Raw genomic sequence first — 56713 nt, forward strand, 5'->3', positions numbered from 1 at the left:
CGTCAGTTGTGCACCGGGGTCGGACGAGCCGGCGATGGCGGCCTTGGTGCGCTCAGTCAGTTCCCCGGTGCAGCGTTCGAACAGGATGCCGAGCAGGTCCTCCTTGGTCGGCACCGCCCGGTACAGCGTGGCACGAGAAACACCCAGCTTGTCGGCGGTATCGACGATCGTCACCGCCTCGTACCCGCCCTCGGCGAACAGAGCCGCCACCGCGTCGGCGACCGCGTCACGATCGATCGCCAATCGAGGTCTCCCCCTGGGACGCTTCGACTGTTCGCCGTTCGCGACCTCCGCCACGGATCTCCCCTCACCATGGGACAGTCACTTTCCTTGCCGTGAGTTTAGAGCCTGATCGTCGCATTACGCTGTGACCTGAGCCGGACGGCTGACGATGAGGAACGACTATGGCCTGGAGCAGCCCGATACGACGGCTCGGCGCCAGGACCAACGGCTGCCGCAGCGGCGTCAGCTCGATGTGAAAAGCACGAACCGTTCGGAGTGGCGAACTTCCCACTGAAATCCGCTGGGCTGGTTTCGATCCTGCCGAATCCGCATCCAATCCATCCAGGTGTGTGGTGAGAGCGGCCATCACCGCCGCCAACCCGCCTGCCTTCAACTCGTCTCAGCCATTCGCTGTGCCGGCAGCCGCGGCCACACGCTCGACGTTCGTCCTGGGCATCGAATATGTCAGTGCCCGAAAGGCTTTCGGACATCAGTTGGCTGAGTTAGCGAACATCCGATTCCGGCTGGCTGAATTGTCGGCTGCAACGGCGACCACCACCGCATCCAGTGTGTTCACCGATGCCGGGTTCTTGCGCCTGGCGGCGCAGAAATTCTCCGACCCCAGGACCGCACTCGGCGGCCGGACCAGACTGTGGCGCGGCCGTTGACACCGGCCGCTGAACGAAAATCACAGAGAAGAAGGCATTTACGCTTGTCACCGAGTGGTGACAAGTTCAGGCCGATGCCTCGTCGATCCCGGCCCGGTTCTCGTCTTCGAGAACGACCCCGTACAAGAAACTACGGACCCGTTCGGCGAACATCTCCTTGACCGTCAGTTCATTGGCGGCCAACGCCTCAGCCAGATGCGGGTATTCGGTCGCATCGATGTCGGGGAACAAGGCGTGCCTGCCACGCGGGTTACGCACGGCTTCGGCGAGAACGGCACCGATACAAAGTGTTTCGATCCCGTCGAGAATGCGCACGTGCAGGCGGATCGGAACGCCGGACGCACCCAGGAATCGAGCCGCATCCTCGAAGCTGTTGACAAGCGTCTCGCGAGGCAGGTGTTCGACCAGGATCGGCGCTGCGTTGCGGTGCCGCAGCACCGACTGCCGGAAGTTCAGTGCGAGGGTCACAAAGTACTCCGGCCAGTCCGGTCCGGGCGCACGCCGCGGCTTGATGACAGATTTGCCGGCGACGTGTCGCGCGATCGCGGTGAGGATCTCATTCTTGTCGGAGAAGTGATGATAAAGCGACGGGGCGCGGACACCCATATGACTGGCAAGCCGTGGCAAGCTGAAAGCATCCAACCCCTCGGAGTCGATGATCTCGATGGACGCCTGCACCGCTGCTGCCCTGCTGATCAGCGGTTTGGACGGTCGCGCCATGCCACACTCCCCGATAACCTAATGAGACTCGCTTAGCATACCGCGGCAAAGGTTGGATATGGGCTTTCTTCCCGGCGGGCGAATTCCACAAAGCAGTAGTCGATTTCACCGGCGGCCTCTGAGCCCCAGCCGGCGCCGCCAGTCGTGCGCACCGAGCAGCCGCGCCGCGCGGCCGATCAGACGCGCCTTACCCGGGAGCACCGGATACCAGAGCGGCTCCGACTTCAGCGAAAAGCGCTCTTCCACAACTGATTGCTGACGGCAGTACTTCAGCACGCCGTTGGCGCCGCCGAATCGCGTCCCCAGTCCGGAGTTCTTCCATCCACCCATCGGGATCGGCATCTGAAACGTCGCCACAATCGCATTGTTGACCGAGACCGATCCAGCCTCGATACGTCGTGACAGCCGGTCGGCCGTCTCGCGATCACGGGTCCACAAGCTCGAGCTCAGTCCGTAGTCGGAGTCGTTGGCCAGCGCGATCGCCTCCTCAGCGTCGGCGACACGCATGATCGCCAGTGTGGGCCCGAATGTCTCGTCCCGCATGCACGTCATGGAGTGGTCCACATCGATCAGGACGGTGGGTTCGAAGAAGTTGCCCTCCTCGCTGCGCTCACCCCCGCACAAGATCCTGGCGCCCTTGGCGACCGCATCGTTCACGTGATCGGTCACGATGTCGACCTGGGCAGCCGTCACCATGGCGCCGATATCGCAGGCGAAGCTGCCCGGCGCGTCCATTCCCTGGCGCAGCGCTTTCACCTTGGCCGTCACCAGCGCCACGAATTCGTCGTAGACGGCCGACTCGACATAGACCCGTTCGACTCCCACGCAGGCCTGCCCCGAGTTGGTCATTCCGCCCCACACGGCGGCCCCTGCCGCTCGTTCGATATCGGCGTCGGCGAGCACGATGAACGCGTCCTTGCCGCCGAGCTCCAGACTGCACGGGATCAGCCGCTCGGCGCATCGCACGGCGATAGCTCGGCCGGTCCGGACCGAGCCGGTGAACATGACCATGTCCACCTGGTCGACAACGGCGGCCCCGGCAGCGCCGCCGCCGGTCACGCAGCCGAGGACATGCGGGGCGCCGATCTCCTCGTTCCAGCCGTGCACCGCCTCCGACCAGGCCAGCGGCGTCACCTCCGACGGTTTGCACAGCACCGCCGCACCTGCGACCAGGGCGCCGGCCACATCCATCATCGGTCCGGCCAGCGGACCGTTCCACGGTGTGATCAGTCCGACCAGTTGCTGAGGCCGCACCTGCACCCGCAGCCGGCGTACCGAGTTCGCGGGACCTGCCGGTTTCACCTTGCGGTCGGCGAGGAAACCCTCGGCATTTTTGGTGAAGTAGTTGATGACGTCGATGACGACCGCCATCTCCATCGACGCGTCCGCCCAGGATTTACCTGTTTCCTGTTGCACCAGCGTCAGTATCCGGCGCTCGTTGTCCAACAACCAGTCCAGCCACCTCAGCAGGTGGATGCTGCGTCCGCGAGCACCCAGCGCCTCCCACGCGGGCTGAGCCGAACGCAGCCGGGCGGCCATGGCAGCGACGTCAGCGGGCGCCAGGTCGGGCACTGTGCCGGCCACGCGTCCGTCGGCCGGACAACGTACGACGATCTCGGATCTCGTGTCGAACGCTGGGGCAGTGGTGATTTGGTCCATCGGCGATACTTCCCCTCGGTCAAGGTAGCGCAAATATACCTAAAGTCGTGAGGTTTATACCCCGCGTTGCCCACTATGGACTTCAAAACACCTAAATCCTATAGTTTTAGTGAGCAGTCAACGTCCCTTGAGCCTAGGAAGCGCCACATGAAAATACGACTGGATCGGCCGAAGTGTGCCGGCCACGCCCAGTGCTACGCGGTCGACCCTGACCTCTTCCCGATCGACGACGACGGGTACTCCATTCTGGAACCCCACATCGTCGGCGCAGGCGAGGAACAGGCGATCCGCGATGGCGTGGCGTCCTGCCCCGAACTCGCGCTGATCCTCGACGAGGACTGAGGCGTCGGGCCGCCCACATGAGTTACGTCATCACCCAGAACTGCTGCAAGGACGCCAGCTGCGTTCCGGTGTGTCCGGTCGACTGCATTCGACCGTCCGGCGCGCGCGGCGAGTTCACGGGCACGGAGATGCTTTTCATCGACCCGCAGACCTGCATCGACTGCGGTGCGTGCATGGAGGAATGCCCGGTCGACGCGATCTACTACGACGAGGACCTGCCCGATGAGCTCGCCATCTTCCGCGAGATGAACGCGCGATATTTCGACCAGCATCCGCTCACCGCCGCCGACCAGGTGTCGCCGTCCGATCATCCCGCCGTCAAGCCGGGGGCGCTCCGGGTCGCAGTGGTGGGCGCGGGCCCCGCCGCGTGTTATGCAGTCGCGGCACTGACCCGCACCGCGGGCGTAGAAGTCGACGTCTACGACCGGCTTCCCACTCCCTTCGGCCTGGTGCGCGCCGGGGTCGCGCCTGACCATCAGCACACGAAATCGGTCGTCGACATCTTCAACCGCATGTTCGGTGACAATCGAGTGGCCTGCCATTTCAACATTCAGATCGGACGGGATCTCACACATCTCGACCTGATGGCACACCACCACGCGGTGATCTATGCCGTCGGCGCTTCCTACAGTCGCGAGCTGGGGATCCCGGGCGAGCGGTTACCGGGGAACCGGCCGGCCGCCGATTTCGTCGGCTGGTACAACGGGCATCCCGACCATGCCGGACACGAGTTCGATCTGTCGACCGAGCGGGTCGTGGTCGTGGGCAACGGCAATGTCGCTCTCGACGCGGCCCGAGTCCTGCTCATGGACACCTCCTCGCTGGCCGTCACGGACATCGCCCAGCATGCTCTGGATGCGTTGTCGGACAGCTTGATACGCGAGGTCGTCATCCTTGGGCGGCGCGGCGCCCGGCACGGGGCGTACTCGGTCGGCGAGTTCGCGGCGCTAGAGCACCTTCCGGGCGTCGACGTGGTCATCGACACCGACGATCTCGCCGGTCTGCCGGATGATGACGTGGAGACCACCCTGAAACTCGAGATCGCCCGTGGTTACGCACAGCGGGCGGCCACACCCGGCAATAAGCGCATCGTCTTCCGGTTCCACACCACGCCAGTGGAGATCACCGGGACCGACCGAGTCGAGGGGTTACGAGTGGGCCTGGCCGACGGTGCGACCGAGGTGCTGGACACGCCGCTGATCCTGCGTTCGATCGGTTATCGCGGAACACCAAGTCCCGGCTTGCCGTTCGACGAGGACAGCGGCGTGATACCCAACGACCGGGGGCGGGTGGTCGACGCCGGCGGCGAACCGGTCGAAGGCGTGTATGTGACCGGCTGGATCAAGCGTGGACCGCGAGGCGTGATCGGCACCAACCGCACCTGTGCCGAGGAGACCGTCCAGGGTCTTTGGCAGGACTTCGACGGGGGACGACTCAGTCGCCAGGTGGGCGATCGCGAAGCATTGCGACGGGTCTTGGCCGATCGCGGCGCAGACCCTGTCGACTGGAAGGGCTGGCGTGCCATCGACGCCGAAGAGCGGCGCCGCGGCAATGCCGCGAAACGGCCACGAATCAAGTTTGTAGACATCGCGGAGATGCTCGCCGCGGCACGCGGATAACTAGGCCTGAACAGGAATAACAACCGATGAATGCGTCATATGACACTTCTTGATTGACGTCTCATACCTATAGGCGTAAGGTTTTTTGTACCGGTGGCGCGGGTCACAGGCCACAAGCCGAGTACCGATTGCCGCCGATGACGTGAGGCGAGCCCGAAGGAGGGTCGATGACACTCCGGTCCGCCAGTGCACGCCCTCGCCGGTCACATTCACCGCACAGAAGTAAAGGCACATCATGACAACATCGCTTCCCCGGCAGGATCGCATCCGTCGGGCGCTGGAGCTGCTACGCAACGAGACGACCGACAAGTTCGACGACGTCGTCGATTTCGCCGCACACGAGTTCACCGACCCGGTGCTGGCCCAGCAGGAGCGGGACCATATCTTCGGCAAGGTGCCGTCGATCGTGGCGCACAGTACGGAGTTGGCGAAGCCGTACGACTTCCTCACCATCCAGATGCCCCGGAACAACGTCATCGTCGTCCGTCAGAAAGACGGCGGGATCAAGGCGTTCGTCAACCTGTGCCGGCACCGCGGTGCCATGCTGGAAGACAACGAGAAGGGCCGGTGCCGGTTCTTTTCGTGCCAGTACCACCGCTGGTCGTACAACCCCGATGGATCGCTGCGAATGGTGACCAGGGACAACACCTTCGGCGAGATCGACCACAAGGAGCACGGACTGATCGAGTTGCCGTGCGAGGAACGGCACGGGTTCATCTGGCTGGTCGACAATGCGCACGCCTCGATCGACGTCGCCGACTGGCTGGGCCCGGAGATGGACACCATCCTGGCGGACTACCGCCTTGACGAGCTGGAATGTGTACGGGCGGCGGGCTTCGACGAACCCACCAACTGGAAGATCATGCAGGACGCGTTCCTGGACGGGTACCACATTCAGTACGCACACCCGAACACCGCGGGCAAGATCATTCACACAAACGTCATGGCGTTCGAAGACTTCGGCAGGCACTGCCGCTTCATCGCACCGCGCAAGTCGATCGACCGGTGGTTGGAGGAGGATCCCGGGGACCGCCAGCTCGATCGCTACGTCACCGAAACGCACTTTCTGCTACCCAACAGCACTCTGCTGCGCCAGCCCGACCACTTCCAGTTGCTGACCTTCCGTCCACACCCCCAGGACCCGACCCGGTCTCGTATGGAGCAGCGCCTGATGGTGCCTCCGGTGGAGAAGTCGGGGATGACCGAAGAACACTGGAACAAGCTCTGGGACAAGAACTGGCAGATCCTCCTCGCGGTACTGCACAACGAGGATTTCCCCCTGCTGCGCAACTCTCAGCGCGGGATGGCCAGTGCCGACGCCGGCGATATGCTGCTGGGCCGCAACGAGACCGCTAACCAGGTGTTCCGCCGCGAAACCAAGAAGCTCGTCGCCGAAGGCATCGGCGCCTCCTGACCCGATGATCAAATACGAATGGCGAAACAGCCTCAGTGAGGCCGAGTCGACCGAACTCGCGGACCTGCTGCGCCGAGCCGCCGAATACGATGCCGAACCCGAGTACACCACAATCGACTTCCGTGATGTCGAACACTCGATGGCACAACCGGATTCGACGAGCCGCCACCTGCTGGTCTGGATGCTTCCCTACGCCACCGCGCTGGGCGAACGGGACCGGCCCGAGCGGATCGCTGCGCTGCTGCGAATCACAGCTTCGGGCGATGGCTTCGGCGAAGCCGCCCTCGTCGTGGACCCTGCTCTGCGGTCCATCGGTATCGTGACCCTGTTGCTGGAACGCGTCGGTCTGGATACCTCGGCACCCGGAGGCTGGCTGGACACCGGCGTGCACACACTGACCGCGTGGGCGCAGGGCAACCACCCGGCCACCGGCCGGATCAGTAACCGATTCCTGATCCCGCGGACACGGCGCGTGTGGAAGCTCATCCGCGCCACCGATTCGGTCGAAGACGCCGCCGGTGCACCAGTGCTGGAACCCATCTCGGCCTCGGCTCTTGACGACCTTGGGTGGGCGTCCCGCTTGTCGACGACCGTGGCGTGTCACGCCCTACGCGAGGGCGGACGGGTCATCGGCGCGGTCGCCCTCGATCTCGCGCCCGTGCTGTCCGAGGAGTTCGGCTGCTGCGCCACGGTCCGGTCAGTGGCCAACGCACCCAACGCCGATGCCCGGCACCGCAGACAACTGCTCAACGGTGCCGCGGCGATCGCACACGAGGCGTGTCGTACCGGGCTGATCATCCATGTCGACTCCGCCGATTCACGCCTGGTCAACGCATGCCGCCTGGCCGATTTTCAACATGACCGCACCGATGTGCTCCTACAACTTGGAGGCCACGCATGACAGTCGACCTCGAGACCCTTCCCCCCGATCTCGCCAATACCGTAGAGGCTCACGGCAAGGCCGTCGCCGCCGGCGACAATCGATCCGTTCTGGCGGATTTCCTGCCCGATCGGCTCGGACAGCTGATCGCCTCAGCTGATGTGCCCAATCGCCTCAAAGGCGCTGAGGTTCGGAGCATTTCCGATGCTGGAGACGGCCGCTACGACGCCGTCATCCGGTACACCAAACCCGATGACGAATGGTTCGAGCTGCGCAGCCGTTGGTTGCGGTTCGACGACGGCAGCTGGCGGGTCTTCAGCGTGCGCAACATTCCAGCCACTGCGCCATGGATGGACATCACCGGCCCGGCCGAGGACGGTTCCGACCAACCACACTGGGACGGCCTGCGCGACGGTGTGCTGCGAATCCAGCGGTGTGCCGAGTGCCAGACCTGGATCTGGTCGCCACGCCCGATCTGCCCGTCCTGCCATTCCTTCGACACCCGTTGGGAGGCGGTGGAACCCACCGGCACGGTGTACTCGTGGACCCGGACCTGGCAGCCGTTCACTCCCGAGAGCACCGGGCACCTACCCTACGTGGTGGTGCTGGTGGAACTGCCCGGCGCCGGCGGATCACGAGTGATCGGCGTCCTCGCAGACGCCGACGGCATCACCCCCGCCATCGGCGCACCCGTACATGGCACCATCGAGGCTCCGCGGGACGAAAAGCACTGGCCGTTATTGCGCTGGCACCTCGAAAGTGAGGCAACGTGAGCGGGTTCCGCGGATCCACCGCGGTGGTCGGGGTCGGCAGTACCGGTTACTACAAGCGCGGGACCAGCCCGCTCACCTCACCACAGCTGGTACTCCAGGCCATCTTGCGCGCATGCGAGGACGCCGGTGCCGACCCCCGCAAAGTGGACGGATTCGTCTCCTACGGCGGGGATTCCAGCGAGGGCATCGCCATCGGCGCGGCGCTCGGGGTTCACGAGGTTCGATGGTCCACGGAGGTGTGGGGCGGCGGGGGCGGCGGCATCGCCGCGGCGATCAACTGTGCCGCGGCCGCGGTGTACAGCGGGCAGGCCGAGTGCGTGGCGGTGTACCGGGGCCTGTCCGAGGCCACCGATGGCCGTCGCGCCTTCGCCAAAGGCCATCTCGGATCGCTTTATGCCGCGCACGGCGTGCTCGCACCTGCCCAGGTGTGTGCCCTGCGTACCCAGCGGCTACTGGAGGTCGATGGAGTGCCTCGGTCGGCGCTGGAGGCTGTCTCATTGGCCGGCTACCACCATGCCCGCAACAATCCCGAGGCGGTGGGCTACGGCAATACGGTCGATCACGAGCGCTACGAGAACAGTCGGTGGATCTCCGAACCACTGCATCTGTTCGACTGTTCCAGGGAGAACGACGGCGCGGCCGCCGTCCTGGTGGTCAGTGCCGAGCGCGTAGCCGACTACCGCGGTGTGCCTGCATTCATCCTGTCCGGGGTGCAAGGTGCTGCCGCCGGCTGGACCGAATCGGTGGAGAACGAACAGAATTACACCACCGCGGGCTTCCATCCGGCGCTGGTTCAGCGGCTGTGGTCGGGCGCCGGTATCGGACCGAAGGAAGTCGACGTGGCGCAGGTCTACGAAAACTTCACGGGGCCTGCTGTGGCCTCGATCATCGACCACGGATTGAGCCCGGCGGGTCCGGCTGCGGGTGACTTCCTCACCGTGGAGAACCTCACGGTGGGTACCGGCGCACTCCCGATCAACACCGCAGGAGGCAACATCGCGGAGGGGTTCGTGCACGGCGTCGGTCTCGTGGCGGAAGCGGTGCGGCAGATCCGTGGCGGCTCTCCCAATCCGGTGGGCGGTGCCGACGTCTCACTGCTGATCGGCGGCCCGATGGCACCATTGGTCAGTTCGACATTGTTCGGGTCACCGGCGACGGTGTGACACCGGCATTCCTGGAGCGAGGAGAATGATGGCAGCGACGGTTGGTTCCGCCCTCAACTGGTGGGCCAGAACCAAGGGCGAACAGACCGCTCTCATCGTGGCAGAGGACCGGTTGACGTACCGGGAGTTGCACGACTGGTCGAGCAGGCTGGCGCGGCGGCTCACCGATGAGGGCGTCAAACCCGGCGATCGGATCGGACTGCTGGGCCCGAACTCGCTGGAGTGGCCGGTCGCAGCGCTGGCGATCATCAAGACCGGCGCGGTGCTCGTACCGCTGAACGCCCGGCTCAAAGCAGCCGAGATTCGCAAGGTCGCCGATGACTCCGGGCTGAGTCTCATCGTGGCCAGCCCGTCGCACCTGCCGACAGCGGAGGAGGCGCGCATCGGCGGCCGGGACTTCGCTGTCCTGGATTTCGGCGTCGTGGATGCCGAGCGCGATGGGGCCCCAGACGATTTCAAGATCGACCGGGCACCGGAAGAACCCATCGCGGTGATCTTCACCAGCGGATCGACCGGCCTGTCCAAAGGTGTCATCCTCACCAGCGCGACACTGCTCGGCATCGTGCTGGAGAACACGCTCACCCAGGACGGATTCAGCCCGGGCACCGTGGCGCTCCTAGTCCTGCCGCTGGCATTCACACCGGGGTTGGTCTACGGCGTGCTGGTCACCACGGTTCTCGGTGGAACCCTGGTCGTCGAACCCGAACTCAACCCGTCCCGTGCGGTGAACCTCATCGAACAGCACGGTGTGCGTGTGCTCTTCGGTGTTCCACTGATCTTCGAGGCACTGTCGCAGGCTCCGGAATTCACCGATGCCGATCTGAGTTCGTTGCAGACCGCGATCATCGGCGGTGCGGCGGTGCCCGTCGAGCTATTGGGCCGCTGGGCGGCCAAAGGGGTTCTGCTGCGCCAGATCTACGGAATGACGGAGTCCGGCGGGGTGGCCACTGCGACCCTCACCCACGAAGCACTCGAACATCCCGGCTCCTGTGGAATCGGATCCATCTTCACCGAGGTGCGGGTGATGGGCACCGACGGCGCACTGCTGGGACCGGGCGAGTTGGGCGAATTGGTGGTCCGCGGCCCAGGTGTCACGCCCGGGTACTGGGACGCGCCAGAGGAGACCGCAGCCGCCATCCACGACGGCTGGTTGCACAGCGGCGACCTCGGCACCAGCGACGAAGCGGGCCGGGTAACCTTCGTCGACAGGCTCAAGGACCTCATCATCTCCGGGGGTATCAACATTTCTCCTGTCGAGTTGGAGTCGGCGATCGCCACCTTGGACGGGGTGGCCGAAGTGGCGGTCATCGCCGCCGCCGACGCCCGGTTCGGCGAGACTCCAGCCGCAATCATCACCGGAACCGTCAGCGACGAGGCCGTGGTGATCCACCATTGCGAGGCACTGCTGTCCGACTACAAGGTGCCGCGGTATGTGGTGCTTCGGGACGAGCCATTGCCGCGCCTGCCCAGCGGGAAACTCGACAAACGCACCATTCGCACCGAGTACCGGGATGTGGCAGAACGGTTCCCACGCGCCCGGTGAAGGGTCCTCCGGGGCAGATGTGAAGTTAAAAAGCCCGTCTCCCCCGCTCACCCGGACCCTAGTCGAGGGCAGAGTGCTCGTCGGGAGGTCACCCCACGCAGCGAACCCGTTTCGTCGAGTTCGCCATGCCAGCCGCCGCTAGTGTGCAGTGATGGACACGCGAGAACCAGCGGCGCACGGCGCAGCCGCCGGCCCGGGGATCGCCGCGAGCATGCTCACCAACGTGTCCAGTCTGGCCGAGGACATGCTGGAGTATCTGGCCGAGCGGATACCGGAGGTCGGCGCGGACGACGAGCTTCGCGGCCTGACTCTGGGATCGTGCTCATCGAATATCGAAGCAGCGCTATCGATGTTTCGGCACGGGATCGACGTCGCGGCGGCACAAGCCCCGGTGACAGCACTCGAGCACGCACGCGCGATGGCATCGCGGGGGCATAGCGTCGATGTGATGCTGCGGTTCTACCGGCTGGGCCATGAATACTTCACCGAGAAACTCTCTGACGCGCTCGCCGAAGGCGTCGGCGACCCCAACGTCGCACTGAGAACGTTCGCTGACCTGGAGCGGTTCGGGTTTCGCTATATCGACCGTATCTCCAGCCTGGTAGCTGCCGAGTACGTCGCCGAACTCGACCGACGCCAAAACCAGGCACGAGTCGAACGCGACGACGTCGTGCGCGCACTGCTCGCCGGCGAACGCATCGACAACGCCCGGGCCGAACGAATGCTCAGCCACCGGCTCACCGGCCGACAGATCGGTTTCGTCTGCTGGACCGCTGACCGCGATGTGGACCTCGACCGACTCGCCAGACGCGTCGGCCGGTATCTCGGAGCGAGTCACTCACTGGTCGTCGCAGACGGCCCACTGGCAGTGTGGGCATGGGCACCGATCACCGGCGACGTGCAGAGTTCTCTCACGAGCATGGCGACCGACCTTCCCGGTGAGCACGACAACGTGCACATCGCGGTCGGGTCACCGCATCTGGGGCCCGCCGGCTTTCGCGCCTCCCACCTCGAAGCCATCCGCACCCGTCGGGTCATCGAACTGTCGGGGCGCGCGGCGCCCTCGATCACTGCATTCACCGATGTTGCGTTGGTGGACGTTATTTCACAAGACCTGGACGCGGCAAGGGCTTTCGTTGCCGACCAACTCGGCGATCTCGCCCGAGACGATGCCAAAGAGCGCGGTGAGCGCGCCGCATTGCTGGCGGTGCTCGACGCCCAGGGCAGCCTCACGACCGCGGCACGCACCCTAGGGATCCACAAGAACACGGTCCTGCAAAGAATGCGCCGTGCCGAAGAGCGCCGGGGCCGGCCCGCAACAGTCAAGATCGCCGAACTGCATGCCGCGCTCTTGGTCTGCAGCGTGCTAGGGAACGCGGTGCTGCCCGATTCATCGCCTCACTGACCGGAGCCCAAGCGCACCAGATGTGCTCGCAGCACATCGCAGGGGGCTGGGAGGTCCTTGATGACCGATGTCCACCATCAATAGGTTTCGAGTCACCACCCCCAAGCACCACCGAGGAGTCCGACGGTGACCACGGCTCAACACTCCCAACCCCCAGCAGCGGCCGCACGACATGCCTTGCCCGATCCAGGCGAGCAGGTTCCGATGCTGTCCTGGCCGATAGTCGGCATCTTCACCTTCGCGCTCGCGCTCTTCGGCGCATCGACGTGGGCTGCCCTCGCCGACACGATGCCCGCGATCGTCACCGTCGCCGCGAGCGCCGCAGCGATCTTCGTCATGTTCACCGTGCTGCACGACGCCTCGCACTACTCGATCAGCTCACATCGCTGGGTCAACCTTGCCTTCGGCCGCGTGGCGATGTTCTTCGTCTCACCCCTGATCTCCTTCAAGTCCTTCGCGTTCATCCATATCGAGCACCACCGCAACACCAACGACGGTGAGCTTGATCCCGATCACTTCGTCAGCGCCGCGCCCTGGTGGCAGCTGCCCATCCGGTTTCCGGCGATGGACCTGCCCTACGTCGGTCTTTTGGTGCGTCACATACGCAGGCGCCCGCGCGCCGAGATTGTGGAAACCGCGACGTTGATGACCCTCACTGTCACAGTTGTCGTGTGGGCCGCGTTCACCGGACATCTGTGGACGCTCGCGCTGATCTACTTGATTCCCGAGCGGGTGGCGATGTTCGTGCTGGCGTGGTGGTTCGACTGGCTCCCCCACCACGACCTGGAAGACACCCAACGCGAAAACCGCTACCGCGCGACCCGCAATCGTGTCGGCTCAGAATGGATACTGACTCCCCTGCTCCTGTCGCAGAACTATCACCTCGTCCACCACTTACACCCCTCCATCCCCTTCTACCGCTACGTTGCCGCCTGGCGGCGCAATGAGGCCGCCTACCTCGAACACGACCCCGCGATAAACACCGTCTTCGGCCAGCAACTGGATGCCACCCAGTACCGCGAGTGGAAACGCCTCAACGGAAAACTGGCTACCCTACTCCCGGTCCGAGTACCGCCTTCTTCGACGGCGCGCCCTGCCTGCACCCACCCGATTCCCGTCAAGAGCGTCGAGCCCCTGACTCCCGACAGCGTCAAGGTGACTTTCGACGTTCCCGAACCCCTGCGCGGCCAGTTCCAATTCCAGGCCGGCCAACACCTGACCGTCAAGCACGGTATCCGCGGAAAGGAGGTGCGACGAAACTACTCGATCTGCACCTCGCCCGCGTCGGGAGAACTGGCGGTCGGAATCCGGCGCATCGACGGCGGGAGGTTCTCCACCTTCGCAGCCGACACACTGCGAGCCGGTGACGTGTTGGAGTTGATGACACCCACGGGTAGTTTCGGCGGGCCCCTTGACCCACTCGCTCGCCGCGACTACGTGGCGGTAGCGGCCGGCAGCGGTATCACACCCATCCTGTCGATCATGGCCACCACCATGGAGATTGAGACCGAAAGCCGCTTCACCCTCTTCTACGGCAACCGAACCCAAGAGTCCACTATGTTCGCCACCGAACTCGACGAACTCGAAGCCCGATATGCAGACCGGTTACGCATCTTCCATATCCGCTCAGCCGAGGCCCACCACCCCGCCTCGCTACGCGGCCACATCGATCTAGCGATGATCCAACGGCTTCTCGGCGGCGATGTCACGTCTGTCGACCGGTGGTACCTTTGCGGCCCAGGCGATCTCGTCACGGCGATACAGCGTGGCCTTGCGTCCGAGGGGGTTCCGGCCGAGCAGGTACACCTCGAACTGTTCCGCGGCACGAGCCGACCCGCGTACGTCGCTGACTTCCCCGAGTCCGATGTGACCATCACGCTGACAGGGACAACTCACACCGTGAAACTCGCCGCCGGTGAGACCATCCTCGAATCCGCACTCAACAACGACATCGACGCCCCGTACGCGTGCCTGGGTGGAGCATGTGGCACGTGTAAGGCCAAGATGATCTCGGGAGCAGTGTCAATGGAACAGAACTTTGCACTCAATAAGCCAGAGCTCGAAGCCGGATTCATCCTGACCTGCCAGTCGCATCCCACCACCGCCAAAGTCGCGGTCGACTTCGACGCCTGAGCTATGTAGATACGGTCCCGTGCCGTCGGCATCGCGTCGACCCGCCCTGGAGTGTTCGTCATCGTTCACCGATCCTGGGATACCGCGAGTTCCGTCAGTGGCCGGAGGTACCTCCATCGACCGCGAGAGTCGATCCGGTGATGTAGCTGGAGGCGCGGGCGGCCAAGAACACCACTGCAGTGTCGATCTCCCGTTGGGTGGCGACGCGTCCGAGCGGACACGTGGCCAGAAATCCCGCCAGCGTGTCCTCGGACATCTCACTGATCATGTCGGTCTCGACGAAACCGGGCGCGATGGCATTCACCCTGATCCCCTTTCGCGCCGACCACTGATTGGACAGATCACGTGTCAGCCCGATCAATCCGGCCTTGCTGGCCGCATAGGCCGCTTGGGGCAGTGTGGATTTCATCAGCCCGAGCATGCTGGACACATTGACGATGCTCGAACCGTGGCCCATCACCCGAGCACTGGCCTGCGCCATCCAGTACGCCCCGTTCAGGTTCACATCAAGCACCGCGCGGAAGTCCTCGGGCAGCTCAGCGGTCGCGGGCGCGACATGCGACATTCCAGCATTGTTGACCAGGACGTCGACGCGGCCGAACTCCGCCACCGCCGCATCGACGAGCGCGGCACACGCGTCGGGCGAGGTCACATCGGTCGGCACTGCCAGGCAAGCGCCCCCAGCCTGCCGGACCTTCTCCGCGGTGGCCTCGAGCTGTGGGCGCCGCCTGCCTGCGATCACTACGTCGGCCCCGGCTTCAGCGAGGGCTTCGGCAAAACCGGCTCCCAGCCCACTGCCTGCACCGGTGACAATGGCCACCGCTCCGGTGAGACGGAACAGGTCGAGCACGGACCCCGATTCCGACAGCATTGATCTTCCCCCTTCAGTCGATCTGATCGCAATGAACTGCCGGCCTGGATGCAAATGTGCACAGCGCCCCGTCCAACAGTCTGCCGAGCAATGTCGCCGCGCAGCCACGACCCGGGTGGATCAGCACCCCGCACATGATCGCCAGCAGCGCCTCGACGAGCCCCTCGTCGTCGTTGTCCAGGCCGAGAGACAGTTCGCCCTCCCGCATTGCATCCGAAACCACGCTCGACAGGAACGTTCTCAATTCATCGACGCCGCAACCCAGCTCATGCCTCAGCGATTTGTCACGCTGCCCGTCCAACAGTGACATGGCGAGGAAGGCACGACAGCCCGGGATGTCGTCGTCCGCTCTCGCCCAATACGCCACAAAGGCCGTCAACTGGTTCACCACGCCACGCTCGCGGCGAGCCAGGGCGATGCTCGAGGTCATGACGCTCGCGACGGAATGCGCAGCGACGACTCGATACAACACCCGTTTACTTGCGAAGTAGTAGTTGACGCACGGCCTGGTCAGTTCGGCGCGATCGGCGACTTCGCGGAACGTCGTTGCGTCATAACCAAGTTCAGCGAAGGCCGAGCGCGCAGCACCGATGATCCGGGCGCATGTCTGGTCTCCCACTGATGCCGGCGGCCTTCCACGCCCGCGGCGGGAGTGCGCGTCCGATGGCGTCCGATGACGGTCGTCCGCAAGCGTCGCGTTCATTTGGCAGTCACCGCCGTGCCTGACGGGCGGCACACAGCCGCTGCGAATGTGCTTTTCTCCCAGCCGAGTTCGACTCGGTCTGCGGGACATCCTCCAGGCTACTCAGCCCTGACCGCTCCTGCACCTCCTCGCGTTGGGCGTGATACGACACCTCGGCCGGCAACACGTCCTCGACCATGAAGCCAGAGAGTCGCTCGTGGTGATCAGCCGCCCTGGCGGACATCGCGAAGTCCATGACCACTCCCCTCCCCGCACGATCGCCGGATAAATCTAATGCCATTAGCTGAGTAGATGCCAGATAATACGTGAGGCATCGCAATTCGCCCACTCGCGACCGCCGAGATCGGTCGCCGATACCACGCAATGCGGTCTCAAGGATCCAAGTACCCGGCCCAATCGAATCTTCATCGATCGACCTCCACCCCCGCATTCAGCTACTTCGCAGCCAGTCGTCCATCGGGCGCCACGGCGCTGTCGCGCCGGACCGCTCGCGACACCACCAACGCGCACCAGGATCGACGACTCCGGCACATATGAGCTGGAGCATCCACTGACCTCAAGAGGCCGGCAGGCCCGGCACGGGCAGTTCTGCGATGCGGACAAGCCGGCTTCCGACTCATGCCGGACCAGCGTCCCCGCCAGTCCGGCATGAGTCGCGCGATCGCCACCCAGATACCCGCTCCACGTGGGTAAACAGCCGAAAATTAGCGGCTGACACTTTTTGATTGACGTCTCATACCTATCGGCGTAAGGTTTCTCGGCAGGTGTTGCACGTCACAGTGCCGCCGTGTTGTGAGTGGCACTGCATACCGCCCCGTGGGCGGGGTTAACCCAGAGGAGGGTCATGAAGCTAGACGGAAAAGTCGCGTTGATCACCGGAGCCGGGTCAGGTCTCGGCCGGCAGAGTTCGCTTTTGTTCAGCGCCGAGGGTGCAAAAGTGGCCATCGTCGATATCGACGGAGATCGAGCCGAGCAAACGTTGAAGCTGGTCTCGGAGGCCGGTGGCGACGCGATCGCGATCACCGCCGACGTGGCGGCGAAGAACGAGATCGACGCGGCGGTGCGCGAAACCGTCGAACACTTCGGCAAGCTCGATATCGCCTGGGCCAATGCCGGTGTGGTGTCCCGCGGCGGAGTCCCCTCGGTGGCGGGCGGCGAGTTCGTAGCCTTCGAAGACCTCACCGAATCCGATTGGCAGCACGTCCTCGGCGTCAACCTGTCCGGCGTCGTATACACGGCGCAGGCCGCCGTTCCTCACCTGAAGGCCAACGGCGGCGGCACCATCCTCGCCACGTCTTCGGCGGCGTCGATGGTCGCCTACCACAACATAGCGCTGTACTCGGCAACCAAGGCCGGCGTCAACGGTCTCGTCCGCGGCTTGGCTCTTGACTTGGGCCGCTGGGGAATTCGGGTCAATGCCCTGGCCCCGACGCATGGTATGTCGCCGAACTTCCTGATGCCGCCGGGAACACCGGTGGTGGGACAATCCTACGAAGAGGTCGCGGGCCCGTGGAATCCGACGGTATCCCCCATCCCGCTCAAGCTGCAGCGGCCTCCTTCGCTGGACGACAACGCGAAGGTGGCTCTGTTTCTGGTCAGCGACGATTCGGCCTACATCTCCGGTGCGACCATCGGAGCCACCGACGGTGGCACCCTCACGCGTGTCGGCATGTGGTTCGACGAAGACCTCAACCCACAGCCCATTTCCTAGAACACCGCGAAGGACAGCCCTGATGACCACAGCAGCAACCAGTGTTCCGGCCGAGCTCATCGTGGACTTCGACGTCTACGATCCCACGTTGGCAGCACCGATCGATGTCATGCGCGAGAAGATCGCGGAGTTGGCAGCCAAAGGTCCCGTGGTGTATTCCACTGCGCACGGCGGTCATTGGATCGTCACGCACTACAAGGAGATCCACCAGGTGTTGGCCGATGCCGATACCTTCTCCAGCTACCCGAACAATCTGCTGACGCCGGCTGATTTCGGCAAGTTCATACCGTTGGAGCTCGATCCACCGGATCACACGTCCTACCGTCGAGTGCTACAGCCGTTGTTCAGCCCGCAACGGATGAGAAAGCTCGGCGACGACATCCGCAGCGTCGTCAACGATCTGATCGATCAGATGGCGCCGAAGGGAGAGGCCGAGTTCATCTCCGAGTTCGCCCACGAGTTGCCCGCGCGGGTCTTTCTGGCGTTGATGGACTGGCCGCTAGAGGACGCGGCCCTGTTCTCCGAGGCAACCGACGCGATCCTGTTCGGCAAGCCGGGTGGAACCGAAGAAGAGTCACAACAGGCCATCATGGCCGCATCGCTGACGGTCGCCGGCTATTTCAGCGGGGTGATCGCCGAACGTCGAGGAAAGTCCGGCGATGACGTCACGACAACATTGATCAACACCGAGGTCGAACTCCCTGACGGCACGCGCCAATTGACCGACGAAGAACTGTTCCGGATGTTCTTTTTGCTGTTGATGGGCGGCCTTCATACCGTGCAGGGCTCGTTGGCATGGTCGATAGTGCACCTGACCAAGAATCCCGAACAGCGCGCTGCGCTGATCGCCGATCCCGCCTTGATCCCCCAGGCCGTGGAAGAGATCCTGCGAATGGAGGCCGCGGTCATCCCCGGTCGCCGGGCCACCCGCGACGTCGTCATCGGGGGCGTCCAGATCAGCAAAGACGATCAGCTGATCGCACCGTTGTGCGCAGCCAACTGGGACGCACAGGAATTCGGAAACCCGGACGAACTGGACATCGAGCGTCGACCCAACCGGCACCTGTCCTTCGGCGCCGGGGTGCATCGCTGCCTGGGCTCACACCTGGGCCGAGTCGAGCTGGTCATTGCGTTGGAAGAATTACACCGTCGCATCCCCGACTATCAGCTCGTCGACTCGGATCGGCCGGAGTTCCACGCGACACAGGTCCGCGGGTGCAAGCGGATGCCCATCACGTTCACACCGGAGCGGTAACACTCTTCCGGCGGTGGCCGCTGTTCTGTCAGCCGTATGTAATACGGCTGACAGAACACGTCACCCGGTAAAATATGCGCAAGATCCGTGGCAAGCGACAGGAGATGACATGGTTCGCCGCAGGAGCGGCACCGGCCTGAGCGCTGACGCCGACGAGGCACGCCAGCAGATCCTCGCCGCTGCCGAGCGAGTGATCATGCGTTACGGCGTGCCCAAGACCACGATGGACGATATCGGCAAGGAGGCCGGAGTTTCACGGCCCACCGTCTACCGGTACTTCGGAGATCGCGACGCCTTGCTTGGCGCGCTCATCGAACGCCGATCCCGGATGCTCTTCGCCCGTGCCCACGAGTTCATCCTCAGCCATGACACCTTCGCCGACCAGTTGATCGAAGGTCTGGTGTACATGGTCGATCATGGCCGCAGGGATCCTATCGTCCGCATTCTGGTGAGCCCAGAGCACATGGAACTGACCACACCCATCGTCGGCGGCAGTCACCTGGCGACCAGTCTCACCGCAGAGATGTGGGCACCCATCTTCCAGCAGGCCGTCGACCGCGGGGAGATCCGCGCGGACCTGGATATGGCCGCCGTCGCAGAATGGATCGCGCTGGTCCAGTTCATCCTCGTCGGCCGGCTCGACTTCGCCAAACCAGACGATCCCGTTCACCGGAAAATGTTGAGGGAATTCGTCTTACCCGCATTCGCACCCGTCGGCACCGCGTCGGCTGCGCGGGACGCGCACGCCTGAGCCACCGCACTATCGACTACCCGCGCTGCAACCACAGCCGTTCGCGAAAGCCACCCGCAGCCCACCCTCGTCGCCGCATCCCTGTAACCTATTCTCGTTAGCTTTATGACGCCGATGAATCGCCGCTAGCGCGGCGGCGACGGGATCGTTCTCCAAGGACCACAAAGCCCTTCGCTTTCTCAGCAACCGATTCGTCGATCACCGGAGGCTCCCCACATGGCATTCACGACCATCACCTATGAAGTGTCACATCGGATCGCCGCCATCACACTGAACCGGCCGGAAGCCCGAAACGCATTCACACTCACCATGGCCGACGAGCTGAACGCCGCATTGCTCGCAGCCGACGGCGACGATTCGGTCAGAGTCGTGATCCTCCGTGCAGCCGGAAAGCACTTCTGCGTGGGCATGGACATGAGCGATGGGGACCCGACGGTGGGCGACTCCGACGATCCCCACTGGGATGAGCCCGCCACGAGGGTCGCGCGACCCCTGACCAATCTCAACAAGCCGGTCATCGCAGCCATCCAGGGAGCAGCCGTCGGAGTCGGCCTCTCGATGACGCTGCCAGCCGACTTCCGCCTCGCCTCCGACGATGCGCGCTTCGGGTTCGTCTTCGCTCGCCGCGGGCTGTTCCCCGAGGGCGGGTCGTTGTGGTTCCTGCCTCACCTGGTCGGACTCGCGAAGGCCAAGGACTGGATGATCAGCGGGCGGGTCTTCGATGCCCGCGAGGCGCTGGCGGCCGGCCTGATCACCGGTGTGCACCCGCCCGAGGAACTCTGGCCGGCCGCCGACGCTCTCGCACAAGACATCTGCGCCAACATCGCACCGGTATCCGCGGCGGTGATTCGGCGGGGACTTGTCGCCATGGCCGCTCGCGGAAATCCTGAGACCGCATTCTCGATCGACAAGCAGACGATCTCCTACGGCTTCGGCACCGAGGATATGGCCGAAGGCGTGGCCTCGTTTCTGGAGAAGCGCGCCGCCGAGTTCACTGGTGTAGCACGCGCAGTCGTCGCCCGCTTCCCGTGGCTGGTGTTCAGCCGGGAGTAAGCCGCCTCCGGCACTACCCCGCGGCGGTTAAGTCCAACACGGATCTAAATCAGCGCGAATGCCTGAGCTCTGTCCTCACGGGACAGGTGCGGATACGCTGGTTCGGCCAGGGAGCACGGCCAGCGAATATTCTTGGGAATGACTCACATACGCCGCTAACTCTCCCAATCGCTGTCGAGTCGGGCCGCCCGGATGGGAACTCACCGGGTCGCTGAAAACTCCACCGTCGCCTCGTCGGTGGGCTGGTGCACCTTGTAGTTGTGGATGCCGTCCAGGTCGTCGAGGATTGCGGCCTGCGCGGCCGGGGGCAGGGTGTGCAGGATCTCGCGCACCCGGGCCTGACGACGCGCCACACCCTTACGCTCGGGCATCCCCGGCGTCGCAATCAGCTGCGGCGGCACACCCTCGATCGCCTGACGACGCGCCACACCCTTACGCTCGGGCATCCCCGGCGTCGCAATCAGCTGCGGCGGCACACCCTCGATCTCCTCCACACCACCATCGCTCTGACCGGCATCCATCATCGCCTGCTCAGCCGCCGCGGTCGCCTCGTCCTTCTCCTCCGACATACCGATCGGACCGATACGACGACCATTGAGGAACTGCTTGACCACCGGCTCCTCCGAGGTCAACAACACCTCACGCGGACCGAACATCACCAACTTCCTCCGGAACAGCATCCCGATGTTGTCCGGCACCGTCCGCGCAATATTGATGTTGTGCGTCACGATCAGCACCGTCGCATCGATCTGGGCATTGATATCGATCAACAACTGCGACAGATACGCGGTACGGACCGGATCCAGACCGGAGTCCGGCTCATCGCACAAGATGATCTGCGGGTCCAACACCAGCGCCCGGGCCAGGCCGGCACGCTTGCGCATACCACCAGAAATCTCACCGGGGAACTTATGCCCATCATTGGGCATACCCACCAGCTCGAGCTTCTCCATCACGATCTTGCGGATATCGGACTCGGACTTACCGGGGAACTTATGCCCATCATTGGGCATACCCACCAGCTCGAGCTTCTCCATCACGATCTTGCGGATATCGGACTCGGACTTCTTGGTGTGCTCCCGCAACGGGAACGCCGTGTTGTCATAGATGTTCATCGACCCGAACAGCGCACCATCCTGGAACAGCACACCAAACAGGGTCCGGATCTCGTAGAGCTCCTTGGCCGAGCACTCCAAGATATTGGTGCCATCGATGTAGATCGCACCCTTCTCCGGGCGCAACAGACCGATCAACGACTTCAAGAACACCGACTTACCGGTACCCGAAGGCCCCAGCAACACGCTGACCTCGCCCTCGGGAACCTTCAGCGTGACGTCTTCCCAAATCTTCGACGACCCGAACGACTTACTCAGTCCAGTCACGTCGATTGCGACGCCCACGTGGTCTCCTCCTCAGTGGCGCAACAGTTGCCGCGCCCTCGTGTGTTTGGCTCGTGATTCGTTCAGCTGCAGTCCGACATAATTGGGCTTGGAGAGTGATCCGCTTACTCGCCGCGACTGGCGACCAGCACAGCCCGCGCATCTCGGCTCAGTCGGCGAACAACCCACTCCATTGCGGGCACCATTCATTCGCAGACACCAACGAGAATTGGCGGGCCTGATCCTGGCTGATGACGAACGTCCGCGCGATCTTGCCGCTGATCTCATCCGGGGGCCGGTTGCCCAGCCGCAGCACGTAACAGACCGATCGACCCGCGCTGATGATATTGACATCGCTGTTCGCGATGCCGACGTCGCGCGCTTGGCGAATGACGTCGGCGTCATCCGCCTGTGCGCGCGGTGATGCCGACAGCGCAAGCATCATTGCTGCGACACAGCCGGACAGTGCAGCAGAGGTTCGCATGCGGATTCCACTTCGTCGGTTCGTCGTGTGTGTCACGGGGGGCTCAACCACGTGCGCGTCGGCGTCACGAAAAATCTGAACGGGCCGCGTGCGCAATAGGTACTCGCATCGGCCATGGTTGCGCACCGAGTCCCGTTGTATTCGATATAGCTGCGCGGTGCCAGTTCACGTTCGGCACGCCCCGGGGGGAATTGAACTCCCAGCAACCAGTCGTAGCGTGTGACGACATTTCCGTTGACCCAGCCGATGTTCGTCGTACCGGGAGGAGCGCCGCGGATATCTCCGGAACATCCGAAGCTACCTCGGTCCCAAATGCCGCAGTTCAATCCGAGCGGCGTCGAAAACCACACGCCCCCCGCACTACTGGTGAAGTAGTCGTCATACTTGACCTTGTCGTAGTAATCGAGGATGAAGTAGGTCGCGGGGTACGGGCTCGCTGGAGATCCACCGTTGGGTTCCGCGAGCACGGGAGGCGCGCACACCAGCGTGAGGGCACTTGCCCAGGCAAACGCACTGAGCCAGTGAACAACTCGTCGCGAGGTGGCACGCTTCCGGCGGATCACGGCAGGTTCCCTGGCGACGACTCGTTCTCCGCTGTGTGCGGCACACTGCCGTAGCAGGCGGCATTTCCCAAGTCGAGGATGCTCTCACAGAGGATGTCGTTCCCCTTCGTGATGCGCACCGTCACGAAGTGCCCCTGCAACACGCGCGCGACGGTCGCGGCGGTCCGAAAGGCGGGGCGCCAATCAGCCCGCAGTTCAGCCCCGTCGGCCGTCGGGCTGGTGGCATCGACCACAGGCACCGTGAGACTCCACGGCAGCGGCACGCCCTCAAGAAGATGCTTACCCGACGTGTCGCGATATTCGACGCCGGCCAGTTCGCCGACCGTATCCGAGAAGATGTCGTAGGTGACCGTATCCTCCGCATGCGCCACTGGCGGGCACAGCAGACCGGCCAACACCACGGTCACCGACACCGTCGCCGATCGAATCCGATTCACCTGGCTCCCTCCCACTGTGAACGATGAACGTCGAGATTTGGTTGTGATCGAGATGTCCACTCAAGCTGCCAGTACAACGGTGGTCAGGATCATGTCCTTTTTGGCGTTGTACAAGGTGCTCACGCCGTAGTCCTTGTACGAGCAGTCCGGGAGCAGCTGAAAGCCCTGAATCAGCGTCGCCTTGATCGCATTGGTGGCCGACGTCGAAGCTCCTGACAGTATCGACGCCTTGGACCCGCCGTAACCAAGTTCCTTCAGTATCGGCAACGCATTGGTCTCCGGGACAGCCCGAGCTGTGTTGTTGATCCATCTGTCGGTTGTCTTGTTGATTTCGTCCGCCGCCTGGTCGATCACCGGGTCGGACCGCACGGGACATGCCGCCGGCCGTGCCGCCGCAACTGCCGCACGCAGGAGGTCAGTGGAATCCGCGGCCGCCGACGGCGCCACGGAGACGCTGAATGCTGTCAAAGCAATTGCCATCAGCCATGTTTCGACGCGAGTGTGTAACCGGATCCAAGATCGACGTGTACTCGGGCACTGACCCCAGGCCTTGGCCTGCGCACTCTTCATGACACACCACCTCGCAAGTCATTCGTCACTGTTCACACACGCGTGATCGGTAGATGTCACTGCCCCAGCGCTGGGCCTTCTGTACCGACGGTGCGGTGAACCAATCTGGTTGATGCGCCAGTATCCCGGCGTTCACATTGGACAGCTGCTCCCACAGTTTGAAGAAGGCCTCGCCCTTGTAGATGGGGAAATAGTTGTCGCCGAAGGGATTCTGCGCCTGGGTAAGAGCCTGGACGCGTGGTGTCAGGAAGTCGAGGGCCTGGCCGATGTTTCCTGTCACGATGTCCACCTGCTGCGCAATGTTGTCTCTGCTGTAGTCGAAGTCGTTGCCGTCCGGACCGATTCGATTGGTCTGCAGTCGTGCGATCTGCGCGCGCAGCGTGGCGTACTGGGCGTTGTACCACTGGCACATCTCACTCATGGCCGCAATGTCGGCGGGGGTGACCTTGTCTTTCGTCTGGTCATAGGGAAACGGGAATTTCGGCGCCCAGTTCGAGGGTGTCGGGACGATGACAGGAAAGGGCCTGATCAACGAACTGTCGGACGGCGGACCCGGAATCGGGATCTCGTCGTTGGGATCTGCACCCGCCGACGGTCCCGTCATGAAGCCCGCTGCGCAGAGACTCACCGCGCAGACGAGGACAGCTGCGCCGCGCCGAATTCGATGTCTCACTTCGGCCCCATCGCTGATCCGATACCCCCGACATCGGTGATCAGCCAATTGTTGTTGCTGTCGATGGTCGTGCTGTAGGTCGCCGTCGATTGCAGGGCTTCGGACGCTTGTACGGTCTTGGTTTGCACACTGACGAAACTGTCCACGACGTAGATGCCACCTGTGGACGACCTGACCTTGGCGAGCAGGGGTTTCGCGTTCGAACTCCACTGCAGCGGGACCAGGACCTGTTCCATCGAGGCACCCGCGTCGGAGAGCTTCTTGTTGAGCTCTGGCGTGGTTCCGGAGACCAGCTTCACATGCCAGGCCTGGAGGTCCTTGTAGTCCATCGTCGCGGCGTTGACCGCATAGTCCAGCGCGATCTGCTCTGCGCGCGCGTCGTTCGCGGACCTGACGGCTTGAGCGTCAAGCTGATGGCGCGCACCCAGGTACAGCCAACCCAGGCAGGCAACTGCGGCCACGAGTGCCGCTATCACCGCACCGAGGACAAGGCCCCGCAGACTCAACGAGATCGACCGTGGCCGTCGCGATGATTTCCCGCTGTCGGACTCCTCCCCGGCGTCCCGTACCTCCGGGGAATGCCCCTGGTGCTCAGCGGACTCGGCGTCTGCGGCGGGGGCAGTGGGATCGTCTTCGCGGGTTTCCGAAACTTCGGTGTCGTGGATGGTCATGCGGTCGCCTTTCTCGAAATGGATGCCCGATGGGGCAACTTCTCACCTACGTGCGTCATGGCTTCACCCGTAGCGTGATCAGCCCTTCGGCAGGCACTTGCGCAAGGAAGTGGTCCAGGATCTGCCCGCTGTCGAAGTTCATCAACGTCGCGGCGATGGTGTTCAGTTTCGGTTGCAATGCCTCCCCCAACACCTTCAAGTCCCCGCCACTCTTGTCGAGGAGCGCTTGCAGCCGCGCGACGAGGTTGTTCAACCCCGCGATGCTTTCCGGCTCGTTGCGACTGAGGAGGATTGGCAGATGCTTGTAGAAGTCCTGCCAATTCACGCCCGCTTTCCGCGCGATCGGAGTGAAAGTGGTGAGATCCGGATTGACCCACTCGGAGTTGTGGATGAGCGTCCCGAAATTACTGAGCAGTTCGCGTCCTTCGCCGTTCAGACCGTTGAGCATGTTGTTGAACGTGTTACTGGCGCGGGACAAGTTGGGGAGCACCGTGACGGGATCGGGTAGCGCGGCATCGGACTCGGAGATGATGCGTGCGAGCGCTTCGGGATTCATCTGATGCAGCATGCGCACCACGCTGGTCGCCAATTCGGAGATCGACGGAGGCTGGATCACCGATTCGGTGGAGATGTGTTGATTGTCCTTCAGCATCTGACCGCCGTCGCTCCGAGGCACCAGCTCGATGTAGGACTCGCCCAGCGCCGACAGATTCTGCAGCTGCACCTCGGTGTCGACGGGAATCTGATAAGGACTCTCGACGTAGAAGGCGATGGACGCCGAATTCAGGGACGTCTTCGTCGTCGTCACTTTGCCCACTGGCACACCGCGCAACAACACATTCGAGTCGACGACGAGGCCGTTGACGTCTGGCACGTCCATAGACAGGTTCGTCCGGTTCGACGGCGGCTGGACACGAAGCCCCAGTGACCCGAAATAGAACAGCACGACGGTGATGATGACGGCGAACGCAAGGTACGAGGTGACGTCCTTCGCCTTGATGGCGTTCACGGCGTAGCCCCCAGAATTCGCAGCACGTCCTGCACGTTGCCGGACAGTTCCCGACCATCCGGCCCCACTATCGAGGTGATGTTGATGGCCGGATACTTGTCGACCGGGAGGAACATGTCGGTGAAGACCTTGCGGTACTTGGGTATTTCAGCCTCGCCTGCCACCTTCGACTCCTGCAGTGCGCCCACGGAGTCCGCCAGCGAGTTGAGGAAGGGCACCAACCAATACCCTCCCAAGGAGATGCTTCCGACGCTGGGGAGAATGGTGCCGATGTAGTTCAGGACAGCGACGAGGTGCTCGAAGCCGAGCTGCCCCTTCGGCGAGAAGAGGTACTGCAGGTCTGGAACTCTGCTCTTCACGACCGCAGCGGACGTCGCCACGCCGTCGAGCAGCCGATCGAGCGAATCGAGATTCCCGGCCAAGGCCGAGAGATCGGTTTCGACCCGGCCCGTCAAGATCCGCACCTCGTCGCTGGACGGCACCACGTGATTGAGCCGGATGATGGTGTTCTGTGCGCGTTGGATAGACCCGCTGGACACAAAATTCGCAAGGCTGGCGATGGTGTCTTCCAGCTGCGGTGGGGACGTGGTCTGAGTAACCGGAATGACACCGTCACGCTCCAGCGCAGGGGCCGGGCCGGCGTCTGCCGCCGGCCGCTCAAGTGCGACGTAGATGTCACCCAACACCGTCGCCTGTTGCAGAACGGCTTTGATGTTCGACGGGACGACGACGCCGTGTTTCATACGCGCGGTGACGTCCACGTCCGCACTGCTGAGGCTCACCTTGGACACGACGCCCACGGTCACGCCGTCCAGCACCACCTTCGCGCGATCGGGCAGGTTCAGCACACTGCTGAACTGCATGACAATGTCATATCCGTCGTCGTAGGAGGGTCCCGGTTGCGGTAGCGCATCGACATTGATTGCTGCGCAGGAGGAAACCGCCAGGACCGTGGCTGTGGCCAGGACACCGGCCAGGAGCCGAGAGCGCCGGATCATCTGTTCGCCGCCACGGTCAGCACGTACTGAAGTAGTGCCACGTCCACCGCGTACGGCGTGCCGTGAACGTTTGCACAACTACCCGGCATTGCCGCGTTCATGATGTTGCACTGGGCGACGCCGTCGGGCGTGCGGATTCGGTACAGCGGCGGCCGGTAGTGAAGCGTGAAGTCGTGGTTGTTCGCGAGATTGATCAGTCCGTTGAGTACTCGCGGCGCCACGTTCAACAGGCTCGCGTAGTACGGTGCGCGCGGACTGGCCTTTCTGAGCGCGACCGAAACCACGTCGAGCAGTTGCTGAATCTGCGGACCCAACTCCTTCTCGATGGCTCCGGCAGCTTCGATGACGGGCATGATTCCCTCCATGGTCTTCGATGCCCCTTCGAGGGTTTCGGCCGCATCTTCCCCCGCGGAGTTCGCCAAATCGTCGAACACTCCGCGCATTGTGGGCTCGACGTCCACCAATGTCGTGGTCAATTGTCTGAGGTTTCGGGTCACCGACCCGAGATCACCGATCGCCTGTTCAGGCGAATCAACCACCGACGACGTCGTAGTGAGCAACTTGTTGACGCCCGGACCCTGACCATGAATCGCCTCGTCGATACCGGTCACCATCTGTCCGATGTTGTCCGATCCTGCCGGGTTGATCGAGTTGATGAAGTTCGTCGAGGATCCGATGACTTGGGACAGACTCTTCGGAGTCAACGATCGGCCGAGTGGAATGCAACCGCCCGGGGACAGCTTTTGTGTCACTTCGTAATTGCCGACGAGTTCCAATGCTCGGTCGGCAAGGATCGATGTCGATCTGGTGACTGCTTTCGCATCTGCGGGGATCTGCCGTCCGTCATCGATGGTGAAATCCACCCGGACGGATTGAGCAGACGGAGCGAGGGAGTCGATCTTGCCGATCGGAAAACCCAGATGTGTGACGGGGTTGCCCACGTAGAGCCCGACGCTGTCCGGCATCACCGCGCAGTAGTGGGCCGCTTCCGGCCTGCTGACAGACGTGCACGAGGTGGTGGCGACTACTGACGCCAGAGCGACCGACAACGATGCCAGGCGACGAACCCGTGGTGAACGCAGAGGATTCATCAGCAGGCGCTCCCCGGAACCGGGACGCACATGTCGGTTGCCAGTAGTCCTGGGCCTGCGTTCTGTGCGTTGAGGATTCGATCGAACAGATTCTGCACTCGCTTGAGGGCACGTATGGTCAGCCCATTGCGTTCCACGAAATCGCGACCTCGCTCGAGGTAGGCCCTAATCTTCTCCACGAATTCGGCCTGGTGGGCTTCATAGGCGTCGGCGAGCGGTTTGATGGCCAGCAGGACATCGCCCAGACCCTGCAGCGTCTGCGAGATACCCTTGTCGTAGATCACCATTGTCTGGGTCGCGATGGAGATCTTGCGCACCAGTTGCGCAAACTTGTCCCGATACTGCGAGAGCGCCTTGATGTACTCATCCGACAGGTCGAGGATCTTTGTCACCTGGCCGCGCTGTCTTTCCACGGTGGACATCAGCGCGTTGCCCGCATCGATGGTGGTCTTGATCGCCTGAACATTGGTACCCGTCAAACCCTGCGAAATCTGGTTGAGTGACTCGTTGATGGGCTTCGTGTCGACATTCTCGGTGATCTTGGTGGTGTCGGCCAACGTTCGAATAAGGCTGTACGGCATCGTTACTCGTGAAACCGGGATGGGTTCAGCACCAAGCGGCGTGTTACCCATCGACGCCAGATTGATGTAGTAGCCACCGACGACGGTGAGCATGCGCACGTCTACTTGCGACTGGTCACCGACGAAGGCGTCGTTCTTGATCTTGGCCTTCACCAGTACCTGGTTCGGCTCCAGCGCCATTTCTGTCACCGTGCCCACCTTGATTCCTGCCATCCGGACCTCATCGCCGACACGGATCGCGTTGGCGTCGTCGGTGTAGAAGGAGACCGCCTTCCCCTGACTCGGCGGGTTGTAGTAGACGTACGTCAAGACCAACCCGATGACGGTCGCCACCACCATGGCTGCCACACCCCAAGACGCCGGGCTATGGAGAAGACGGTTCGACTTCAGGGATTGCATAACACCACCCTTTGACCATTCAGCAGTACGTCCATCGTTTCCGGGAGTTGGAAGTTGCCGCGTGAACACGGCTCCACTTCGGTGCCGTCGTTGCCCGGAGGCGGGATGTTCTCGTTGATCACGGGCACCAACTTGAAAGCATCGAAGAAGTTGTCGAGATTGCTGGATGCTCGGTCCAACGCATCGTCGACGCTGTTTCCATTCCTGAATCCGGCATTGTGCAGCAAGCGTGCAACCGGATCGAAGAAGTCCTTGCCGTAAAGAAGGTCCTTGCGAAACTCGTCGAGCACCGAATTCACCTTGTCCACAGGCTGGTTCACCAGGTCGATGATGTGGATGAATCGTTCGGACGTGCCGCCGAGGCCATCGGCGATATCTGACAGATTGTTCATCAAGGTTGCCACGACCTGCTGCCGATCCGATACGAACTCCGTGAGCCGGCGGATGCTCTCGAGCAGGGGCGCCAGTCCACTTCCGTCACCGGTGAGGAAAGACGCGGCATTGGCGGTGAACGTGTTGATCTCGTCGGGGCTCAACGTCGCGAGCACGGGCTGAAGACCGTTGAAGAGGGCGGTCACGTCGAAGGAAGGCTGCGTCATCGACGTAGGTATCTGCTTCACCAGATCCTGTTCGCGATAGCCCTCTGCCGGATTCGTTACGTCGACATAGCGCACGCCGGTCAAGGCTTGGAACTTGATCGCCAGCCTGGACGCACTCACGACGCCATACTTCTTGTCCAGCGTGAATCTGACCTGCGCGACGTTCTGGCCACCGACTCGGGCCAGATCGACCGACTCGACCTTGCCGACGCGGACCCCGCGCACGCGCACGTCGCCGTCCTGATGAAGTCCAGACGCGTCGGTGTACTCGGCGACGTACGTCCGGGTACCGACATCGACAGGATTGACAAGGGTGTTCGACAGCAGGATGAAGAGGACGACCGACACGGCGAGTGCCACACCGATCCGCCACATGGCGGCCATTGTTTTCACGGCGTTCCCTCCGTCACGATGCCGACCGGGGCCGCCACGCCGGGGAGGCTGTCGAGCAAGATGCGAACCGAAACTGCATGCTGCGTACCATTTCCGGCATAGAGCTTCTCGAATCGAGAACGCAATTCCGATAGCTTCTCCGCCACGTCCTGAGGTCGCAGCAGGGCAGGTCCCGTGTCGGTGATCGCCTTGATCCCGCTGATCAACGGAAACAGATCATCCACGTGACTGCTGACGAGTTTGCCCACTGCGCCGAACAGGCCGTTCTGTGCGAGGTTCAGGAACGCATCCCAATGCTTCATATAAAAGTCCTGAGAGATGTCACCAAGACTCGGAGTGTCGACATCCGTGAGGAATGGGAACTCCAGTCGTGGACCGCTCGATACCGCAGGTCCACGAACTTGCCCGGGGTAATAGCTGTAATCGATGATTCGCCTGCCTGCCATGATCGCTTCATCCGCGAATGGCGGTACGGCCTCGGCCGCCGAAGACAGTTTGGTCAGTTGTTCCTCCGTGGGATAGGTCTGCACGGCCTCGACGGCTCGCGCTACCGTCACTGCGGTCTCGAACAGCGGGTTCAATCCATCGGTATAGCGGGTCACCCGATCAATGACCTTGATCAGCTGTGGCGTGAGCGAGGCTTCTGACACGTTGCCCAACTGATTGAGCAATTCCGAAAGAGTGAAGTTCCCCGAAGGCGTCAGAGCGACCCTGCTGCCATCCTGGAGAGCTTCGCCGCCGGGCTTCGGCACGAGGTTGATGCCAGGAACGCCAAAGTAGTTGATCGGTCGAAAATCTATGCTCACATTGTTGGTCAGGCCTTGGGTGGGCTCCGTTTGCAGGTCGGTGTCGAGCTGGACGCCGCCGGCAGTGTTGGTGACGTTGGTAACTTGGCCGACCTTGACGCCGTGCAGGACCAGTGCTGTGCCCGCCTGGACGCCCTGTCCCACATAGGGAGTCGAAATGATCACGGAATAAAGGCCTTTGGCCCGTCCCCCAAACGGATCCACGACGAAGAACGACACCGCCAAAACGACGCACAGCACCACGGCACCACCGATGGACAGCAATACCCGCTGCTGGCGCTTAGCTGATCCTCGCAGCATGAAATTCCTCTATCCCTTGAAGATGAACTCGGGCTGAAGGCCCCACAGCAGGACAGTCGTCGTGAAGTCCAGGACCACGATCGTCACCAGACTCGCACGCACTGCGCGGCCCGAAGCCATACCTACACCGACTGGGCCCCCCGAAGCGAAATACCCGTAGTAGCAGTGGATCAGCGTCACCGCGATGCAGTAGATGCTCAACTTTATCGTCGAGTAGAGGAGGTCTGTTGGATTCAAGAACATCACGAAATAGTGGAAATAGGTGCCTCCGTGTTCACCGCTGAAGGTGACGACCACCAATTGGATCGTGTAGAAGACGCCCATGAGGGTCAGTAGATAGCCGGGTATCACACACGTCAGTGCGCCGATCAGGCGAGTGCCTACGACGAACGGGATGGGCCGCAAGCCGATGGCTTCGACGGCGTCGATCTCTTCGGCGATGCGCATGGCTCCGATCTCGGCCGTCATGCGGGTACCCGCCTGGGACATGAACGCGATGCCGGCGACGATCGGGCCGAGGATACGGACAGCGCCGATGCCACCGATGATGCCTGACAACGAACCGAATCCGAGGATGTCCAACACCGCAAGCGCCTCGATGCCCAGAGACGCACCAGTCGCCACGCCGAGCAGGAGCAGAACGCTGATGGTGCCACCGTCAACGACCAACGCCCCTCTGCCCCAGGCCATGTTGATCGTGGCGGCCAACGTCTGGCGAGAGTATCGACGCACCGTCAGGGGTAGGTAGAAGAACACCTGACCGATGAACAAGGCCCACTGTCCGATACCGGTCAACGGCCTCTTCGCTGTCTCCGCGGCAGCGGAACGCACCCGCCCCAGGGCCGCCGGCGCCGACATCACGCCACCGCCGTCGGAAAGAACATCGTTGAGATCTGCGTGATGATGAGGTTTGCGAACAGGATGAGCACGACGTTGATGACCACCGCCGCGTTGACGGCATCCGCGACACCGCGCGGACCGCCCTTCGCCTCCATCCCTCTCATGGACGAGATGATGGCCACGATTGCCGCGAAGACCAGCCCCTTCCCGATCGCGAAGTAGACGTCGGTCATCTTGGCGAAGGTCCCGAACGAATTCCAGAAGCTTCCCGGAGCCACCCCGCTGACCGTGACCGAGAGCAGGAACGCGGAGGCTGTGCCCGACACGATGATGACCAAGGTGAGCATGGGGGCGATCAGCAGCAGCGCCAAGAATCGTGGCACCACCAGACGCCGGACCGGGTCCACACCGAGCACCCGCATGGCGTCGAGCTCCTCACGAATGGCTCGTGCACCGAAGTCCGAGGCGATGGCCGAGGCCGCAGCGCCGCCCATCAATAAACCTGCGGTGACGGGTGCCCCCTGCCGAAGCACTCCCACTCCGCTTGCGGCACCAAGGAGCGCCGTTGCTCCCACTTGGGCCACCAGTCCCGAGACGACGACCGTGACGATCCCGCCGATCGGTATTGCCATCAACACCGCCGGAGTCGCAGTGACCTTGAACAGTGCCCACGCCTGCCAGACGAACTCACCAACTGGCAAGCGACGAGTGACGGTGTCCTGAACGGCATAGCGAAGCACGGCAAGTGCAAGAGCGATGCCGCGGCCCGTCGTGGCCGCGGCGGCGACCGGCGCCTGGCCAAGTCTCGAGAGCTTCTGTCCGACCGTGCGCAGCGTGCCGGATGACCTCCTCTGGCGCAGCGGATCTCCCGGCCGACTGGCCACAGTCGGCAGGTCCGCAACGCCTACCATCGGGTCACCACGAGCTCGACTGGCGCCGAAACGCCGGCGCGGGGCGCGACGCCCTGGAGGATCCCGCTTCGGCTTGGCCACGAGGTCATCGACGCGCACCTCGATGCTCGGTGACTGCGAGCGCCGACTGAGCCACTCTTGCTCTCCCATCGTTGTTGGTGGAATCCCGACCGGAAACCCGGCTTGCGTCGATCATGTCGCTCATCTCGCCGTGGACCTGCCTCGGCCGTAGACGGATATGACGCTGAGACCTGCACGTAGACCTTCCGCGACGTTGCCCCTGATGACCTAGCGCAAAAGGGATGTGACCAGCGAAGCTAAACCTATAGCAAAGTGGTTTGTATCACGCCGAGCAACAATTTATACCTAATGGCTTTAGTTGCCAAGCCCCGGGGCCGGCGAAGTTATTGACGCCTCCGTCACCGTTGGGCGCCTTCCTCCGGGGCACGGGTTCGATCCACGCCCCGGGGTACGCGATCGCTACAACAGGCATCGCAGGTGCGAGGACGACACCGTGACATCGGCGGCCATCGTGCCGGCACCGCGGCCCCGCCGGTTCGTCGACCGCCGAACGGTTAGGGACACGAAAGGCGATGCAAAATTGCGCTTTTCGATCCAGCACTTGTCGAATCACATACGCCCGCAGGCGAGCACCCACACCGACCGACTGCCAACAGACATCGACCGAGGCTCGAACCCCGGCGCACCGTCTACCGCGTTGCCCTCGCCCGAGCCCGTGACCTGGCCAGAAGCAGAGCGCCGGACCGGCAGCGACCGACGTCACACGCCACCAGTCGCCCAATCGGCTCGTGTGGCGAATCCGTGGCCTGCCGCGCTACTACGGGCACAGGTATATGAATGCCAATTGAGTAAGCGCGGGCGTGACCAATGTCGACTCGGTTCCCACGAAGCCCGCCGCTCGTTTGTCACAGGCATACCAACCGTCACTCAGCAACTGACCATCGCTACGGAACGACACCGGGTTGTGACTGGCTGCAAACACCTGGCGGGCGTGGCCGAGGTAGTCGATTTCAGCCTGCGTAAGGGGAATCAACGGATCAGCACGCGCTGGTTGCGCGGCAACCACGTTGATGGCCAGCGCCGCGAACAGCACAGCCCACGAACACTTCCACGTCTTCAACGCAATCTCCTCAGTGTTTCTTCTCTGGGCACTGATTCCCGTCGGTTGCGACAGGCACCAATGCGCGCCGGGTCGAGCCAGGGCTGTTGCGTTCAGAGCTGAAAAGTACAGCAGCGGAGCCATTTCCATGGCGATCAGGTTGTCGGATCCGGATGGAAGACTCCGTTCGACAGGACCTGAATCCCGCACTTCGTCGGAACTTCCCGGAGGCCATGGTGGAGTTGTTCACGACGAATTCCACGAGAGATCCGCAGCAGGCGCACATTTGCCAGCCGTCACGTCGAGCAACGCTCCTCTCGCGGATCAGCGACGCGGAACGACGTGGCTCGCGTCACACATAAACTTATGCACTTAGGTTAAAGCTGTCAACCACCACTAGTCCCACGGCAAGCGATCCGGCAATCGGCCGCCTTCCGGGTGAACCCGATACCGCCCATGACCAGGCGCTACCGTGCGGCGCCACGCGCCGCGACGCCTGCCTTGACCCCCCATTCCAGCACCGCATGCCGATGACCTCACCACCCGGCGCGCACCAGGTCCAGTTATCTACAGTGTATTGATTTAGCGCGATGGTTGAGCAGGGCGCGGGCTCGGCCGCGCATGCCATGTCCAAACTGCCACAGATCCGTCGTTGACGGCCTTATGATCGGGGCCATGATGAGAATGCTTGCGGTGACGTTTGTTTCGTTATCGCTGCTGATTTCGCCCGGAGTGCCGGCGGACGCCGCCCCGGACACTGTCGATCCCAACGCCAACTACTCCGTCTTCCTCCAGGCGATTGCCGGAGACGGCATCAGGATGGACAGCCACCAGGCGATCCGCGAAGGTCAGTCCGTATGCGGGTTGATGCGACCACCCAACGATGGTTCACTGTGGGACGCTGGGCAAGAAGTCTTGTCGACACATTCGGACTGGACAATCGGTCAGGCCCTGAAATTTGCCGATCGGTCTGTTCAAGACATCTGCCCCCACCGGGGATCGTTCTGACCAAGGCCGTTCGCACTCGGGCAACGATCCTGTTCAGCCAGGCCTCGGTACGGGCGTGAAAGGCGCTGTGCCGCAGCGATGGCTACCCAGCCGAGACGGGTGACGGCCGATATCCGGTGTGTCATCTTCTCGCCGGAACACAGCAGTACGGACTATAAAGCTGGTATCCGTCGTGAGACCACGGTGATCGCGACAAAGCTCAGGACCACACGATCGGAGGTATCGACGAACGTCGCCCGATAGGACACGTCCGCCCGTCTGGAGTGCATGACGATATCGGTGATCTCCACAGCTCCGGCCAAGGTCGATCCGGGCCGCACCGGAACGGGCATCCGGAGCCGGTCGATACCCTTGCCTGCGACGATGGCCAGGCGTGGGAGGAAGATCCGGGACGCCAGGCTGGAGAACAGGGCCATGGTGTGCACCCCGCTCGCGATCACTCCGCCGAACGTGGTGTTGGCTTCATCGAGATGGATCGGCAGCGGGTCGAACCGACCCGCAAAGGCAAGGACTTCGGCGAGCTCTATCTGGACCGTGCCGAGATCCATCCAGTCCCCGATGTTCAGATCCTCCGCGTACCAAGGTGCTTCGCCGATCAGGAAGGCCAGGTCACGCCCGCCACCGGCTGTGTGGTCTGCGTTCGTCACGCGCTAGCGGCCGATCGGATCGGCGCAGTACATCGACTTTGTCACGCGATATGCGTCCAATCCCTCGGGGCCGAGTTCCCGGCCCAGACCACTGGATTTGACACCGCCAAAGGGCGATTGGATGTCCAGTTGATAGTGATTGACGCCGACTGAGCCGGTGTGCATGGCCCGGGCTATCTCGAGGGCACGATCGCTGTTCTGCGACCACACCGTACCGGCCAAGCCGAACTCGGTGTCGTTGGCGAGTTGAACTGCCTCGGCATCGCCCTCGTACACGGTGATCGTGACGACAGGCCCGAAGATCTCTTCCTGGGCGATACGGTCGCGGTTGTCGACGTCAGCGAATACCGTCGGTGATACGAACCATCCCCGCGGGCGATCAGCTGGAACCGCACCGCCGGCGACCAGACGCGCCCCCGTTCCGCGGCCGATCTCGATGTACTCGAGCACCCTGTCGCGTTGCCGCGCACTGACCAGCGGACCGATCTCGGTGTCGTCGTCGAGCGGATCGCCCACCGTCATACTTTTCGCCAGATCTGCGATCGCGCAGACGAACTCCGAGTATCGGGATTTCGGCACCAGGATGCGCGAACTGAGATGGCAAGTCTGGCCGTTGTTGACGAAGGAGACCTCACGAAGCCCGGCAACGGTCCTGTCGAGGTCCGCGTCGTCCAGGATTATCGCCGCGGACTTTCCGCCGAGCTCCAGAGTGACAGGCTTGATCAACCGGCCGCATTCCGCGCCGATGACCCGGCCCGCGCCGGTGGAACCGGTGAACGCCACCTTGTCGACACCCGGGTGGCTCACCAGATGTGCGCCCGCCTCGGTGTCACCGGGTACCACGTTCAGCACTCCGGCCGGCAGGCCTGCCTCCACCGCGGCTTCGGCGAATGCCATTGCATCCAAGGCGGTTTCTGGCGCCGCCTTGAGCACCACGCGACAGCCTGCGGCCAGCGCCGGCGCGATCTTCATGATCGCCAGCGCTTGCGGGTAGTTCCACGGCGTGATCGCACCGACCACACCGACCGGTTCCCGCCGCACGATGGTGTGGCCGACGAATGCGGGGCGGGTCTCCTCCGGTTCCCATTCCTTGATCAGCTTCGCGTAGTAGGCGACCAGAGCGGCCGGGAAGATCCCGTTCACCGACCGCGACAACGTGATCGGCATCCCGTTCTCCCGGCTGACCACCCGCGCGGTGTCCTCCGCGCGCGATCGCAACGCGGCGGCGTATCGCTTGAGCACCTCCGCCCGTTCTGCCGGCGGCGCCGTCCCCCACCGCACCGCGGGGCTCTCGTGCGCAGCGGCCACGGCTGCATCGATATCGGAGGTGGTGGCGCAGGGGCCATCCGCGAAGACCTCTCCGGTGGCGGCCTCGACGACAGGGATGGTCTTCCCGGCCTGGCGGAAGGCGCCGTCGATGAACAGCCGATCGGTGGGTCGGGTCATGCCAGTTGCTCCTGCGCAGTCGGTTTCGGAGTGCTCGGTACGAACAGCACTCCGTCGGCAAGGCGGTGTTCTATCTCGGCTCGGTCCATGCTGAGGACGGTCTGGCACAGCTCGATCGTGTGTTCGCCCAGCACCGGAGCAGGGCGCAGGTCCGCCGGAGGGATGCGCCGATAGGGTGCAGGTCCGGTCTCGGCGGGCAGACCGGTGTCGAACAAGGGGTGCTCCATCACCGAATACAGTCCCCGCGCCCGGACCTGCGGTTCATCGAGGATGTCGGCGCCACGCAGCATCGGCGCAGCGGCCACCCCCCGGTCCTGCAGAGCAGCTGCCGCGCTTTGCGGGTCCAGTCGCCGGGTGAATTCGGCCAGCAGTGCTGTCAGCTCCGCACGATGCCGCGCACGATTCTCGGCGCCGGCGAACCGAGGATCGGACTCGATGTCTGTGGCCCCGAGGACCTCCAGCACGGAATGCCACTCATCGTCCGAGCCGATCGTGATCACGCACCACTCGTCGTCACCGGCGCAGGGGTACACGCCGTGCACGGCCGGGTCGTCGGTGACCGATGACCCGGCCTCGCGCGCCCAGTCCGCCGCGTACAGGACATCGAGTTGGCTGACCGCGGTCTCCGCTTGGGAGATATGGATGTGCGCGCCCCGGTCGGTGCGACGTCGACGGATCAGTGCCGCCAAGGTGGCGATCGCCGCCAGGCGAGCGACGATGTGGTCCGGGTAGACCGTCACCGCATCCGAGAACGGATAACGACCCTCGGGATCGTCGTTGGCCCACAACTGGGTGACCCCGGTGGAGGCTCGCACCAGTGGGCCATAGCCGAGCCGGGAACTCCAGGGTCCGCGGTCACCGAACGCACTGCTCTCGGTGAGGATGATCCCCGGATTCAGTTGCTGCAGGGAGTCGAACGAAAAGCCCAGTGAAGTAAGCGTTCCCGGCTTGAAGTTGGCGAAGACCGCATCGGCGCGCTGCACCAGTCTGCCGAACACCTCAGACCCACCGTGCGCACGCAGGTCAAGTCCCAGCCCCCACTGGTTGCGGTGGGTCCAGGCGAAAGACTCGCTCATCATCTGGCCGGGTCGAGCCTGCCGCAGCCCGTCCGGATAAGAGGGGCTCTCGATCTTGATCACCTCGGCGCCCATGTCGGCGAACAGCCGGCCCAACTCGCCACCCGCCACGATCACACCGAGGTCGAGGATCCGGATCCCTTCCAGCGGGCGCCGGCTGGATTCGACGCCGTCCGCCACCGCAGGCCGGTCGGCCCACACCGCGGCTGATTCCCCTGCGCGGGGTCCGAGCCACCGCACGCCGGCACGCCCGCCGTCGATCACCACGCAGCCGTCGGGCACCGTCACACGCGTACCGTCGGCGATGTCGATTTCGGTCCACGCGGACACGGCATTGAAATGCTCACCGGACAACACCTCGGCCGGCGTCAGGATGCCCGCAACGGGTACGCCGCGTGCGGCACCCTGCGCGACGAGATCCGCTGCCGTGTGCCCGGCGAACAACTCGCCGATGAGGGCACGGATCTGTGGGAAGTCCGCAGCGCGGGCACTGATCGTGTCGTATTCGGGGTCCTGGAACTCGGCCGGCTCCCCGAGCCATGACCGCATGGCACGCCACTGCCGCGGAGCCAGGATGCAGATACGGACCCAGCCGTCACGACATGCGAAGATCGGGTACGCGTCCTGGTTCCTGGGACGACCGCGGCGGGCCGAGCTGCGGCCCCGCGCCGCCGCGGCCTGTCCCTGGGCTCCGAACGGCGGATCTAGCGCTTGCAGAACGGCTTCGAATCGGGAGAAGTCGATGTAGTCGCCGCGTCCTGTCCGCAGCCGGTGGTAGTAGGCGACCAGCACGGCCCATGCGGCTTGTGCCGCGGCGGTGGATGAGGCGATCCCGTTCGGCGGCAGGACCGGCGGGCCGTCCGGTGCCCCGGATCGGGACAGCACCGATGCCATGGCGACCAGTACCGCGTCGGTCGCTCGCCAGCCGGAACGCGGTCCACACAGCCCGAAATCGGTCACCGACATCGCCACCAAGTGGACGAAGCGATCTGCGAGCGCTTCACACGTCGTGCCGAACGCATCGGCCTGTCCGGACGTTCCGCTGTCGACGACGATGTCGGCGGCGCCCACCAAGTCCAGGAACCGCCGCCGGTCCTCGTCGTCAGTGGGATCGAGGACGACGCTGCGCTTGTTTGCATGATGCAACGCGAAGCTCACGCTGTGCCCGTTGACCAGCGGTGGTCGCAGTCGCCCGGGGCAACCGGCGGGCGGTTCGATCTTGGCGACATCAGCGCCCAGATCCGCCAGCAACCGCGTTACTTGGCCGGCCTCCCCGACGGTGGTGTCGACCACCCGCAGGCCGGCCAATGGCGCGCCCATCGTTGTCACTTCGCCTCCTTCTTCATCACGGGCAGCGGGCCTCGCCCAAGCCCATCCAGCAAGCGAATCGAATTTCGGGCGGCGGCCGACGCGCCGGACCCGACATCCAGTGACGTTTGTCGACAACATATCTCGGACCATCGAGAAGATGGCCAGGCAGAGAACACAGGCACCGACCCGACCTCAGCACTGAGATTATGCGCGCAGGCACATTCCCGTCAATACCTCATGGTATTAGGTTTACAGTAGCCCGCAGTCACGCCCGCCAGGAAGGCGCGCACCTTCACTTCGAGCAACCCCTCCGCGCTCAGCCCTGATGCCTCTACCGCCGCGGCCAGGGCGGACTGAGTAGTGAGGTCGACATTGCGAAAGATCGTGCCGCCGTCGAAGAACGGGTTCATGATCTCGCAGATGGCCGTGCCGATCAGCAAGGTCTCCATTCCATCGAGAATCCGAATGTGAAACGCCACCGGGACCCCCGATCGATGCAGGAACTGCGCTGCCGCTTCGTATCCACCCGGAAGAAGGTCGCGCGGCCGGTAGTGCAGCAGCAAGGGAGCGGTGTTCTGGTAACGCACGAAGGACCGCCGGAAGCTGGTGGCCAAGGCCACGAAATGGTCGGGCCAGTCCGGGCCGGGAGCGCGACCAGATGCCACCACCGCAGCACCGGCGACGTACTGCACCACCGCCAGCAGGATGTCGGCCCTGTCGCGGAAATGGTGATAGAGAGAGGGGACCTTCACCCCCATCTCTGCGGCGAGTCTCGGCATACTGAACGACTGCAGTCCGTCGGCGCCGATGATGTCAATCGCCGCCTTCACCGCCGCCGAACGACTGATCAGAGGCTTGCCGGGGCGTGGCACTAAACCCTCACCGCGTGGTGGCGCAGGCGTCGGCTCCCAGCGCCGCTTGGCCCGGGTGGCCGGAAACCCACCACCCCTTCGAGAGCCTCCAGCCGTTCTCGACGGCCCAGAATTCGCAGACCACAAGCCACCTCGTTTCACCGGAGGCAAGCGTGCCGCCAACCCCTTTTATCTATCGAATGTAGAATACTAGGCACAGCAAGTGTTCAGATCGCGCTGGCGCGCACGGCCGCACGAACCCCAGCCTCCCCTTGCGTCACGGTGATGATGTCAAGGATGTCAGCAGCAACACTGATCTTGGCCAGCAGCGGCCGGAGCGATCCGGGGATCGACTATTGAAGAGACACTACGGCTCATGTATGGGATTGGGGCAACATCCTGCCGCCGTTCACCCACCTGCCTGCGGCAACTCGTCGGCCGCGATCTCGCACGGGGTGCGCGGCGGCTCCGGAGGGGGTTCAGCTGCCATCGGTGCGGCCACCGGTGCCGCCGGCACCGGCTGGGGTACGGGCGTGGCAGCGGGCGGATCGGGTTCCGGTCCAAGGACTTCCGTCGTCTCGGCGGTCACCGGAGTGGGCTCGCCCTCCCCCTCCCCCTCGCTCTCCTCGTCTGCGTCGTCCTCCTCGCCCTCGTCCTCCTCACGATCATCGTCCGGCTCCGGCTCATCGGTGTCCCGCTCGCCGATATCCAGCGGTTCATCAGGTATCGAGTCCGTGCCCGTGCCCGTGCCGAACAGTCCCCCGAGGAGATCGGCGAGCTGCTGCCCCGCACCCGTGAAACCTCCTCCCACCGAGGACATTCCAGAACCCAGGCCGCCCAACGGCAGCCCGCCGGAGAACGGATCACCCGCCGGTGCCGGTGCCGACGCCGGGGCCGGGGCCGGGGCCGGGGCCGGGGCCGGTGCCGCAGCCAACGCGTCTACCGGCGGCGCGGCCGCCGCGGGTGTCACCCCGGCAGCAGATCCCAAGGAGCCGAACCCTGCCGGTTGATCGGCCGAAAGACCGGCCGCGGCCGTGTCGTACGCGTCACGCACCGATCGCTTCGTCGACTCCATCACCTCGGCCCAGTCGGAGCCGATCGCGACGGTCACGAACGGATTGACCTTGCCGTCGACGATCTCGCTGGCACTGTCCTGGGCCCCGGCACCCGTGGTGACGGCCCGCGCGGCCGGCCACCACTGCGCGCGTTCGGCACGGTCTTCGATGTCCTGGACGGCGGCGACCTTACCGGTCACCAAGTGCCAGAGGTCGTCCCGCAATACGGTGAGCGTATCGGCGACCCGGTGCAGGGCGCTGACCGTCTGCTCCGAGGACTGCGCATGTGCCGCGATGACCTGTGCGGCGATATCCGCGCCCGACCCCTGCCAAGCCGCGGCCAGCGCCGCCTGCGCCGACTCCTGCAGCCGGGCGGCCTCCTCAACGGTGCCCAGCGCCGCAGTGATCGCCGCGCAATCGGCATCCAGTGCGCCCAGGTCCATACCGTCCTCGGCGGTGTACGCATCGTGCAGCTGGGCCGGATCGGTGACGGTGCAGCCGAGTGCGCGGCAGGCCGCGACGTAGTCGGAGAGCACCTCGACGGCAGGCCCGCCCCGGGCCAGGGCGCCGTCGACGTCGTAGCCGGTCATCCGAGCCGGTGGGCCGCACGCCCGTCGGCGTCGGCGTAACTCTGGACCGAAGCCCTGAGCAGCGTGGCGATCTCACGGGCGGAGCGGGACCAGTCAGCCAGTCTCGCGCAGGTCCGCTGCACGGCGTCACGGACGGCGTCACCGGAGTCGGTGTAGGACCGTCCGGCTCGCGTCCCGTCGAAGTTCAGCCGAGCCAGCTGCGTGTGCAGCACGGTGTCGAGCAATTCGGCGGCGGTGTCATAGCGGTGCGCGGCATCCAGGACGGAGCCGGTGTCGACGCGGGTGGCAGTGAGGTGTCCCATGCTTGGTTAGGACGCGGCGGGCACCCGATCGGTTCCCTGCGGAGCAGAGAAACTATTTGTGGCCGCTCACCGATTCGGCCACCCGGACCGCCAGTTGGCGGGCGGTGTCCTCGTCTGCGGCCTCCACCATCACACGAACCACCTGCTCGGTCCCGGAGGGGCGCAACAGGATTCGCCCGCTGTCTCCGAGTTCGGCCTCGGCCTGGGCCACCGCGGTCTGGACCGAGGGGGCCTGGGCCACCGTGGCCTTGTCGGCCACCTGCACGTTGATGAGCACCTGGGGCAGCGTCTGCATGGGCTGACACAGCTCGGCCAGCGAACTCCGGGTTTGCGCCATCCGCGACATCAGCCGCAGGCCGGTGACGATTCCGTCGCCGGTGGTGCCGAACGCCGGCAGCACGATATGACCGGACTGCTCACCGCCCAGGGAGAATTCACCGTCGCGCAGTTCCTCGAGCACGTAGCGGTCACCGACCGCGGTGGTGCGCACCTCGATACCGGCGGCGCGCATCGCCAGGTGCAAACCCAGGTTGCTCATCACGGTGGTGACCAGCGTGTGAGACGCCAGCTCGCCGGCGTCGCGCATGGCCAGTGCGAGCAGCACCATGATGGCGTCGCCGTCGATGATCTGACCGTGGGCGTCGACGGCCAGGCAGCGGTCCGCGTCACCGTCGTGGGCCAGGCCCAGATCCGCGCGGTGGGTGAGCACCGCCTGCTGCAACGTCTGCATATGGGTGGACCCACACTGGTCGTTGATGTTGAGGCCGTTGGGTTCGGCGTGCAGGGCGATCACGTTGGCACCCGCGGCGCGGTATGCCCGGGGGGCAGCCTCGAACGCCGCACCGTTGGCGCAGTCGACGACGACGGTCAGGCCGTCGAGCGGGGTGGTGACGGCTTGGTGCACATGCGCCAGGTAGCGCTGCAAGGCGTCACCGGCGTCGATCACCCGTCCGATCCCGGCGCCCAGCGGGCGACTGCCGGGCCCGGCGTTGACCAGTTCCTCGATGCGGTCCTCGGTGGCGTCGTCGAGCTTGTGCCCACCGGGGCCGAAGATCTTGATGCCGTTGTCGGGCATCGCGTTGTGGGAGGCCGAGATCATCACGCCGAAGTCGGCGTCGTAGGCGTTGGTGAGGTACGCGACGGCGGGGGTGGGCAGGACTCCGACCCGCAGGGCGTCGACACCCTCGGCGGTCAAGCCGGCGATGACGGCGGCTTCCAGCATCTCCCCGCTGGCCCGCGGATCCCGTCCCACCACCGCGACCCGGCGCCGGGTGCCGGTGACGTTGCCGAGCCGGGCCGTCGCCGAACCCAGCGCGAGCGCCAGCTCCGCGGTCAGCTCACGATTGGCGACGCCACGCACACCGTCGGTGCCGAAAAGTCGACGCATCTTCGTTTGGTCCTCCTCCGGTGCGGCCCCGCACACTCTCCATGAAATGCCGAAGGCGGGCGTGTCCATAGTGCGACACGCCCGCCCACGAGCAGAAACGATCAGCGCTTGCTGTACTGCGGCGCCTTACGGGCCTTCTTGAGGCCGTACTTCTTGCGCTCGATGGCACGCGGGTCCCGGGTGAGGAAGCCGGCCTTCTTCAGGGCCGGGCGATCCTCGGGCTGGACCAGGATCAGCGCACGGGCGATGGCCAGGCGCAGCGCGCCCGCCTGCCCGGACGGGCCGCCACCATCGAGGTGGGCGTACACGTCGAAGCTGTCCACCCGATCGACGGTCACCAGCGGAGCCTTGATCAGCTGCTGGTGCACCTTGTTCGGGAAGTAGGCCTCCAGCGTGCGGCCGTCCAGGTGGAACTTGCCGGTGCCGGGCACCAGACGCACGCGGACCACGGCCTCCTTACGGCGGCCGACGGTCTGGATCGGGCGGTCGAGGTAGACCGGCTCACGCGGAGCGGCCTCTTCGATGACAGCCTCCTCGAAGACCTCGGTGGTTTCACCGGTCTCGGGGGACTCCTCGAAGACCTCTTCGGTCACCTCGGTCACCTCGGACTCGGTCCCAGTCAGTTCACTCATTGGGCCACCTGCTTGATCTCGAACGGAACCGGCTGCTGCGCGGCATGCGGATGATCCGGGCCGGCGTACACCTTCAGCTTCTTCTGAATCTGACGGCTGAGCTTGTTGTGCGGGAGCATGCCGACGATCGCGTTCTCGACGACGCGGGTCGGGTGCTTCTCCAGCAGCTCGCCGATGGTGCGCTTACGCAGACCGCCGGGGTAACCCGAGTGGCGGTAAGCGAACTTGTTGTTGAGCTTGTCGCCGCTGACGGCGACCTTCTCGGCGTTGATGATGATGACGAAATCGCCACCATCGACATTGGGCGTGAATGTCGGCTTGTGCTTGCCACGGAGCAGCTTGGCTGCTTCCACGGCGAGCCGGCCGAGCACCACGTCTTGGGCGTCGATGACATGCCACTGACGCGTGGTGTCACCCGCCTTCGGCGTGTAAGTAGGCACAGTTGCCACCTTCTCTTCTCGGGTTGGTTGCCGGTCCGGTGCACGCCCGTCGGTATCCCAGCGACCGACGTTGACCTGGGAACCACCTCCCCTTGCGGGGGCGGCGCACACCAACGGAGCAGCTTACCGGGAGCTGTCACCGCAGGTCAAAACGCCCAACGTGAGCGTGTGCGCGGAAAGGGCCGGCTCAGGGCGCCAGAATCGGGCGCAGCGCGTGCAGTACCGACGGATCCTCGATGGTCGAGGGCAGCGGCTCGTCCTTGCCGTGCGCGATACCGCGCATCGCCTTGCGCAGGATCTTGCCCGACCTCGTCTTCGGCAGTGCGGGCACGATGTCGACCAGTTTGAAGCTGGCGACCGCGCCGATCTCGTTGCGGACCGACGCGATCAGTTCATCCACGAGGCCCTCTGCGGATGCGGTGGCCTTGAGCACCACCAGCCCGCGGGGCACCTGGCCCTTGATCTCGTCGGCAACCCCGATGACAGCACATTCGGCCACCGACGGATGGGCGGCCAGCACAGCCTCGATCGCACCCGTGGAGAACCGGTGCCCGGCCACGTTGATCACATCGTCGATGCGGCCCATGACGAACAGGTAGCCGTCCTCGTCGAGGTAACCGCCGTCGCCGGTGAGGTAGTAGCCGGGATGCTCGCACAGATAGGAGGCCTCGTAGCGGGCGTCGTCACCCCACAGGGTGGGCAGGGTTCCCGGCGGCAGCGGCGTACGGATGCACACGGTGCCCTCCTCACCCGGGCCGCACGGCACCCCGTCCGCGGTGAGGATATGTACGTCGTAACCGGGCATCGGCACGGTCGGCGACCCGGCTTTGAACGCCAACGTCTCGACCCCGACCGGGTTGGCGGCGATGGCCCATCCGGTCTCGGTCTGCCACCAGTGGTCCACCACCGGAATGCCGAGCTTGCGCACCGCCCAGTGATAGGTGTCGGGGTCCAGCCGTTCACCGGCCAGGAACAGATGCTTCAGCGATGAGAGGTCGTACCGGGTCAGATGGGCGCCGTCGGGATCTTCCTTGCGGATGGCCCGGATCGCCGTCGGTGCGGTGAACAACACCTTCACCCGGTGCTCGTCGATCACCCGCCAGAACGCACCGGGGTCGGGGGTACCCACCGGCTTGCCCTCGTAGAGCACCGTGGTGGCCCCCAGCAGCAGCGGCGCGTACACGATGTAGGAGTGCCCGACGACCCAGCCCACGTCGGAGGCCGCCCAGAACACTTCGCCGGGCGCCATGTCGTAGATGTGGCGCATGCTCCACATCAGGGCGACCGCATGGCCGCCGTTGTCGCGGACCACGCCCTTGGGCTTTCCGGTGGTGCCCGAGGTGTAGAGCACGTAGAGCGGATCGGTGGCCGCGACCGGCACCGCGTCGTGCGGTGTGGCGGTGAACATCGCCTCGTGCCAGTCCACGTCGCGCCCGGCCACCAGCTCACAGGGTGACTGCTCGCGCTGCACGATGACGCAGTGCGCAGGCGGATGCGCCGACGCCGCCAGCGCGGCATCCAGCATCGGTTTGTAGGCGACGGTGCGGGACGGTTCGATTCCGCACGATGCGGAGACGATCACCGCGGGGCGGGCATCGTCGATGCGCGCCGCCAGTTCGTGCGCGGCGAACCCGCCGAACACCACGGAGTGCACCGCCCCGATACGGGCGCAGGCCAGCATGGCGATGACCGCTTCCGGGATCATCGGCATGTAGACGACCACCCGGTCGCCCTTGCTCACGCCGAGGCCGCTGAGCACACCGGCGAACCGCGCCACCTCGTCGAGCAGCTCGCGGTAGCTGAACGTGCGGGCGCTGCCCGAGACCGGCGAGTCGTAGATCAGCGCCGGCTGCTCGGCACGCCCGTCGGCGACATGGCGGTCCAGGGCGTTGACACACGTGTTCAGCTCACCGTCCGGAAACCACCGATAGAACGGCGGATTGGTGTCGTCGAGCACCCTTTCGGGCCGGCGGGTCCACGTCACCGCGTCGGCGGCCTGCGCCCAGAACCCTGCAGGGTCCTTGATGCTGGCTTGGTAGAGCTCCCTGTAATCGCCCATGACGGGGCATACCTCCACTGTTTCTCTGGGTCTCACGCCCGACGACGGCCGGCCAGGCAGAGCGTAGCGCCGTCGCGCGCTTCGGTCAGATTCGATTGGGCCAGCTCGATCATGCTGCGCCAGAAGTCATTCCGCTCCAGCGATACCCGTCCCACCACGGCTTCGCGCCACTGTGCGACGAACGGGGTGAAGGAACGGTTCTCATCGAGCAGGTCCACGGTGACCGCGACCAGGGCGCGGCCGGCCGGTTCGTCGTGGCCCATGGCGCGCCACATCCGGGCGGCGGTGCGCAGCCGGCGGCGGTGCTCGACGAGCGCGGTCAGTAACCACCGGATGGCCCGGCGGTCGTCGTCGCCGATCCAGGCGGCGTCGCCGCAGCTCTTGAGAAACGCCTGCTGCGCCTTCGTCGTCTCGTTCAGCTCATTGAGCACCCGGATGGCGTCGGCGTGGATCAAGCCGTCTTCGCCGAGGGTCATGGGGCCACCGCACGCAGGGGTACGCCGACCACGATGCGGGCTGCGTTGTGGCCCAACGCACGGGCCACCTCGGCGGGTGCGGCGGCCCCGCTGAACAGCCCGGGCGTCGCCCCGGTCACCTTCTGGTGTGCCACGCTGATCCGGCCGAGCGCGTCGATCCCGACACCCACCTCCAACGTGGACACCTGCGCGGCCAGCCGGGCCAGCGCGTGCGCGTCCTGGTCGTCGCGACGGTGTTCCACCACGGCGGGCACACCCTCCTCCTCGATGCCCGCGAGCACCTCGTTCACGACAGCGTCGGCGCCGCAGCTCATCACGACGATCACCGGCGGCTCCGGCTGACCACCCTTAAGCATGGGCGCCGACCCCCAGTCGGGATGCCGTCGCCGCGTACGACGCGACCAGTCCGGAGGCCACGGCGTTGCGCGGACCTTCCGTGCCGCGGACATTACCGGTGCCGCAGACGATTCCGTACGGGGCGACGGCATCGGCGATCTGCTGCGGGATCTCGAAGTCCAGCGCGCAACCACCGAGTAGCACCACGAAGCCGATCTGCCGTAGATCTCCACCGGGGGCGATGCTGCGCAGCGCCCGCAGGGCGTTCACCACGAAGACCCGCTCTTTCGCGGTCCTGCGTACGGTGCGGATGCGATCCAGGGAGTGCCGAGTGGGAATGGGGCTCATCCCGGTATCGCCGAGTGCCACCACCCGGGCGAATGCTGTGGCCGGAAGCGGCTTTTCGAAGAACTGGACGGTGCCGTTCTCCAACCGGATGTGAAAGAAGCTCTCCGCCTTGCCCAGTGGGCAGCGTTTGATCTCCTCGGCCAGTTCCAGGTTGTCCAGGCCCAGTTCGGCATCGATGAGTTTGGTGACCAGGTCACCCGCACCGGCCAAGTGGGTGGCGTCGGTGCTGCCGTCGGCCTGGATCACCGCGGCATCGGTGGAACCGCCGCCGAGGTCGAGCACCACCAGCGGCTTGTCGGTACCGGGCGTGGTGAGCGCCCCGAGAACCGCCATCTCGGCTTCGACACCGCCGACGACGACGTCGACATTCGTGGCGCCTGCCGCGCGCAGATGTGCCGCGACCGCGTCGGCGACGGCCTTCATCCCGCTTTCCTTGGTGCGCACCATGGCCGCCAGCGCGACGGCGTTCTCCAGCGCCACCTCACCCGCGACACCACCGCGAACCTCTTGCGGCACAGCGGTGTCGATGGCCAGCAGGTCCTGAATCCGCACGTCGGCCAGGGCGTGGTGGGACAGGTCGGCCATGCTCTGCCGGACATTGGCGATCATGCCGCCCGAATTCGTCCCGGCTTCGCCGGTGACGTCGACAAGTGGGCTGACCCGTTCGACCGCGGCCATCAATTCCGTTGCGCCGCGGGATACGTCGATGGTGGCGGTCTTCTTCGCGCCGATCAGGCTGAGCGCACCGGCCGGGATGGTCCGATCGGCGACATCGCCCGACGGCGTGCGCACCACGACCGCCGACCGGTTGCCGGTGAGAGCCCGCGCCACGGGCGAGACCACCCTGGTCTGCTCCGGGTCCAGGCCGAAAATCGTGGCCAGGCCATAGGCATTCGACAATGTTCTGATGGATTGACCCGGTGCGGCCACCTCGACGGCGGCGATCATGCCACGCGGGACGGCCTCGATGCGCGACACCTCGTCGATGATCGGGATCTTGGTCTCCAACCGATTGGACACCAGCACCGCGTCGTCATTGCACAGGATGGCCCCGGTGATCTCGACCCCACGGTGGGCCGCCGCATTGATGGTGGCCGCGACGAGGTCGAAGTCGACGTTGCCGGGTACCACCGGGATGATCGGTTCACCGGTCGTGATCTCGGCCAGGGCCGCGAACTCGACGATGGTGCCGACACCCAGTCCGCGGCCGCCCGGGGTGCGCGGGTCATGACCGATCATCGTCGATTCGGTGATGATGGTCTCGGTGATCGTCTCCATCGCCAGTCCGCTGATCACCGGCGTCGCCTCGTTGAGCAGCACCAGGTCGAGGTCGGCAAGCGCAAGACCGGCGCCCTGCAAGGACCAGACCACTGCCTTGGCGACACCTTCGACGTTCTTGACCGTGCCTTTGATGCCGGTGGTCCGGGTCAGCGCGACCCCGATGAACGCCGGCGCGCCGTCGGCGTCGATCGTGGCCAGACTGGCCTCGGTGGTGGAGTTTCCGATGTCCACCCCGACGACCGTGCGGGTAGCTCCGTCGTTCTCCAAGCCCGAAACCCGTATCAACCCACCGCAGCCGCGGAGAACACCGGCATGACCTCGATGGCCTTCGCATCCTTGCGAACCAGTTCGGTCTCTTTCAGGTGCAGCAGCGCGGCCTTGGCCTGCCAGCGGGGCCGGGCCATCTGATCGTTGAGCGTCGGAACCGGTTCCGGCGACTCCCCTTTGGCGTACTGCGCCGCGTTGGACCCGATCTGCCGGTAGGTCTGCAGTGTCAGCAGCGGGCACTGCGGGAACAGTTCGAGGCTGGACAGCCGCGGCAGGTCGCGCTGGTGGATCATCGAGGTGCCGCGCGAGAGGATGCCGATTCCGATACCCGATCCGGACAGCCGGGCCGCGGTGTGGGACATGGCCGCCAGGTCGGATGAATTGCGGACCCGGATGACCCGTGCGCTGACCTCCTGTTCCTCGATGCCGGCCAGTACCTGGCGGATCACCTCGGACAGCGGGATGTCGACGATGGTCTTGCTGAACAGTTCACCGAAGCCCGGCGAGATCGCGATGACCACCTCGTCGGGCCGCGTGCCGCGCGCGGCCGGGCCGATCTCGGTGAAGGTCAGGTCCCGCTGAACATCATTGGCCGACACGGCTATTCCACCTCTGTTTCCGGGTTCGATGCGCTCGTGACGTGGCGCAGTCGTTTCATCTCTTCCCACCGGGCACCCGACGGGCGGTACCCGGTGCCGGGTCCCGCGTAGTCGTTGGCATCGTTGATCGCCGACAGCGGCCCGTCCTTGGTGAGGATGGCCGAGGTCTGCAGCAGGTCACCGGACACCCGCTGACGCAGGCTGGACAACATCCGTTCGGCGATATCGGAGAAACCACTCGCCTCCAGCGCCTTCACCAGATCCAGACCGGTGATGTTGCGGTCCATCACCTGCTGGGCACCCTTGAGGTCCTCCAGCACATCGCGCGGGATCAGGTCTTGACTTCCGTTGGCGTACACGGCCGTCTCGATCTCGTTGTCCGTGATGGGCGGCAGGTCGAGGTAGCGGAACACCGCCTGCAGCGCCTCGGCCGCGCGGGTGCGCGCCGCGAGGATCTCGGACTCCTTCACATGTCGCAGGCCGCCGTCGATCTGCAGGTCACGCTGAATGGTGTTGAAGTCGTCGAAATCGTCGCTGTCGACATTGGACCCGGCGAACATGTTGTCGTAGTTGGGCACCGCGGAGTAGCCCGAGCACACGAAGTCGGTGCCCGGCATCATCTGCGGCATCAGCCGGGCGGTGCGACGCATCGGGGAATGCGAGAACGACTGATCGTTACCGGACGCGCACTCCAGATCCACCGCGGAGGCGATGAGGTTCTCGGCGGCCACCGCGCGGATGCCGCCGGGCACCGCTCCCGGCACGCCGATACAGGAGATCGAGCCGTTCTGCAGGCCCTGCACGCCGGCGCCCTTGGTCACCAGGATGCAGCGGATCTCCAGGTACAGCATGGACTTTCCCTGCGCATTACCCATCTGCACCTCGGATCCGGTACCGGAGGTGAACCGCATCTTGATACCGCGCGACGCGTAGGCGGCCGCCAGGAACGCCTTCGACCAGGGGGTGTCGTCACCGTCGACGAAGACCGGTTCGGTGCCGTACACCGAGATGGTCTCGGCGTATCCGGTGATACCGCGCATCCCGAGATCGAGTTCGGTGGCCTCCTCCAGGGCACACTGGGTCTGCGGCCCCTCCGCACCGGCCTGGCTGCCGATGGCCTGGGCCATGGCCACCAACGGCGCGTAGCGGACCACACCCAGCGTGGTCTCCACTTCGGCGAATCCGCGCAGGGTGGCCTCGGCCGCCTCGCACGCGACCTGCAACGGGTTGTCCCTGGCACTGGTGCAGTGCGCCTGGTTGGCCGGCGTGCGGCGGGCCCGCATCTTCTGCATGCCCATCATGATCTCGACGATGTTGAGGTTCTTGGCCACCGCGAGCAGCTTCGCCGGGGTGAGCCCCTTGGTCACCGCGAGGACCTCATCGCGGGTGACACCCGGATCGACCAGCATGCCGGCGATCTCGGCGGCCGGAATGGCCATCGACTGCTCGGTGGTCTCGACATCGATCGCCTTGTCGGCGATGAACTGGTCGATCGAGTCGAAGTCGGCGCGTGCGGTGCCGTCCATCTCGACGATCAGGCCGTTCTCCACCCGCACGCTCGGCTGCGGGTCGAAGGGGCTGTCCATCGCGACCATGCCGACCTCGGGCCATTCCTCGACGAATCCGTCGAGGTTGACCGGTCGCGCCTCCAGGGCCTGGGTGCGCAGCGAGTGCCGCACGGTGGCGGTCTCGGCGACCGGGTTCGGTACTACTGCAGTCATCGGTTGTCTCCTATTCGCTCTTGGCCAGCAGGTCGCGGCGCTCGTACACGTCGGCGGCCTCACGCACCAGGTCGGCGAGGTGGGTCGCGTTGTACTGCGTGGTCAGCTCGTCGGCGATCGAGTCGAGCTCGGATTTGGACGACGCGTTGGGCCGCAGCGCGTTGTAGATCTGCAGCACCCGCTCATCGGAGATCGCGGTCATCTCGGCCGCGCGCCGCAGGTTCGCCCCGAGCTGCGGCCGCCCCACCCGTTCGGAGATCTGGGCCTGCAGACGCAGGGTGTCGGGGGTGATGCGCAGATCGGTCGCCTGGATGTCACCGGCGACGACGGCATCGATCGTGATGTCCTCGATCGATTTGCCGTTGGGGGTGAACAACAGATCGCGCCGGTGGACACTCAGCGGATAGTCCGTCGCGGGGTCCAGGGTCGGTTCCGTCATGTGCTGCTCCCAACTGAGGGATGACCCACGAATGGGCCACCTTCATCCGTATTTCCAGGTCCATATTCGTGACACGGACCGGCCTCGACTCGCCCATTGTGTCTTGTGTCACGTTGCACCGAGGTTGCAGCGAAGATCACCGGCATTTGTCCAGTTCCGGGCCCTCCGCGGTCCGGCCCGGCCGTTCGGTGAGGTACCGCACTACCGCGGCGGGCGGGTTTTCCCGACGCACCTGGCGGTGGCGCCCCACCGCGGGCTAGCGTGGCCGCACCATGAACGCCAGTCCGGCACCGGCAGGTCGCGACGACGGCGCCGGGTATCTCGCCGAACTGGCAGAACTCGGCGAGTACTTCGCGCTGCCCGTCCACAGCGGGGACGAATGGTTGCCGCTGCCAGAGCTTTTCGCCGATGCGATGCTGAGTGACCATGTGGAGCGCACCCGTCTCGCGATCGCCGCGGCGACAGGCCGTCCGAGCGGACAGATCCCGCTCCGCGTTGCCGCGTCGTCGTTCCAGCTGGGAGTGGCCGCCCGGCTGCTGTCTCCGGTCATCGGTTCGGCGGTGTGCTTCGGCGTGGTCCCGGTCCTCGATGAGCGGTCGGTGCGCTGGCAGCCCTCGGGCACGCACACACCGCGGTTCGCCATCGCCGGCGCGGTGTGGACCTCGACCCCGGATCTCCCGGCCGCGGCCCGGGTCATCGCCGCATCCGCGGTGTCCGCGCTGACCTCCCTCGGCGCCACGTTGAGTGTGCTGACGTCCCTGTCTGCGCGCATCACCTCGGGCAACATCACCTCGGCCGCCAACGGCGCGGTGACGGTGTTGGGGCTGTCGCGGCCGGACCGCGTGATGCGGGGACGCGCGCTGGTGCGCGCGCTGCTGGACACCGCCGCACTGACCGGCACCGGCAGTTTCCGCGACGGCCATTTCGTCCGGCGCAGCTGCTGCCTGTACTACCAGGTGCCGCAGTCCGGTCTGTGTGGGGACTGTGTGCTCGCGGTGCCCACCGCGTCACACCCGGGCTCCCGGAGCTGACTTCGTCTCTTTGCAACCCCGGTGCAACGCACCCGGCGTTAGCATTCGCCGCTCAGCGGCAGGATGGAGTCAATCATGGGCTGGTCTCAGACGCGCTACGCACCGCTCCCCCCGGTCGGGCGCAGTACCGAGAGCGACCAATCGGCTGAAACACCGGACATATCAGCATCTTTCGACATTCCGGTGGTGTTGCGCACCGTGCTCGTGATGGACGACCAGCTACTGCGGCACGGACTGATGCATATCGCGGCGCAGCTGGGCGCAGTCCGGCTGGTCGGCGATCTGCAACGCGGCGCGGGGTTGGTGGACCGGCTGCGCGAGCTGGCGCCCGAACTCTTGGTCGTCGGCGCCGAGGCCGGCCCGGATCTGCCCGCTCTGCTCGCCGAGCTCGACCCGACACCGAGGGTGCTGGCCGTGATCGACGGGGACGACCCGCGCGAGCTGGCGCTGCCGCTGATCCGTGCCGGCGCCGACGGTCTGGTCGATCGGCGTTCCCCTTCGGACGAGCTGCGCGCAGCCTTCCTCCGGGTGATCGACGGTCACCACGCCCTCGATGCGCGCAGCGCAGATACCTTGATCGACGAACTGCGGGCCCAGGCGGAGCCTGGCTACGCCCGTTTGCTGACCCGGCGCGAAGGCGAGGTGCTCGGACTGCTCACCAACGGACTGGACAACCGCGCGATCGCAGGAACCCTTTTCATCTCGGAGGCCACTGTCAAGTTCCATCTGCACAACGTCATGGACAAATTCGGGGTGCACAACCGAGCCGCGCTGGTGGCGACGGTGCTGCGCGGACACCATGTCTGACGCCCTCGCCACGGACCTGGCCCCCGACGGACTCGACGGCGAGATCGCACTGCGGCTGCCCGTCCGTCACCGTGAGGTGACGGTCGTGGGTGCCGAAGACCGCGCACTCAGCGTCGTCGGCGCCCTGGTGGCGGCCGGCGCGGTGGTCACCGTGGTGTCCCCGCGACCGCCGTCCTATCTGTTCGATCTCGCGGATCGGGGTCTGATCACGTTGCGGGATCGCGATTTTCATCCGGCCGATATCGATATGGCCGAGCTGTTGTTCGCCTACACCGGTATCCCGGACACCGATCACACCATCGCCGAGCTGGCCCGCCAGCAAGGCGTGTTCTGCATCGGCTCGGACCGGTCGGCTTCCCGGCGCGACTCCCCCGCCACGGTCTCCCGTGGCCGGGTGATCATCGTCGGTGGCGGCCCCGGCGATCCCGGACTGCTCACCGTCGCCGGCCGGGCCGCACTGGCCGGTGCCGATGTCATCGTCACCGACCGACTGGCACCCGTGGGCGCACTCCATGACATCGCACCCCGGGCTCAGATCATCGATGCCTCGAAGATCCCCGGCGGCCGGCGGACCGAGCAGCACGAGATCAACGCGATGCTCATCGAGCACGCCTTGGCCGGCCGCACCGTGGTCCGGCTCAAGGGCGGCGACGGATTCGTCTTCGGCCGCGGCGGCGAGGAAGCCGACGAGTGTGTGCGGGCCGGTGTCACCGTGGAGGTGATACCCGGCGTGAGTTCGGCGATCGCCGCCCCGGCCGCGGCGCTGATCCCGGTCACCCACCGCGGCCTCACCCAGGGCTTCACCGTGGTCTCCGGCCATGTTCCTCCCGACCATCCGGACTGCACGGTCGACTACGCCGCGCTGGCCCGCACCAATACGACGATCGTGCTGATGATGGCGGTCGGCAACCTGAATGCGATCACCCGGGCACTCATCGACGCCGGTATGCCCGACACCACCCCGGCAGCGGTGATCGCCGATGGCACCCTCGCCGGTCAGCGCGAGTTGCGCGGCGATCTGGGCACCATCGCCACCGCCGCGCACGCCGCCGGGGTCCGGCCACCGGCCACCACCGTCATCGGCGCGGTGGCCGGCTTCGTCGCGGGGAGAGCGGCGCGACCGGTCGCCGCACAACTGAGCAGTTGACGCCCGGACCGTCGCTCTGGGTGGTACGCCACGGTGAGTCGACCTGGAACGCCGAGGGCCGGATGCAGCGCCAGATCGCGCACCCACCGTTGACCGAACGTGGCCTGAGCCAGGCATTCGCCGCCGGTAACACCCTGCGGGACAAAGATATCGACCGCATCGTCAGCTCTGATGCGGTGCGCGCAACCCAGACCGCACGGGCCATCGCCGGCGTGCTGGGGGTGCCGGTATCCGCCGACGTCCGGTTTCGGGAACGTGGTTGGGCCGCCCCTGGACGGCTGGAGGATCCCACCGAGCGGGTGCTGTCTGCGCTGTCTGATATCGCCGTCTCCGGCGACCGTGTCGCGGTCATCACCCACGGCGATATCGTCTACCTGATCCGGGACATGCTCGGCGTCGCAGGCGGCTGGGAATCCGGATCGGATGTCCCCAATGGCCTGGTCCTCGAACTGCGCCCGGACGCGTTGCTAGGCCGGCAGTAGCTGCGCCACGCCGGCCGCCAGGGCTGCACCGATCAGCGGGGCCACCACCGGTACCCAGGCGTAGTTCCAGCCCGCATCGGCCTTGCCCTTGATCGGCATCAGGGCGTACGCGAGGCGCGGGCCGAGGTCACGGGCCGGGTTGATGGCGTAGCCCGTGGGGCCGCCCAGACCGAAGCCGATGGTGATGATCACGAAAGACACTGCGGCGTAACCGAGTGTCGAGTTGATCTGCGGGTTGGTCAGGATCCACAAGATCAGCACGAATG

Annotated in this window: 58 protein-coding genes (2 of these 58 only partly in view); 19 read left to right on the forward strand and 39 right to left on the reverse strand. The window is 64.8% G+C overall.

From position 1 onward, the window contains the following. A protein-coding gene (locus H7J86_RS09065) for a TetR/AcrR family transcriptional regulator (RefSeq protein ID WP_267290496.1) crosses the window boundary here: on the reverse strand, positions 1–243 show its 5' end (the start). The gene continues 369 nt to the left of window position 1, outside the view; the window shows 243 of its 612 coding nt (coding positions 1–243); its start codon is at positions 241–243; its stop codon lies beyond the left edge, outside the window. Positions 244–716: 473 nt separating this feature from the next. Here H7J86_RS09065 and H7J86_RS09070 point away from each other — a divergent pair, with 473 nt between their 5' ends. After that, complete coding sequence (locus H7J86_RS09070; protein ID WP_267290497.1) at positions 717–890, forward strand: hypothetical protein; 174 nt, start codon at positions 717–719, stop codon at positions 888–890. A 66-nt stretch (positions 891–956) separates the two neighbouring features. Here the strand turns inward: H7J86_RS09070 and H7J86_RS09075 are convergent, their stop codons facing one another. Next, complete coding sequence (locus tag H7J86_RS09075; RefSeq protein WP_187098391.1) at positions 957–1610, reverse strand: TetR family transcriptional regulator; 654 nt, start codon at positions 1608–1610, stop codon at positions 957–959. Between the two features lie 105 nt (positions 1611–1715). Continuing rightward, positions 1716–3269 carry an aldehyde dehydrogenase family protein gene (locus H7J86_RS09080; RefSeq protein WP_267290498.1) on the reverse strand — a complete coding sequence of 518 codons (1554 nt, stop codon included), beginning with the start codon at positions 3267–3269 and terminating at the stop codon, positions 1716–1718. A gap of 147 nt (positions 3270–3416) precedes the next feature. Between H7J86_RS09080 and H7J86_RS09085 the strand changes: the two genes are divergently transcribed. The 9 genes from H7J86_RS09085 to H7J86_RS09125 all read left to right on the forward strand — a co-directional run bounded on the left by H7J86_RS09085 (position 3417) and on the right by H7J86_RS09125 (position 14541). Further along, complete coding sequence (locus tag H7J86_RS09085) at positions 3417–3611, forward strand: ferredoxin (protein ID WP_187098389.1); 195 nt, start codon at positions 3417–3419, stop codon at positions 3609–3611. Between the two features lie 17 nt (positions 3612–3628). After that, a complete protein-coding gene (locus tag H7J86_RS09090) occupies positions 3629–5230 on the forward strand; it encodes an FAD-dependent oxidoreductase (RefSeq protein ID WP_187098388.1) in 1602 nt (533 codons plus the stop codon). Between the two features lie 235 nt (positions 5231–5465). Further along, positions 5466–6644: an aromatic ring-hydroxylating oxygenase subunit alpha gene (locus tag H7J86_RS09095; RefSeq protein ID WP_187098387.1), complete on the forward strand. Its 1179-nt coding sequence runs from the start codon at positions 5466–5468 to the stop codon at positions 6642–6644. Between the two features lie 4 nt (positions 6645–6648). Further along, on the forward strand, positions 6649–7545 hold the full coding sequence (locus H7J86_RS09100; RefSeq protein ID WP_267290499.1) for a hypothetical protein: 897 nt from the start codon (positions 6649–6651) through the stop codon (positions 7543–7545). Further along, positions 7542–8297 carry a Zn-ribbon domain-containing OB-fold protein gene (locus tag H7J86_RS33365; protein WP_187098385.1) on the forward strand — a complete coding sequence of 252 codons (756 nt, stop codon included), beginning with the start codon at positions 7542–7544 and terminating at the stop codon, positions 8295–8297. Before H7J86_RS09100 ends, H7J86_RS33365 begins: the two co-directional genes overlap by 4 nt. Then, positions 8294–9460 (forward strand): thiolase C-terminal domain-containing protein, encoded by a 1167-nt coding sequence (locus tag H7J86_RS09110; protein ID WP_187098384.1) that lies wholly within the window; start codon positions 8294–8296, stop codon positions 9458–9460. The genes H7J86_RS33365 and H7J86_RS09110 overlap by 4 nt, the downstream gene beginning before the upstream one ends. A 28-nt stretch (positions 9461–9488) precedes the next feature. Then, the gene (locus H7J86_RS09115) at positions 9489–11003 is read left to right on the forward strand and encodes a class I adenylate-forming enzyme family protein (RefSeq protein ID WP_187098383.1); all 1515 of its coding nucleotides are present in this window, start codon (positions 9489–9491) and stop codon (positions 11001–11003) included. Positions 11004–11154: 151 nt separating this feature from the next. Then, positions 11155–12408 (forward strand): PucR family transcriptional regulator, encoded by a 1254-nt coding sequence (locus tag H7J86_RS09120; protein WP_267290500.1) that lies wholly within the window; start codon positions 11155–11157, stop codon positions 12406–12408. A 126-nt stretch (positions 12409–12534) separates the two neighbouring features. Then, positions 12535–14541, forward strand: a complete 2007-nt coding sequence (locus tag H7J86_RS09125; protein WP_267290501.1) for a fatty acid desaturase — start codon at positions 12535–12537, stop codon at positions 14539–14541. A 94-nt stretch (positions 14542–14635) separates the two neighbouring features. Here H7J86_RS09125 and H7J86_RS09130 read toward each other — a convergent pair whose 3' ends face one another. Genes H7J86_RS09130 through H7J86_RS09140 form a run of 3 tightly spaced genes read right to left on the reverse strand, consistent with a single transcriptional unit; the run spans position 14636 to position 16350 of the window. Further along, on the reverse strand, positions 14636–15412 hold the full coding sequence (locus H7J86_RS09130) for an SDR family NAD(P)-dependent oxidoreductase (RefSeq protein ID WP_187098381.1): 777 nt from the start codon (positions 15410–15412) through the stop codon (positions 14636–14638). A 13-nt stretch (positions 15413–15425) separates the two neighbouring features. Beyond that, positions 15426–16115, reverse strand: coding sequence for a TetR/AcrR family transcriptional regulator (locus H7J86_RS09135; protein WP_267290502.1), 690 nt, complete (start codon positions 16113–16115; stop codon positions 15426–15428). Between the two features lie 7 nt (positions 16116–16122). Then, the gene (locus H7J86_RS09140) at positions 16123–16350 is read right to left on the reverse strand and encodes a hypothetical protein (protein WP_267290665.1); all 228 of its coding nucleotides are present in this window, start codon (positions 16348–16350) and stop codon (positions 16123–16125) included. Between the two features lie 609 nt (positions 16351–16959). Between H7J86_RS09140 and H7J86_RS09145 the strand changes: the two genes are divergently transcribed. The 4 genes from H7J86_RS09145 to H7J86_RS09160 all read left to right on the forward strand — a co-directional run bounded on the left by H7J86_RS09145 (position 16960) and on the right by H7J86_RS09160 (position 20885). Next, a complete protein-coding gene (locus H7J86_RS09145; protein ID WP_267290503.1) occupies positions 16960–17826 on the forward strand; it encodes an SDR family NAD(P)-dependent oxidoreductase in 867 nt (288 codons plus the stop codon). Between the two features lie 22 nt (positions 17827–17848). Continuing rightward, the gene (locus tag H7J86_RS09150; RefSeq protein ID WP_267290504.1) at positions 17849–19081 is read left to right on the forward strand and encodes a cytochrome P450; all 1233 of its coding nucleotides are present in this window, start codon (positions 17849–17851) and stop codon (positions 19079–19081) included. A gap of 109 nt (positions 19082–19190) precedes the next feature. Further along, the gene (locus H7J86_RS09155; protein WP_187098377.1) at positions 19191–19832 is read left to right on the forward strand and encodes a TetR/AcrR family transcriptional regulator; all 642 of its coding nucleotides are present in this window, start codon (positions 19191–19193) and stop codon (positions 19830–19832) included. 216 nt (positions 19833–20048) lie between these two features. Further along, on the forward strand, positions 20049–20885 hold the full coding sequence (locus tag H7J86_RS09160) for an enoyl-CoA hydratase-related protein (RefSeq protein WP_267290505.1): 837 nt from the start codon (positions 20049–20051) through the stop codon (positions 20883–20885). Positions 20886–21085: 200 nt separating this feature from the next. On the opposite strand, the gene H7J86_RS09165 is transcribed toward H7J86_RS09160, so the two are convergent. From H7J86_RS09165 to H7J86_RS09240, 16 genes are all read right to left on the reverse strand, one after another. After that, a complete protein-coding gene (locus H7J86_RS09165) occupies positions 21086–22285 on the reverse strand; it encodes an ABC transporter ATP-binding protein (RefSeq protein WP_267290506.1) in 1200 nt (399 codons plus the stop codon). A gap of 148 nt (positions 22286–22433) precedes the next feature. Beyond that, a complete protein-coding gene (locus tag H7J86_RS09170; protein ID WP_267290507.1) occupies positions 22434–22709 on the reverse strand; it encodes a DUF732 domain-containing protein in 276 nt (91 codons plus the stop codon). 71 nt (positions 22710–22780) lie between these two features. Beyond that, positions 22781–23311, reverse strand: coding sequence for a hypothetical protein (locus H7J86_RS09175; protein WP_267290508.1), 531 nt, complete (start codon positions 23309–23311; stop codon positions 22781–22783). Next, the gene (locus tag H7J86_RS09180) at positions 23308–23808 is read right to left on the reverse strand and encodes a hypothetical protein (RefSeq protein WP_267290509.1); all 501 of its coding nucleotides are present in this window, start codon (positions 23806–23808) and stop codon (positions 23308–23310) included. Before H7J86_RS09180 ends, H7J86_RS09175 begins: the two co-directional genes overlap by 4 nt. Continuing rightward, complete coding sequence (locus H7J86_RS09185) at positions 23809–24228, reverse strand: hypothetical protein (protein WP_267290510.1); 420 nt, start codon at positions 24226–24228, stop codon at positions 23809–23811. A gap of 115 nt (positions 24229–24343) precedes the next feature. Then, entirely contained in the window at positions 24344–24922 is a 579-nt protein-coding gene (locus H7J86_RS09190; RefSeq protein ID WP_267290511.1) for a hypothetical protein, read from the reverse strand. A gap of 65 nt (positions 24923–24987) precedes the next feature. Then, a complete protein-coding gene (locus H7J86_RS09195) occupies positions 24988–25662 on the reverse strand; it encodes a hypothetical protein (RefSeq protein ID WP_267290513.1) in 675 nt (224 codons plus the stop codon). Between the two features lie 55 nt (positions 25663–25717). After that, positions 25718–26671, reverse strand: a complete 954-nt coding sequence (locus H7J86_RS09200) for an MlaD family protein (RefSeq protein WP_187098371.1) — start codon at positions 26669–26671, stop codon at positions 25718–25720. Next, a complete protein-coding gene (locus H7J86_RS09205; protein ID WP_267290515.1) occupies positions 26668–27669 on the reverse strand; it encodes an MlaD family protein in 1002 nt (333 codons plus the stop codon). Before H7J86_RS09205 ends, H7J86_RS09200 begins: the two co-directional genes overlap by 4 nt. Next, positions 27666–28634 (reverse strand): MlaD family protein, encoded by a 969-nt coding sequence (locus H7J86_RS09210; protein WP_267290517.1) that lies wholly within the window; start codon positions 28632–28634, stop codon positions 27666–27668. The genes H7J86_RS09205 and H7J86_RS09210 overlap by 4 nt, the downstream gene beginning before the upstream one ends. Positions 28635–28759: 125 nt before the next feature. After that, a complete protein-coding gene (locus H7J86_RS09215) occupies positions 28760–29740 on the reverse strand; it encodes an MlaD family protein (RefSeq protein WP_267290519.1) in 981 nt (326 codons plus the stop codon). Next, positions 29728–30723 carry an MlaD family protein gene (locus tag H7J86_RS09220; RefSeq protein ID WP_187099254.1) on the reverse strand — a complete coding sequence of 332 codons (996 nt, stop codon included), beginning with the start codon at positions 30721–30723 and terminating at the stop codon, positions 29728–29730. Before H7J86_RS09220 ends, H7J86_RS09215 begins: the two co-directional genes overlap by 13 nt. A 5-nt stretch (positions 30724–30728) precedes the next feature. Continuing rightward, positions 30729–31838: an MlaD family protein gene (locus H7J86_RS09225; RefSeq protein ID WP_187098368.1), complete on the reverse strand. Its 1110-nt coding sequence runs from the start codon at positions 31836–31838 to the stop codon at positions 30729–30731. 9 nt (positions 31839–31847) lie between these two features. Then, positions 31848–32696 carry an ABC transporter permease gene (locus H7J86_RS09230; RefSeq protein ID WP_187098367.1) on the reverse strand — a complete coding sequence of 283 codons (849 nt, stop codon included), beginning with the start codon at positions 32694–32696 and terminating at the stop codon, positions 31848–31850. Then, positions 32696–33589 carry an MlaE family ABC transporter permease gene (locus tag H7J86_RS09235; protein WP_235683554.1) on the reverse strand — a complete coding sequence of 298 codons (894 nt, stop codon included), beginning with the start codon at positions 33587–33589 and terminating at the stop codon, positions 32696–32698. Before H7J86_RS09235 ends, H7J86_RS09230 begins: the two co-directional genes overlap by 1 nt. A gap of 838 nt (positions 33590–34427) precedes the next feature. Then, the gene (locus H7J86_RS09240; protein ID WP_267290521.1) at positions 34428–34859 is read right to left on the reverse strand and encodes a hypothetical protein; all 432 of its coding nucleotides are present in this window, start codon (positions 34857–34859) and stop codon (positions 34428–34430) included. A 525-nt stretch (positions 34860–35384) separates the two neighbouring features. Between H7J86_RS09240 and H7J86_RS09245 the strand changes: the two genes are divergently transcribed. Next, a complete protein-coding gene (locus H7J86_RS09245) occupies positions 35385–35717 on the forward strand; it encodes a DUF732 domain-containing protein (protein ID WP_267290523.1) in 333 nt (110 codons plus the stop codon). A 152-nt stretch (positions 35718–35869) separates the two neighbouring features. On the opposite strand, the gene H7J86_RS09250 is transcribed toward H7J86_RS09245, so the two are convergent. From H7J86_RS09250 to H7J86_RS09325, 16 genes are all read right to left on the reverse strand, one after another. Continuing rightward, positions 35870–36364, reverse strand: coding sequence for a MaoC/PaaZ C-terminal domain-containing protein (locus H7J86_RS09250; protein ID WP_187098365.1), 495 nt, complete (start codon positions 36362–36364; stop codon positions 35870–35872). Between the two features lie 3 nt (positions 36365–36367). Further along, positions 36368–37810: an aldehyde dehydrogenase gene (locus H7J86_RS09255; RefSeq protein WP_187098364.1), complete on the reverse strand. Its 1443-nt coding sequence runs from the start codon at positions 37808–37810 to the stop codon at positions 36368–36370. Further along, complete coding sequence (locus tag H7J86_RS09260) at positions 37807–40206, reverse strand: CaiB/BaiF CoA transferase family protein (RefSeq protein WP_267290661.1); 2400 nt, start codon at positions 40204–40206, stop codon at positions 37807–37809. The genes H7J86_RS09255 and H7J86_RS09260 overlap by 4 nt, the downstream gene beginning before the upstream one ends. Before the next feature lie 218 nt (positions 40207–40424). Next, complete coding sequence (locus H7J86_RS09265; protein WP_267290525.1) at positions 40425–41069, reverse strand: TetR/AcrR family transcriptional regulator; 645 nt, start codon at positions 41067–41069, stop codon at positions 40425–40427. Positions 41070–41457: 388 nt separating this feature from the next. Next, entirely contained in the window at positions 41458–42693 is a 1236-nt protein-coding gene (locus H7J86_RS09270) for a hypothetical protein (protein ID WP_267290527.1), read from the reverse strand. Continuing rightward, positions 42690–42995, reverse strand: coding sequence for a type VII secretion target (locus H7J86_RS09275; RefSeq protein WP_090363117.1), 306 nt, complete (start codon positions 42993–42995; stop codon positions 42690–42692). Before H7J86_RS09275 ends, H7J86_RS09270 begins: the two co-directional genes overlap by 4 nt. A gap of 52 nt (positions 42996–43047) precedes the next feature. Beyond that, entirely contained in the window at positions 43048–44382 is a 1335-nt protein-coding gene (glmM, locus tag H7J86_RS09280; protein ID WP_090363116.1) for a phosphoglucosamine mutase, read from the reverse strand. A 101-nt stretch (positions 44383–44483) separates the two neighbouring features. Continuing rightward, positions 44484–45014 carry a 30S ribosomal protein S9 gene (gene rpsI / locus H7J86_RS09285; protein ID WP_167157017.1) on the reverse strand — a complete coding sequence of 177 codons (531 nt, stop codon included), beginning with the start codon at positions 45012–45014 and terminating at the stop codon, positions 44484–44486. Then, positions 45011–45454 (reverse strand): 50S ribosomal protein L13, encoded by a 444-nt coding sequence (rplM, locus tag H7J86_RS09290; RefSeq protein WP_090363113.1) that lies wholly within the window; start codon positions 45452–45454, stop codon positions 45011–45013. The genes rpsI and rplM overlap by 4 nt, the downstream gene beginning before the upstream one ends. 187 nt (positions 45455–45641) lie before the next feature. Then, on the reverse strand, positions 45642–47513 hold the full coding sequence (locus tag H7J86_RS09295) for a propionyl-CoA synthetase (RefSeq protein WP_267290529.1): 1872 nt from the start codon (positions 47511–47513) through the stop codon (positions 45642–45644). 32 nt (positions 47514–47545) lie between these two features. Further along, entirely contained in the window at positions 47546–47989 is a 444-nt protein-coding gene (locus H7J86_RS09300; RefSeq protein WP_267290531.1) for a hypothetical protein, read from the reverse strand. Further along, positions 47986–48345: a glycerol dehydratase reactivase beta/small subunit family protein gene (locus H7J86_RS09305; RefSeq protein WP_187098358.1), complete on the reverse strand. Its 360-nt coding sequence runs from the start codon at positions 48343–48345 to the stop codon at positions 47986–47988. The genes H7J86_RS09300 and H7J86_RS09305 overlap by 4 nt, the downstream gene beginning before the upstream one ends. Further along, the gene (locus H7J86_RS09310; protein ID WP_267290533.1) at positions 48338–50185 is read right to left on the reverse strand and encodes a diol dehydratase reactivase subunit alpha; all 1848 of its coding nucleotides are present in this window, start codon (positions 50183–50185) and stop codon (positions 48338–48340) included. Before H7J86_RS09310 ends, H7J86_RS09305 begins: the two co-directional genes overlap by 8 nt. Positions 50186–50235: 50 nt before the next feature. Then, entirely contained in the window at positions 50236–50820 is a 585-nt protein-coding gene (locus H7J86_RS09315; protein WP_308204836.1) for a propanediol/glycerol family dehydratase medium subunit, read from the reverse strand. 2 nt (positions 50821–50822) lie between these two features. After that, positions 50823–52541, reverse strand: coding sequence for a propanediol/glycerol family dehydratase large subunit (locus H7J86_RS09320; protein WP_187098357.1), 1719 nt, complete (start codon positions 52539–52541; stop codon positions 50823–50825). A gap of 10 nt (positions 52542–52551) precedes the next feature. After that, positions 52552–52980 (reverse strand): diol dehydratase small subunit, encoded by a 429-nt coding sequence (locus tag H7J86_RS09325; protein ID WP_090363103.1) that lies wholly within the window; start codon positions 52978–52980, stop codon positions 52552–52554. A gap of 272 nt (positions 52981–53252) precedes the next feature. Between H7J86_RS09325 and H7J86_RS09330 the strand changes: the two genes are divergently transcribed. The 4 genes from H7J86_RS09330 to H7J86_RS09345 all read left to right on the forward strand — a co-directional run bounded on the left by H7J86_RS09330 (position 53253) and on the right by H7J86_RS09345 (position 56447). Then, entirely contained in the window at positions 53253–54011 is a 759-nt protein-coding gene (locus H7J86_RS09330; RefSeq protein WP_267290535.1) for a (2Fe-2S)-binding protein, read from the forward strand. 75 nt (positions 54012–54086) lie between these two features. Continuing rightward, positions 54087–54818 carry a response regulator transcription factor gene (locus H7J86_RS09335; protein WP_267290537.1) on the forward strand — a complete coding sequence of 244 codons (732 nt, stop codon included), beginning with the start codon at positions 54087–54089 and terminating at the stop codon, positions 54816–54818. After that, a complete protein-coding gene (cobA, locus tag H7J86_RS09340; protein ID WP_267290539.1) occupies positions 54811–55965 on the forward strand; it encodes a uroporphyrinogen-III C-methyltransferase in 1155 nt (384 codons plus the stop codon). The genes H7J86_RS09335 and cobA overlap by 8 nt, the downstream gene beginning before the upstream one ends. Next, entirely contained in the window at positions 55962–56447 is a 486-nt protein-coding gene (locus H7J86_RS09345) for a histidine phosphatase family protein (RefSeq protein WP_267290541.1), read from the forward strand. Before cobA ends, H7J86_RS09345 begins: the two co-directional genes overlap by 4 nt. On the opposite strand, the gene H7J86_RS09350 is transcribed toward H7J86_RS09345, so the two are convergent. Further along, positions 56433–56713, reverse strand: the 3' portion of a protein-coding gene (locus H7J86_RS09350; protein WP_090363096.1) for an MIP/aquaporin family protein. Its footprint extends 433 nt past the window's final position; only the last 281 of its 714 coding nucleotides appear in the window; its start codon lies beyond the right edge, outside the window; it ends in the stop codon at positions 56433–56435. The two genes, H7J86_RS09345 and H7J86_RS09350, sit on opposite strands and share 15 nt — an antisense overlap.

This window comes from Mycobacterium hackensackense (genome assembly GCF_025822555.1).
Classification (GTDB): Bacteria; Actinomycetota; Actinomycetes; order Mycobacteriales; family Mycobacteriaceae; genus Mycobacterium; species Mycobacterium fluoranthenivorans.

What these genes read in the sequence shown, in the direction of transcription:
- H7J86_RS09075 (WP_187098391.1), bottom strand. Translation starts at nt 1,610, where the DNA reads ATGGCGCGACCGTCCAAACCGCTGATCAGCAGGGCAGCAGCGGTGCAG.
- H7J86_RS09080 (WP_267290498.1), bottom strand. Translation starts at nt 3,269, where the DNA reads ATGGACCAAATCACCACTGCCCCAGCGTTCGACACGAGATCCGAGATC.
- H7J86_RS09085 (WP_187098389.1), top strand. Translation starts at nt 3,417, where the DNA reads ATGAAAATACGACTGGATCGGCCGAAGTGTGCCGGCCACGCCCAGTGC.
- H7J86_RS09090 (WP_187098388.1), top strand. Translation starts at nt 3,629, where the DNA reads ATGAGTTACGTCATCACCCAGAACTGCTGCAAGGACGCCAGCTGCGTT.
- H7J86_RS09095 (WP_187098387.1), top strand. Translation starts at nt 5,466, where the DNA reads ATGACAACATCGCTTCCCCGGCAGGATCGCATCCGTCGGGCGCTGGAG.
- H7J86_RS09100 (WP_267290499.1), top strand. Translation starts at nt 6,649, where the DNA reads ATGATCAAATACGAATGGCGAAACAGCCTCAGTGAGGCCGAGTCGACC.
- H7J86_RS33365 (WP_187098385.1), top strand. Translation starts at nt 7,542, where the DNA reads ATGACAGTCGACCTCGAGACCCTTCCCCCCGATCTCGCCAATACCGTA.
- H7J86_RS09115 (WP_187098383.1), top strand. Translation starts at nt 9,489, where the DNA reads ATGGCAGCGACGGTTGGTTCCGCCCTCAACTGGTGGGCCAGAACCAAG.
- H7J86_RS09120 (WP_267290500.1), top strand. Translation starts at nt 11,155, where the DNA reads ATGGACACGCGAGAACCAGCGGCGCACGGCGCAGCCGCCGGCCCGGGG.
- H7J86_RS09130 (WP_187098381.1), bottom strand. Translation starts at nt 15,412, where the DNA reads ATGCTGTCGGAATCGGGGTCCGTGCTCGACCTGTTCCGTCTCACCGGA.
- H7J86_RS09135 (WP_267290502.1), bottom strand. Translation starts at nt 16,115, where the DNA reads ATGAACGCGACGCTTGCGGACGACCGTCATCGGACGCCATCGGACGCG.
- H7J86_RS09140 (WP_267290665.1), bottom strand. Translation starts at nt 16,350, where the DNA reads ATGGACTTCGCGATGTCCGCCAGGGCGGCTGATCACCACGAGCGACTC.
- H7J86_RS09145 (WP_267290503.1), top strand. Translation starts at nt 16,960, where the DNA reads ATGAAGCTAGACGGAAAAGTCGCGTTGATCACCGGAGCCGGGTCAGGT.
- H7J86_RS09150 (WP_267290504.1), top strand. Translation starts at nt 17,849, where the DNA reads ATGACCACAGCAGCAACCAGTGTTCCGGCCGAGCTCATCGTGGACTTC.
- H7J86_RS09155 (WP_187098377.1), top strand. Translation starts at nt 19,191, where the DNA reads ATGGTTCGCCGCAGGAGCGGCACCGGCCTGAGCGCTGACGCCGACGAG.
- H7J86_RS09160 (WP_267290505.1), top strand. Translation starts at nt 20,049, where the DNA reads ATGGCATTCACGACCATCACCTATGAAGTGTCACATCGGATCGCCGCC.
- H7J86_RS09170 (WP_267290507.1), bottom strand. Translation starts at nt 22,709, where the DNA reads ATGATGCTTGCGCTGTCGGCATCACCGCGCGCACAGGCGGATGACGCC.
- H7J86_RS09185 (WP_267290510.1), bottom strand. Translation starts at nt 24,228, where the DNA reads ATGGCAATTGCTTTGACAGCATTCAGCGTCTCCGTGGCGCCGTCGGCG.
- H7J86_RS09190 (WP_267290511.1), bottom strand. Translation starts at nt 24,922, where the DNA reads ATGACGGGACCGTCGGCGGGTGCAGATCCCAACGACGAGATCCCGATT.
- H7J86_RS09195 (WP_267290513.1), bottom strand. Translation starts at nt 25,662, where the DNA reads ATGACCATCCACGACACCGAAGTTTCGGAAACCCGCGAAGACGATCCC.
- H7J86_RS09205 (WP_267290515.1), bottom strand. Translation starts at nt 27,669, where the DNA reads ATGATCCGGCGCTCTCGGCTCCTGGCCGGTGTCCTGGCCACAGCCACG.
- H7J86_RS09210 (WP_267290517.1), bottom strand. Translation starts at nt 28,634, where the DNA reads ATGCCGGACAGCGTCGGGCTCTACGTGGGCAACCCCGTCACACATCTG.
- H7J86_RS09215 (WP_267290519.1), bottom strand. Translation starts at nt 29,740, where the DNA reads ATGCAATCCCTGAAGTCGAACCGTCTTCTCCATAGCCCGGCGTCTTGG.
- H7J86_RS09220 (WP_187099254.1), bottom strand. Translation starts at nt 30,723, where the DNA reads ATGGCCGCCATGTGGCGGATCGGTGTGGCACTCGCCGTGTCGGTCGTC.
- H7J86_RS09225 (WP_187098368.1), bottom strand. Translation starts at nt 31,838, where the DNA reads ATGCTGCGAGGATCAGCTAAGCGCCAGCAGCGGGTATTGCTGTCCATC.
- H7J86_RS09230 (WP_187098367.1), bottom strand. Translation starts at nt 32,696, where the DNA reads ATGTCGGCGCCGGCGGCCCTGGGGCGGGTGCGTTCCGCTGCCGCGGAG.
- H7J86_RS09235 (WP_235683554.1), bottom strand. Translation starts at nt 33,589, where the DNA reads ATGGTAGGCGTTGCGGACCTGCCGACTGTGGCCAGTCGGCCGGGAGAT.
- H7J86_RS09240 (WP_267290521.1), bottom strand. Translation starts at nt 34,859, where the DNA reads ATGGAAATGGCTCCGCTGCTGTACTTTTCAGCTCTGAACGCAACAGCC.
- H7J86_RS09245 (WP_267290523.1), top strand. Translation starts at nt 35,385, where the DNA reads ATGATGAGAATGCTTGCGGTGACGTTTGTTTCGTTATCGCTGCTGATT.
- H7J86_RS09255 (WP_187098364.1), bottom strand. Translation starts at nt 37,810, where the DNA reads ATGACCCGACCCACCGATCGGCTGTTCATCGACGGCGCCTTCCGCCAG.
- H7J86_RS09260 (WP_267290661.1), bottom strand. Translation starts at nt 40,206, where the DNA reads ATGGGCGCGCCATTGGCCGGCCTGCGGGTGGTCGACACCACCGTCGGG.
- H7J86_RS09270 (WP_267290527.1), bottom strand. Translation starts at nt 42,693, where the DNA reads ATGACCGGCTACGACGTCGACGGCGCCCTGGCCCGGGGCGGGCCTGCC.
- H7J86_RS09275 (WP_090363117.1), bottom strand. Translation starts at nt 42,995, where the DNA reads ATGGGACACCTCACTGCCACCCGCGTCGACACCGGCTCCGTCCTGGAT.
- glmM (WP_090363116.1), bottom strand. Translation starts at nt 44,382, where the DNA reads ATGCGTCGACTTTTCGGCACCGACGGTGTGCGTGGCGTCGCCAATCGT.
- rpsI (WP_167157017.1), bottom strand. Translation starts at nt 45,014, where the DNA reads ATGAGTGAACTGACTGGGACCGAGTCCGAGGTGACCGAGGTGACCGAA.
- H7J86_RS09295 (WP_267290529.1), bottom strand. Translation starts at nt 47,513, where the DNA reads ATGGGCGATTACAGGGAGCTCTACCAAGCCAGCATCAAGGACCCTGCA.
- H7J86_RS09300 (WP_267290531.1), bottom strand. Translation starts at nt 47,989, where the DNA reads ATGACCCTCGGCGAAGACGGCTTGATCCACGCCGACGCCATCCGGGTG.
- H7J86_RS09305 (WP_187098358.1), bottom strand. Translation starts at nt 48,345, where the DNA reads ATGCTTAAGGGTGGTCAGCCGGAGCCGCCGGTGATCGTCGTGATGAGC.
- H7J86_RS09320 (WP_187098357.1), bottom strand. Translation starts at nt 52,541, where the DNA reads ATGACTGCAGTAGTACCGAACCCGGTCGCCGAGACCGCCACCGTGCGG.
- H7J86_RS09325 (WP_090363103.1), bottom strand. Translation starts at nt 52,980, where the DNA reads ATGACGGAACCGACCCTGGACCCCGCGACGGACTATCCGCTGAGTGTC.
- H7J86_RS09330 (WP_267290535.1), top strand. Translation starts at nt 53,253, where the DNA reads ATGAACGCCAGTCCGGCACCGGCAGGTCGCGACGACGGCGCCGGGTAT.
- H7J86_RS09335 (WP_267290537.1), top strand. Translation starts at nt 54,087, where the DNA reads ATGGGCTGGTCTCAGACGCGCTACGCACCGCTCCCCCCGGTCGGGCGC.
- cobA (WP_267290539.1), top strand. Translation starts at nt 54,811, where the DNA reads ATGTCTGACGCCCTCGCCACGGACCTGGCCCCCGACGGACTCGACGGC.